At 70.9% G+C, this 56,649-nt stretch carries 53 protein-coding genes and 2 pseudogenes (1 of these 55 only partly in view); 21 read left to right on the top strand and 34 right to left on the bottom strand.

The features are described from left to right. On the top strand, nucleotides 1-865 hold the 3' portion of the coding sequence (gene fumC, locus M9914_12735) for a class II fumarate hydratase (GenBank protein ID MCO5175043.1). Its footprint begins 518 nt before the window's first position; the window shows 865 of its 1,383 coding nt (coding positions 519-1,383); its start codon lies off the left edge, out of view; its stop codon occupies nucleotides 863-865. A gap of 42 nt (nucleotides 866-907) precedes the next feature. On the opposite strand, the gene M9914_12730 is transcribed toward fumC, so the two are convergent. Beyond that, complete coding sequence (locus M9914_12730) at nucleotides 908-1,654, bottom strand: hypothetical protein (GenBank protein MCO5175042.1); 747 nt, start codon at nucleotides 1,652-1,654, stop codon at nucleotides 908-910. A 110-nt stretch (nucleotides 1,655-1,764) separates the two neighbouring features. Here M9914_12730 and M9914_12725 point away from each other — a divergent pair, with 110 nt between their 5' ends. The 3 genes from M9914_12725 to M9914_12715 all read left to right on the top strand — a co-directional run bounded on the left by M9914_12725 (nucleotide 1,765) and on the right by M9914_12715 (nucleotide 4,566). Beyond that, on the top strand, nucleotides 1,765-2,994 hold the full coding sequence (locus M9914_12725; protein ID MCO5175041.1) for a PEGA domain-containing protein: 1,230 nt from the start codon (nucleotides 1,765-1,767) through the stop codon (nucleotides 2,992-2,994). 170 nt (nucleotides 2,995-3,164) lie between these two features. Then, on the top strand, nucleotides 3,165-3,989 hold the full coding sequence (locus tag M9914_12720; protein ID MCO5175040.1) for an NTP transferase domain-containing protein: 825 nt from the start codon (nucleotides 3,165-3,167) through the stop codon (nucleotides 3,987-3,989). A gap of 16 nt (nucleotides 3,990-4,005) precedes the next feature. Further along, entirely contained in the window at nucleotides 4,006-4,566 is a 561-nt protein-coding gene (locus M9914_12715) for a hypothetical protein (GenBank protein MCO5175039.1), read from the top strand. A 127-nt stretch (nucleotides 4,567-4,693) separates the two neighbouring features. On the opposite strand, the gene tsaD is transcribed toward M9914_12715, so the two are convergent. The 6 genes from tsaD to pyrE form a co-directional block, all read right to left on the bottom strand. Then, entirely contained in the window at nucleotides 4,694-5,701 is a 1,008-nt protein-coding gene (gene tsaD / locus M9914_12710; protein ID MCO5175038.1) for a tRNA (adenosine(37)-N6)-threonylcarbamoyltransferase complex transferase subunit TsaD, read from the bottom strand. 35 nt (nucleotides 5,702-5,736) lie between these two features. Beyond that, nucleotides 5,737-6,645, bottom strand: a complete 909-nt coding sequence (gene thrB / locus M9914_12705; protein ID MCO5175037.1) for a homoserine kinase — start codon at nucleotides 6,643-6,645, stop codon at nucleotides 5,737-5,739. Between the two features lie 179 nt (nucleotides 6,646-6,824). Next, complete coding sequence (locus M9914_12700; GenBank protein ID MCO5175036.1) at nucleotides 6,825-8,396, bottom strand: NAD(P)H-hydrate dehydratase; 1,572 nt, start codon at nucleotides 8,394-8,396, stop codon at nucleotides 6,825-6,827. Nucleotides 8,397-8,416: 20 nt separating this feature from the next. Then, nucleotides 8,417-9,373: an aldo/keto reductase family protein gene (locus M9914_12695; protein MCO5175035.1), complete on the bottom strand. Its 957-nt coding sequence runs from the start codon at nucleotides 9,371-9,373 to the stop codon at nucleotides 8,417-8,419. A gap of 110 nt (nucleotides 9,374-9,483) precedes the next feature. Continuing rightward, nucleotides 9,484-9,846, bottom strand: a complete 363-nt coding sequence (locus tag M9914_12690; protein MCO5175034.1) for an HIT domain-containing protein — start codon at nucleotides 9,844-9,846, stop codon at nucleotides 9,484-9,486. Nucleotides 9,847-9,988: 142 nt separating this feature from the next. Beyond that, nucleotides 9,989-10,510, bottom strand: a complete 522-nt coding sequence (gene pyrE / locus M9914_12685) for an orotate phosphoribosyltransferase (protein MCO5175033.1) — start codon at nucleotides 10,508-10,510, stop codon at nucleotides 9,989-9,991. Nucleotides 10,511-10,720: 210 nt separating this feature from the next. Here pyrE and zigA point away from each other — a divergent pair, with 210 nt between their 5' ends. The 4 genes from zigA to M9914_12665 all read left to right on the top strand — a co-directional run bounded on the left by zigA (nucleotide 10,721) and on the right by M9914_12665 (nucleotide 14,086). Continuing rightward, nucleotides 10,721-11,971 carry a zinc metallochaperone GTPase ZigA gene (gene zigA, locus M9914_12680; GenBank protein ID MCO5175032.1) on the top strand — a complete coding sequence of 417 codons (1,251 nt, stop codon included), beginning with the start codon at nucleotides 10,721-10,723 and terminating at the stop codon, nucleotides 11,969-11,971. A 159-nt stretch (nucleotides 11,972-12,130) separates the two neighbouring features. Beyond that, nucleotides 12,131-12,379, top strand: a complete 249-nt coding sequence (locus M9914_12675; protein ID MCO5175031.1) for a 50S ribosomal protein L28 — start codon at nucleotides 12,131-12,133, stop codon at nucleotides 12,377-12,379. Nucleotides 12,380-12,450: 71 nt separating this feature from the next. Further along, a complete protein-coding gene (locus M9914_12670; GenBank protein MCO5175030.1) occupies nucleotides 12,451-13,155 on the top strand; it encodes a metal ABC transporter ATP-binding protein in 705 nt (234 codons plus the stop codon). Between the two features lie 76 nt (nucleotides 13,156-13,231). Continuing rightward, entirely contained in the window at nucleotides 13,232-14,086 is an 855-nt protein-coding gene (locus M9914_12665; protein MCO5175029.1) for a metal ABC transporter permease, read from the top strand. A gap of 1 nt (nucleotide 14,087) precedes the next feature. On the opposite strand, the gene M9914_12660 is transcribed toward M9914_12665, so the two are convergent. Continuing rightward, the gene (locus M9914_12660; protein ID MCO5175028.1) at nucleotides 14,088-15,935 is read right to left on the bottom strand and encodes a menaquinone biosynthesis decarboxylase; all 1,848 of its coding nucleotides are present in this window, start codon (nucleotides 15,933-15,935) and stop codon (nucleotides 14,088-14,090) included. 9 nt (nucleotides 15,936-15,944) lie between these two features. Next, nucleotides 15,945-17,594, bottom strand: a complete 1,650-nt coding sequence (gene hflX / locus M9914_12655) for a GTPase HflX (GenBank protein MCO5175027.1) — start codon at nucleotides 17,592-17,594, stop codon at nucleotides 15,945-15,947. A gap of 198 nt (nucleotides 17,595-17,792) precedes the next feature. On the opposite strand from hflX, the gene M9914_12650 reads away from it, so the two are divergent. Continuing rightward, entirely contained in the window at nucleotides 17,793-18,710 is a 918-nt protein-coding gene (locus tag M9914_12650; protein MCO5175026.1) for a hypothetical protein, read from the top strand. Nucleotides 18,711-18,811: 101 nt separating this feature from the next. Next, nucleotides 18,812-19,984 carry a thiolase family protein gene (locus tag M9914_12645; protein ID MCO5175025.1) on the top strand — a complete coding sequence of 391 codons (1,173 nt, stop codon included), beginning with the start codon at nucleotides 18,812-18,814 and terminating at the stop codon, nucleotides 19,982-19,984. A gap of 5 nt (nucleotides 19,985-19,989) precedes the next feature. On the opposite strand, the gene M9914_12640 is transcribed toward M9914_12645, so the two are convergent. From M9914_12640 to M9914_12615, 6 genes are all read right to left on the bottom strand, one after another. Then, nucleotides 19,990-20,709 (bottom strand): metallophosphoesterase family protein, encoded by a 720-nt coding sequence (locus tag M9914_12640; GenBank protein ID MCO5175024.1) that lies wholly within the window; start codon nucleotides 20,707-20,709, stop codon nucleotides 19,990-19,992. A 105-nt stretch (nucleotides 20,710-20,814) separates the two neighbouring features. Continuing rightward, the gene (locus tag M9914_12635) at nucleotides 20,815-21,870 is read right to left on the bottom strand and encodes a M42 family metallopeptidase (protein ID MCO5175023.1); all 1,056 of its coding nucleotides are present in this window, start codon (nucleotides 21,868-21,870) and stop codon (nucleotides 20,815-20,817) included. Then, nucleotides 21,845-22,897, bottom strand: a complete 1,053-nt coding sequence (locus tag M9914_12630; GenBank protein MCO5175022.1) for an alpha/beta hydrolase — start codon at nucleotides 22,895-22,897, stop codon at nucleotides 21,845-21,847. The genes M9914_12635 and M9914_12630 overlap by 26 nt, the downstream gene beginning before the upstream one ends. A 98-nt stretch (nucleotides 22,898-22,995) precedes the next feature. Then, nucleotides 22,996-23,823, bottom strand: coding sequence for an enoyl-CoA hydratase-related protein (locus M9914_12625; protein ID MCO5175021.1), 828 nt, complete (start codon nucleotides 23,821-23,823; stop codon nucleotides 22,996-22,998). Between the two features lie 65 nt (nucleotides 23,824-23,888). Beyond that, nucleotides 23,889-24,728, bottom strand: a complete 840-nt coding sequence (locus M9914_12620) for a 3-hydroxyacyl-CoA dehydrogenase NAD-binding domain-containing protein (protein MCO5175020.1) — start codon at nucleotides 24,726-24,728, stop codon at nucleotides 23,889-23,891. After that, a complete protein-coding gene (locus tag M9914_12615; protein ID MCO5175019.1) occupies nucleotides 24,725-25,501 on the bottom strand; it encodes a purine-nucleoside phosphorylase in 777 nt (258 codons plus the stop codon). Before M9914_12615 ends, M9914_12620 begins: the two co-directional genes overlap by 4 nt. 79 nt (nucleotides 25,502-25,580) lie before the next feature. On the opposite strand from M9914_12615, the gene M9914_12610 reads away from it, so the two are divergent. The 6 genes from M9914_12610 to M9914_12585 all read left to right on the top strand — a co-directional run bounded on the left by M9914_12610 (nucleotide 25,581) and on the right by M9914_12585 (nucleotide 30,368). Then, nucleotides 25,581-25,973, top strand: a complete 393-nt coding sequence (locus M9914_12610) for a hypothetical protein (protein ID MCO5175018.1) — start codon at nucleotides 25,581-25,583, stop codon at nucleotides 25,971-25,973. Further along, nucleotides 25,970-26,437 (top strand): hypothetical protein, encoded by a 468-nt coding sequence (locus M9914_12605; GenBank protein ID MCO5175017.1) that lies wholly within the window; start codon nucleotides 25,970-25,972, stop codon nucleotides 26,435-26,437. The genes M9914_12610 and M9914_12605 overlap by 4 nt, the downstream gene beginning before the upstream one ends. 36 nt (nucleotides 26,438-26,473) lie before the next feature. After that, nucleotides 26,474-26,782, top strand: coding sequence for a DUF3467 domain-containing protein (locus tag M9914_12600; protein ID MCO5175016.1), 309 nt, complete (start codon nucleotides 26,474-26,476; stop codon nucleotides 26,780-26,782). 63 nt (nucleotides 26,783-26,845) lie between these two features. Further along, entirely contained in the window at nucleotides 26,846-27,475 is a 630-nt protein-coding gene (locus M9914_12595) for a DsbA family protein (GenBank protein MCO5175015.1), read from the top strand. 45 nt (nucleotides 27,476-27,520) lie between these two features. Next, the gene (locus M9914_12590; protein MCO5175014.1) at nucleotides 27,521-28,288 is read left to right on the top strand and encodes a Stp1/IreP family PP2C-type Ser/Thr phosphatase; all 768 of its coding nucleotides are present in this window, start codon (nucleotides 27,521-27,523) and stop codon (nucleotides 28,286-28,288) included. Between the two features lie 16 nt (nucleotides 28,289-28,304). Further along, a complete protein-coding gene (locus M9914_12585) occupies nucleotides 28,305-30,368 on the top strand; it encodes a protein kinase (GenBank protein ID MCO5175013.1) in 2,064 nt (687 codons plus the stop codon). Between the two features lie 69 nt (nucleotides 30,369-30,437). Here the strand turns inward: M9914_12585 and M9914_12580 are convergent, their stop codons facing one another. The 5 genes from M9914_12580 to nth all read right to left on the bottom strand — a co-directional run bounded on the left by M9914_12580 (nucleotide 30,438) and on the right by nth (nucleotide 36,301). Further along, the gene (locus M9914_12580) at nucleotides 30,438-31,070 is read right to left on the bottom strand and encodes a site-2 protease family protein (protein ID MCO5175012.1); all 633 of its coding nucleotides are present in this window, start codon (nucleotides 31,068-31,070) and stop codon (nucleotides 30,438-30,440) included. A gap of 4 nt (nucleotides 31,071-31,074) precedes the next feature. Next, entirely contained in the window at nucleotides 31,075-33,663 is a 2,589-nt protein-coding gene (locus M9914_12575; protein MCO5175011.1) for a CBS domain-containing protein, read from the bottom strand. 79 nt (nucleotides 33,664-33,742) lie between these two features. Continuing rightward, the gene (locus tag M9914_12570) at nucleotides 33,743-34,345 is read right to left on the bottom strand and encodes a hypothetical protein (GenBank protein ID MCO5175010.1); all 603 of its coding nucleotides are present in this window, start codon (nucleotides 34,343-34,345) and stop codon (nucleotides 33,743-33,745) included. 63 nt (nucleotides 34,346-34,408) lie between these two features. Further along, nucleotides 34,409-35,473, bottom strand: a complete 1,065-nt coding sequence (locus M9914_12565; GenBank protein MCO5175009.1) for a YpdA family putative bacillithiol disulfide reductase — start codon at nucleotides 35,471-35,473, stop codon at nucleotides 34,409-34,411. 222 nt (nucleotides 35,474-35,695) lie between these two features. Beyond that, complete coding sequence (nth, locus tag M9914_12560; protein MCO5175008.1) at nucleotides 35,696-36,301, bottom strand: endonuclease III; 606 nt, start codon at nucleotides 36,299-36,301, stop codon at nucleotides 35,696-35,698. A gap of 211 nt (nucleotides 36,302-36,512) precedes the next feature. Between nth and M9914_12555 the strand changes: the two genes are divergently transcribed. Continuing rightward, on the top strand, nucleotides 36,513-37,742 hold the full coding sequence (locus tag M9914_12555) for a type II secretion system F family protein (protein ID MCO5175007.1): 1,230 nt from the start codon (nucleotides 36,513-36,515) through the stop codon (nucleotides 37,740-37,742). 536 nt (nucleotides 37,743-38,278) lie between these two features. On the opposite strand, the pseudogene M9914_12550 reads toward M9914_12555, so the two are convergent. Both M9914_12550 and cadA read right to left on the bottom strand, forming a co-directional pair. Then, nucleotides 38,279-38,512: pseudogene (locus tag M9914_12550) on the bottom strand (metalloregulator ArsR/SmtB family transcription factor). 140 nt (nucleotides 38,513-38,652) lie between these two features. After that, on the bottom strand, nucleotides 38,653-40,830 hold the full coding sequence (gene cadA, locus M9914_12545) for a cadmium-translocating P-type ATPase (protein MCO5175006.1): 2,178 nt from the start codon (nucleotides 40,828-40,830) through the stop codon (nucleotides 38,653-38,655). A gap of 239 nt (nucleotides 40,831-41,069) precedes the next feature. Here cadA and M9914_12540 point away from each other — a divergent pair, with 239 nt between their 5' ends. From M9914_12540 to M9914_12530, 3 genes are all read left to right on the top strand, one after another. After that, complete coding sequence (locus M9914_12540) at nucleotides 41,070-41,666, top strand: hypothetical protein (GenBank protein MCO5175005.1); 597 nt, start codon at nucleotides 41,070-41,072, stop codon at nucleotides 41,664-41,666. A 66-nt stretch (nucleotides 41,667-41,732) separates the two neighbouring features. Next, nucleotides 41,733-42,386 (top strand): DsbA family protein, encoded by a 654-nt coding sequence (locus M9914_12535; protein MCO5175004.1) that lies wholly within the window; start codon nucleotides 41,733-41,735, stop codon nucleotides 42,384-42,386. Between the two features lie 3 nt (nucleotides 42,387-42,389). Beyond that, nucleotides 42,390-42,986, top strand: coding sequence for an SCO family protein (locus M9914_12530; GenBank protein MCO5175003.1), 597 nt, complete (start codon nucleotides 42,390-42,392; stop codon nucleotides 42,984-42,986). A gap of 28 nt (nucleotides 42,987-43,014) precedes the next feature. Here M9914_12530 and merA read toward each other — a convergent pair whose 3' ends face one another. From merA to pdxS, 4 genes are all read right to left on the bottom strand, one after another. Then, nucleotides 43,015-44,433, bottom strand: coding sequence for a mercury(II) reductase (gene merA / locus M9914_12525; protein ID MCO5175002.1), 1,419 nt, complete (start codon nucleotides 44,431-44,433; stop codon nucleotides 43,015-43,017). 34 nt (nucleotides 44,434-44,467) lie between these two features. Further along, nucleotides 44,468-44,890 (bottom strand): MerR family DNA-binding protein, encoded by a 423-nt coding sequence (locus tag M9914_12520; GenBank protein ID MCO5175001.1) that lies wholly within the window; start codon nucleotides 44,888-44,890, stop codon nucleotides 44,468-44,470. Between the two features lie 66 nt (nucleotides 44,891-44,956). Continuing rightward, nucleotides 44,957-45,286, bottom strand: coding sequence for a hypothetical protein (locus M9914_12515; GenBank protein MCO5175000.1), 330 nt, complete (start codon nucleotides 45,284-45,286; stop codon nucleotides 44,957-44,959). 449 nt (nucleotides 45,287-45,735) lie between these two features. Continuing rightward, nucleotides 45,736-46,590 (bottom strand): pyridoxal 5'-phosphate synthase lyase subunit PdxS, encoded by an 855-nt coding sequence (pdxS, locus tag M9914_12510; protein ID MCO5174999.1) that lies wholly within the window; start codon nucleotides 46,588-46,590, stop codon nucleotides 45,736-45,738. Between the two features lie 374 nt (nucleotides 46,591-46,964). Between pdxS and M9914_12505 the strand changes: the two genes are divergently transcribed. Beyond that, on the top strand, nucleotides 46,965-47,201 hold the full coding sequence (locus tag M9914_12505; protein ID MCO5174998.1) for a hypothetical protein: 237 nt from the start codon (nucleotides 46,965-46,967) through the stop codon (nucleotides 47,199-47,201). A gap of 360 nt (nucleotides 47,202-47,561) precedes the next feature. Here M9914_12505 and M9914_12500 read toward each other — a convergent pair whose 3' ends face one another. From M9914_12500 to M9914_12465, 8 genes and pseudogenes are all read right to left on the bottom strand, one after another. Next, the gene (locus M9914_12500) at nucleotides 47,562-48,092 is read right to left on the bottom strand and encodes a DDE-type integrase/transposase/recombinase (GenBank protein ID MCO5174997.1); all 531 of its coding nucleotides are present in this window, start codon (nucleotides 48,090-48,092) and stop codon (nucleotides 47,562-47,564) included. A 504-nt stretch (nucleotides 48,093-48,596) separates the two neighbouring features. Further along, a complete protein-coding gene (locus tag M9914_12495) occupies nucleotides 48,597-49,007 on the bottom strand; it encodes a hypothetical protein (protein MCO5174996.1) in 411 nt (136 codons plus the stop codon). Next, entirely contained in the window at nucleotides 49,004-49,465 is a 462-nt protein-coding gene (locus tag M9914_12490) for an arsenate reductase ArsC (protein ID MCO5174995.1), read from the bottom strand. The genes M9914_12495 and M9914_12490 overlap by 4 nt, the downstream gene beginning before the upstream one ends. A 98-nt stretch (nucleotides 49,466-49,563) precedes the next feature. Continuing rightward, a pseudogene (arsB, locus tag M9914_12485) lies at nucleotides 49,564-50,586 on the bottom strand (ACR3 family arsenite efflux transporter). Further along, entirely contained in the window at nucleotides 50,586-50,951 is a 366-nt protein-coding gene (locus M9914_12480) for a metalloregulator ArsR/SmtB family transcription factor (protein MCO5174994.1), read from the bottom strand. Before M9914_12480 ends, arsB begins: the two are co-directional and overlap by 1 nt. Before the next feature lie 600 nt (nucleotides 50,952-51,551). Next, complete coding sequence (locus M9914_12475) at nucleotides 51,552-53,702, bottom strand: cation-translocating P-type ATPase (GenBank protein MCO5174993.1); 2,151 nt, start codon at nucleotides 53,700-53,702, stop codon at nucleotides 51,552-51,554. Nucleotides 53,703-54,191: 489 nt separating this feature from the next. Next, entirely contained in the window at nucleotides 54,192-54,671 is a 480-nt protein-coding gene (locus M9914_12470; protein ID MCO5174992.1) for a heavy metal-responsive transcriptional regulator, read from the bottom strand. Nucleotides 54,672-54,923: 252 nt separating this feature from the next. Next, nucleotides 54,924-56,649 (bottom strand): heavy metal translocating P-type ATPase (locus tag M9914_12465; protein MCO5174991.1); only part of this gene is annotated, 1,726 nt, incomplete at its 5' end.

Below are 56,649 nucleotides of genomic sequence, written 5' to 3'. Positions count from 1 at the left end.
GGCGCGCGAGTTCGCCCACCTCGTCAAGATCGGCCGCACGCACCTCATGGACGCGACCCCGCTAACCCTCGGCCAGGAGTTCGGCGGCTACGCCACACAGGTACGCAAGAGCATCGAGGCCGTCGAGAACGCGCAGGAGCACCTGGCCGAGCTCGCCCTCGGCGGCACGGCCGTCGGCACTGGGCTCAACACCCCTCCGGGCTTCGCCGTGAAGGTGGCCGAACGGATCGCCGAGCTGACCGGGCTGCCCTTCAGGACGGCGGACGACAAGTTCGAGGCGCTCTCGGCGCACGACGCCGTCGTCGAGGCCTCCGGCGCCCTCAAGCGCACGGCCGTCGCCCTCTTCGCCATCGCGAACAACGTGCGCCTCCTCGGCTCGGGGCCGCGCTGCGGGATCGGCGAGCTGCGCCTGCCGGAGAACGAGCCCGGCTCGAGCATCATGCCGGGCAAGGTGAACCCGACCCAGGCCGAGGCCATGACGATGGTCTGCGCCCAGGTGATCGGCAACGACGCCGCCGTCAGCGTGGCCGGCACGCACGGCCACTTCCAGCTGAACGTCTTCAAGCCGGTGATGATCTACAACCTGCTCATGTCGGCGAACCTGCTGGCGGACGCCTGCAACAGCTTCCGCGTCCACTGCGTGGACGGCATCGAGGCCGACGAGCGGCGCATCCGCATGCACCTCGACAACTCGCTGATGCTCGTCACGGCCCTCAACACGCGCATCGGCTACTACAAGGCCGCCGAGATCGCGCAGAAGGCGCACCGCGACGGCTCGACTCTCAAGGAGGCCGCCGTCGCCCTCGGCTACCTCACGGCGGCCGAGTTCGACGAGACCGTCGTGCCGGAGAAGATGGTCGGCTGAGGGGCTTCGCCCTAGCCGCTGGGCCCGTCAGTCGCCGCGGTCTCAGCGCCGGTTGTCGATGACCTCGGCGTCGTCGGGCAGGCGCCGCACCTCTTCCGGGTCGAGCCCCTGGTCGATCACGAGGTCGTTCGCGTTCAGCTCGGCCATGACGCGGCCGTCAGCCTCCATGAAGACGAGCTGGCGCGGGAGCCAGTCCGACGAGAAGACGCGGGCGATCACGTCTAGGATCAGCGCCTCGGGGTCCTTGTTCTTGAACTCGATCACGTAGACGTCGCCGTCGGCGCCCTGCTCGACGTCCGCGATGGTCGCCACGTAGCCGGCGAAGATGGCGCCGAGGTCGAAGGAGATCTCCGCGCTGGCGCCGTCCTCGCCCTTCGGTAGGAGGCCGCCGAGAGCGTCGGGGTCGTCGGCGTCGAACACCATCACCTGGTTCGTCAGGAACGTGTAGTTGTACACGGCCGGACCGTCGAGGACGATCTCGTTGTCCGCGAGCGCGTCCGGCTGGATGATGTAAGCGCTCGCGAGACCGGCCGGCGGCACCACCTGGATCTCGATCTCGAGCGCGATGATCGTGCCGTCCGTGTCGACGAGCTTGCCTTCCAACAGGAAGGAGGCGTCCCGCAGGTCGCGCGCCGCGGTCGTGACGTTGTCGAGCACGGTGTCGACATCCAACGCCTGCGCGGCGGCGGACGGCGCGATCAGGGCGGCACATAGGGTCATGGCGCCGAGGACGGCGGAGAAGCTGCGTCTGGTACGTGGCGCGAGGTGGGGGCTCGTCTGCTTGGGCATGGCTGAATGTTATCCGTCTCACACCCGGCGCTCCATGAAGGCCGCTTTAAGCTGCCCATCATGCCGCCGATGACCCCGGTGCTACTCTTTCGCCTGAAAGGGGGCAGGTCATGAAGAGACTCTTCGGAGCCATCCTGCTGCTCATCCTCGCACCGATCGTGCTCGCCCAAGGCATCGTCGTGAGCCCGCAAGCCATCGTCGTCAACCCGCTTCCCAGCTTCGGTGTCCAGGTCTGGCTGGACCGCGACACCTCGGGCGACGCCAGCCCCGTCTACCAGATCGGGGAGGAAGTCAGGATCAGCGCGCGCGTGGACCAGGCCGCCTGGGTCTACATCTTCGACGTCCGCCCGAACGGCGACGTGACCCAGATCTTCCCGAACCGCTACGACGACAACAACTACCTGGCGGCGGGCGAGACCAAGACCCTGCCCCCGGGCAACGCCCGTTACGTCTTCAACATCGCCGCCCCCCGCGGGCTGTCGAAGGTCATCGCCGTGGCCAGCAAGACGCAGCTCGACACGTCGACCCTCGCCCGCTTCCAGCGCGAGAGCGACATCTTCGCCCAGAGCATCATCGGCGAGCAGGGCTTCGCCCAGAGCTTCGCCATCGTCGTCAGGCCGATCCCCCAGCAGGACTGGGTGACGGACACGGCCCTGTACTACGTCGGCGACCGCCCGGCGCAGGCCGAGTACGGCACCATCGAGCTCCGCTCCAGCCCTAGCAGGGCCTCCGTATACGTCGACGGCGAGTTCGTCGGCTACACACCCATGCGTTTCGGTGCCCGCGCCGGCAGCCACAACGTGCGCGTCGAGTCCGACGGCTACGAGCCGTACACCGAGTCCTTCAACCTGCGTGGCGGCGAGACCAAGACGGTGAATGCCCAGCTCCAGCAGGTCCAGCGCTCCGGCACGATCTCGTTCACGAGCTCGCCAAGCGGCGCCGACGTCTACGTCGACGGCCGCTACGTCGGCACCACTCCGACCGGCCAGCTCCGCTTCGAGCCCGGCACGTACACGGCCCGTTTCGAGCGCGATGGCTACCAGTCCACGAGCGTGCAGTTCACGGTCCGCCGCGGCGAGGACCGCACTGTCGACGGCCGCCTAGCGGCGCTAACCTCGTCCGTGGTCGTGCGCGGCAACATCGGCGGCGCCCTCGTGTTCATCGACGGCCGCCAGGTCGGCACCCTGCCCAACGGCTCGGGCCGCCTGCAGATCAACGACGTGGCCCCCGGCAGGCACGAGCTCGTCCTGATCGCGCCCGGCTACGCGACCTACGTGACGACCTTCGACGTCAGCGCCGGCCGCGACACCGAGTTGAACGTCCGCCAGTCGCGCTTCTAGGCGCCAAGCCCCCAAGGAGAACCGACAGCCCCGCCGCGGCACGACGCGGCGGGGCGTTCTCATGGCTCGCGCGCCTTCGCCAGACGGCACGGGAGCACGCTGGTCGGCGCCCGGATGAGCCGGTGCGCCTGGCGGGCCGCGCGGGTACGGTCGCGTTACAATCCGCGTATATGCGTGACGCGAACACGCTCGTCGCCGTCGTCCTCGCCGGCGGTGGGCACCGCGACCGCCTGGCGCGCGCCGTCGGGGTGGAGTCCAAGGCGCACGTGCCCTTGGGTGGCGTGCCGCTGGGCGAGTACGTCCTCGCGGCGTTGCGCGCGGCCGCCTGCGTAGGCAGGACGGTGTACGTCGGCGACCCGGCGGGGAGCTTCTCCGGTCTCTACGACGTGCGGGTGCCGGCGGGCGAGCGGCTCGTCGACTCGCTGGCGCTCGGCGCCGGGGCCGCGCTCGCCCAACCGGGCGACCCGCGGTGGCTGCTCGTCGTCACGGCGGACGTCCCCTGGCTCACCGGGGCCGCCATCGAGCGGTTCGTGGCCGGCGCCAAGGCCCTCGTGGATCGAGACGGCGCGCCCGCGCGCCTCGTGTACCCGGTCGTCACCGAGGCGGACGCGCGCGCGCAGTTCCCGCAGCAGGACCGCACCTACGCGGCCCTGGCCGACGGGCGTTTCACCGGCGGCAACCTGGCGCTGCTCCGTGCCGACGCCGTACCGGCCCTCCTGCCGCTCATGGAGCGGGCGTACCGCAACCGCAAGAACCCCCTGGCCCTCGCGCGCCTCGTCGGCCTCGGCACGCTCCTCAGGCTCCTACTCGGGCGCGCGTCGGTACCGCAGCTCGAGCGCCGCGTCAGCGACCTGCTCGGCGCCCCCGCGCGCGCCCTGATCAGCCACGACGCCTGCCTGGCCGCCGACGTCGACCGCCTGGAACACCTGCCAGGCACCCTTGCCGCGGACCTGCCTCACCTCACCGCGCCGGTAGACCTGGCCCGGCGGACCTAGCCATCGGGAGAGACCCTTGAGACGACCAGCCCAGCTCCGCATCGCCGCCCTCCTCGGCGCGTCCTCGGCAGTCGCGTTCGCGCTGCTGCTCGCCCTCCTCGTGCATTGGGCCTTGGGGCGCGCGGGGCGCCTCGGCTACTCCGACTTCAACCTCGCCGGCCTCGTCGAGGGCGTCGTCTTCGTCCTCACGTACTCCGGTGCGCTCATCTACGTGCGCAGCGCGCTGCGTCTGCCCAGCCCAACGCTCCTGAGCTTCGGCCTCAGCGTCCCACCGACCACCGGGCGCTCGGCTGCCAAGGTGCCCGTCGTCGACGCGGCGCAGGTGCCGAGCTCCATGCTCGAGAACCGGATCGTCATCGTGCAGGAAGGCGGTGTCCCCATCGGCATAACGGGCCTGCACCACGACCGCATCACCTCGTGGGAGGAGCTCGTCAAGGTCGAGGAGGACATGGTCGTCACGGACCTGCGCCGCGTCCTCGCCCACGAGCAGTTGGCCGTGATCGTGGCCGGCTCCGAGGTGCGGGGGATCGTCACCCAGGAGATGTACTTAGCGGGGCTCTGGGGGAGCGTGCGGTAAGCCTTACGCTCGTAGCCGGTGAGCCAAGGGGATCAGGCAGCCAGCGCCGGAGCCGAGGGGACGAGGACGACCCGCGGGCCCGGGCGATCCGGCACGCTGGTGGGCTGAGCCCCACCCGCAGCTCTGGTCACAGCGAGCTAGCGAGCGGCAGGTACGGCTCGGCGTCCGCCCGCAGGGGGTGCTCGGGCACACGACCGTATGCCAGGCGCATGGCGCCCGCCAACGCGATCATCGCGCCGTTGTCAGTCGCCAGTGCCGGTGGCGGGAACGAGACGTCGACGCCGGCCGCCGCGAACTCGCGGCGCAGCCTGGTGTTCGCGGCCACCCCGCCGGCGACCACCAGGCGCGAGAGCCCGGTCCGTGCCAGCGCCCGCAACGTGACGCTCACGAGCGACCCGACCACCACGCGTTCGAACGAGGCCGCTACGTCAGCCGGCTCGAGCCCGGGGTCGCGCTCCAGCAGGAGCGCCACCGCCGTCTTCAGGCCGCTGAAGGAGAACTCCAGGCCCTTGTCGCCCTGCATGGGGAAAGGGAGCGCCACCGCCGTGTCGTTCCCGGAGGCCGCCAGGCGCGCCAGCGCCGCTCCGCCGGGGTAGCCGAGGCCGAGGAGGCGCGCTACCTTGTCGAACGCCTCGCCCGCGGCGTCGTCGCGGCTGCGCCCGAGCTCCTCGACGTCGTCCCAGCCGCGCACGGCGAAGAGGGCCGTATGACCGCCCGAGGCGAGCAGCGCGACGAACGGGGGCTCGGTGCCGGCGGCCGCGAGGTGCCCCTCGAGGTGGTGGACGGGCACGAACGGCACGTTCAAGCCCCACGCGAGCGCCTTGCCGTAGCCGAGCCCGACGAGGAGGGCGCCGACCAGCCCGGGGCCGCGCGTCGCCGCGACGGCGTCCAGGTCCGCGAGCTCGACTCCGGCTTGCGCCAGCGCGCGGCTCACCACGTCGTCGATGACCTCGAGGTGCTCACGGCTCGCGAGCTCGGGCATCACTCCGCCGAAGCGGGCGTGCAGGGCCGTCTGCGACTCGACGGCGTTCGCTATGACTTCGCTCCCTCGGGCGATCCCGACGCCAGTGTCGTCGCACGACGTGTCGATGCCGAGGACGAGCGGCCGCTTCGCCGCCGAACCGTCGCCCGGCACGTCCGCGCGTCGCTCGCCGCTCGCCGCCCCCGCGCTCAGAAGCGCTCCACCGTGTAGCCGCCCGCCGTCGCCAACTCGAGCACCTCGCCGCTGGTGCCGACGAAGCGCCCGAGCGCCTCCTTGCAGGCTGCGACACCGTCCGCGTCGGTCACGGCCCCGACAGTCGGGCCTGCCCCCGACAGGAAGGCCGCGTAGGCGCCGGCCGCTGAGAGGTCGGCCAGGGCCGTAGCGAAGCCCGGCACGAGGTGGGCCCGGTAAGGTTGGTGGAGGACGTCGAGCGAGGCCGCGCGCAGTAGCTCGGGGCGCGCCTGGGCGACGGCAGCGACCCAGAGGGCGGACCGGGAGGCCGTGAGCACGGCGGCGCGCCTGCTGTACTCGTCCGGGAGCGCCGAGCGCGCCTCGGAGGTGGCCAGCTCGAACGGCGGCACCCCGAAGAGGAGCCGCCACCCGGGCGGCATGGTGAGCGCCGCCGCCAGGAAGTTGCCGTCGGCGCCTGCAGCAGCGACGGTGAAGCCTCCGAACACGCATGGGCCGACGTTGTCAGGATGGCCCTCGAGCGCGGCCGTGAGGTCGAACACGCCGTGCCTGCCCAGCTTGCCGCCCGTGACGGCGTCGGCAAGCGCGGCGCCGGCGACCAGGGCAGCCGACGAGGAGCCGAGCCCGCGCGCCAACGGTATCGGGTTGTCTGCCGTGATGGCGACGGGCGGAGCCGCCAGCCCCAGGTGCTCGTGGACGGCGCGGAAGCCGCGGTGGATGAGGTTGTCCGGCGTGCTGGGAACGCCGCCCCCGTCAGGGCCTTCGCCGCCGCCCCGTCCGCGGTACACGAACACGTCGGTCTCGGAGGGCTCGAGCGTGACCTCGAGGTGAAGGTCGAGCGCCAGGCCGAGGGTGTCGAAGCCCGGCCCGAGGTTGGCGCTGCTGGCCGGGACGTGCGCACGAAGCATGTGGGGAACGCTACCACCTGACGCGCCGGGGTGTGGTCCGCCGTTGGCGGCCATGCTCGCCCCCGCGCGCCCAACGTGGTCGTCAGTTACCGGCTGCGACCGGCTCTGCCGCTCCCCGAACGGTGATGGCCTCGCGGTGGCAGCTTTCGTACGCCCGCGCGTAAGCGCGGTGGCCGGCGTCAGCGCAACCCGGCGAGGGCGTCGGGCAGGCCCTCGGCGACGTCGCTCGCCACGAGGCCGATGCCGTGCCGCCGCGCCGCGACCTCGCCCGCGACGCCGTGCAACCAGACGGCCGCGCACGCGCGCTCGAACGCTTCTTCGCGCCCACCGGCCGGCGCGAGCACGGCACCGAGGACCCCGGCCAGCACGTCGCCCGTGCCGCCCGCCGCCATCCCCGGGTGGCCGCGTTCGGAGACGGCGAGCCGACCGTCGGGCGCCGCGATCACCGTGGTGGCGCCCTTCAGGACGACCACGGCGCCGTACCGCGCGGCCACGTCGTTAGCGGCGGCCAACGGGTCGTCCGTGACGACCGCGGTGGTCGTGCCGAGGAGGGCGGCGGCCTCGCCGGTGTGTGGGGTCAGCACCGCAGCGCCAGGCCGCTCGCGGGACGCGGGCGCGGTGCCCGCGTGCGAGGCGGCGGTCCCGAGGGCGATCGTTCCGGCGGCGAGCGCTCCCAGCGCGGCGGCGTCCAGCACGACCGGGCCCGGGGCGAGGGTCAGCAGTTCGGGCAGGTGGGGGAGGAACTCCTCGGCGAGGCCCGGTCCGATGACCAGGGCGGCGGCGCGCTTCGGCTCGATCAGCCCCGCTACCGCGTCGGGCACGGTGCCGGCCGGCACCCCCATGGTCTCGCCCCTGGCCCTGCCTGCCTCGGCCCGCTCGAAGATCGTCTCCGGCCAGGCCGACGGGTGGCGTTCCGGGCCTACGAGGGTGACGAGGCCGGCGCCGGCCCGCCAGGCGCCGCGGCACGCCAGCTCGGCAGCTCCGGCGTAACGCCCGGACCCGGCCACGACTGTGACGGTGCCGGCCGTGTACTTGTTAGCGGAGCGCTCTCTAGCGGGCAGCCACGCCCTCACGGCTTCCGCGTCCAGGAGAGCGATGCCGCCCACCTGGGCCAGCACCGCGCTAGGCATGCCGATGGGCGCGAGGACCCGGACGCCGTAGTGGCGGCTCGTCGCCGGGAACGCGCCCCCCACCTTGCGTCCGGCCAGTTCCACGGTGACGTCCGCCGTCACGTGCGGCCCGGTCGCCCGCGGGGTGTCGGTAGGCAGGCCGCTGGGGACGTCGATGGCCACGACGGGCGCTCCGAGCCCTGAGAGAGCGCTCAGCAGCCCGCCCAGCCAGCCGTCCGCCGACCGGTCGAGGCCGCTGCCGAGGAGGGCGTCGACGATGACCGTGCGCTCGGCCACCAGCCGGCGCACGTCCTCCACGCCGGTAAGCGGGGCGGTCACCGCGCCGCTTACCAGGAGGGCCGTGCGGGCGCGCGCCGCGTCCGTCCGGTTGGGTTCGGGGCTCAGCTCGAGTACCTTGACGTCGAGGCCCGCCGCGCGCAACTTCCTGGCGCAGACGTAGCCGTCGCCGCCGTTGTTGCCCTTGCCGCAGAGGATCACGGCCCTGCGGGTGCCGGGGTAGCGGCGCAGCACCTCGCGCGCCACCGCCGCGCCGGCGTTCTCCATGAGCGTCTCGCCGCTCACTCCGGCCGCGGCCGCGCGCTCGTCGGCTTCCCGCATCTCGGCCGCGTGGTAGAGCTTCACGAGCTCGCCGGTCGGTCCCGCTAGATGAGCGCCCGGTCGATGCGCGCCAGCACGTCGTCGGTCAGGCTCAGCTTGGCGGCACCGACGTTCTCCTCGAGCTGCTCGACGCGGGTGGCGCCCGTGATGACGGAGGCCACGTTCGAGTTGCGCAGGATCCAGGCGAGGGCCAGCTGACCACGCGTCACGCCCAGGTCGTCGGCCACGTCCTTGAGGGCGCGCACGCGGGCGGCGTTCTCGTCGTTGAAGAACCGCTCCTTGAAGCTCTCGAACTCCGCGAAGCGCGAGCCGGCCGGTACGCCGCCGTCGTACTTGCCGGTGAGCATGCCCTGCGCCAACGGGCTGAAGACGACCACGCCCACGCCCTTGGCGCTCGTGACCGGCAAGACCTCGTTCTCGGCGCGCTCGCGGCGCAGCATGGAGTACTCGGCCTGCTCGACGACGGGCGCGACGAGGCCGTTCGCCTTCGCGAAGGTGACAGCCTCCGCGATCTGGGCGGCCGACCACATGCTCGTGCCCCAGTAGTGCGTGCGGCCGGAGCGCACGACGTCGGAGAACGCCTCCACGGTCTCCTCGAGCGTCGTCTCCGGGTCGTAGCGGTGCGCGAAGTAGATGTCGAGGTAGTCGAGGCCGAGGCGGTCGAGGCTGCGGTCGATCGACTCCAGGATGTGCTTGCGGCTCAGGCCGCGGTCGTTGACGTCGTCGGACATCTTCCCGAACACCTTGCTGGCCACCACGAGGTGGTGGCGCGGGGCGGCGGCGGTCAGGGCGGGGCCCATGACCTCCTCGCACTTGCCGTTCGCGTAGACGTCGGCCGTGTCGAAGTAGTTGACCCCGAGCTCGACGGCGCGCTCGATCAGGCGGGTCACGCGGTCCTGCTCGGCGACCGTCTGTCCGTAAGTCGTCCAGCCGCCCAAGCTCACCGTGCTCAGCTTGAGGCCGCTGCTGCCAAGCCTGCGGTAGGTCATCTCGTTAGCCATGCCGCTAGGCTAACCCCTCCGCGGCGCCGTGAGCACGGTAGGTGCTGCCGGTCCGGCGTAAGGGCGCGGTCGTGGCGGCGCCCTTACGACCGTCGGTCGCCCCGGCGGTGTCAGCGCTTCCCGAAGGAGTGGTCGAGCATCGGACCGAGCGGCCTGCCGCCCAGCAAGTGCATGTGCAGGTGGTAGACCTCTTGGCCCCCATGGTCCTTGCAGTTCACGATCAGGCGGTAGCCTTCGCCCAAGCCTTCCCGTTCGGCTATCTTGCGCGCCGCCGTGAACATCCGGCCTAGCGCCGCCTCGTGCTCGGTCTCGGCGTCGGCTGCCGTCGGGACGACGGCGTTGGGCACGATGAGCACGTGCACCGGGGCCTGCGGGTGGATGTCGCGGAACGCGGTGACGAGGTCGTCCTGGTAGACGATGTCGGCCGGGATCTCGCGGCGCACGATCTTGGCGAAGAGCGTGTCCTGGGTCATGACCAAGTGTACGCGGGCCGCCAGGGAAGCCGCGCGGTGGCCGGACGCGCGCAACGGTTTGCGGTCGCGGGCCCCTTGCCACGGTGCCGGCAAGGCGACCGGCGAGGCTCGTGACGCCGACGAGCGGCCCCGCGAGGGGCGCTCAGGCCGCCTTCAGCTCGCTCATGGTGAAGAGCGCATGGAGCGCCACGCCCTCGGCCGCCAGCGCCCCGCCGCCGCCCGCCTCGCGGTCGATCACGCATAGCGCCGTCTCGACGGTGGCTCCCGCGCCGCGCAGGTCGCGGGTCGAGAGCACGACCTGGCCGCCGGAGGTGACCACGTCCTCGATCAGGAGCAGGCGCCTGCCCGCCACCTCGCCCCCCTCGGCGAAGCGCATGGTGCCGTACTCCTTGGCCTTCTTGCGCACGAACAAGGTCGGGATGCCCGTCACTTGCGAGAGCATGACGGCCAGCGGCACGCCGCCGAGCTCGAGCCCAGCAAGGGCGTCGACGCCGGCCGGCACGAGCGGTGCGAGCGCCTCGGCGATGGCGCGCAGCAGCCGCGGGTCAGACTCGAACATGTACTTGTCGAAGTACTCGGTGCTCGTCGCGCCGGAGCGCAAGCGGAACTGGCCGTGGACGAGGGAGCGATCGGTGATGGCGCGGGCGAGGGCTTGGCGCTGCATGCCGCGATGTTACCCGCTGGGCGCGTCGCACGGCCGGCCGCGATGCGCGGGTCGCGCGTAGGCCATCAGGCTTGCACCCTACCCTGGCGACCTCGTGACGTTCGGCCTACCGGCCGGCTCGCAGGTGGGGCTGTTGACTGGCTCCGCGTCGGCGACTACACTCTAGATGCTTTTGCGACTCATTCGCAAACAAGAGAGTGAGAGGCCCGAATGACCGACGACAAACGCACCTCCGGACCCCGGACGCAAGGGAGTGGACCGGCGGCCTCGGCCGGCCGCCTGCCCGTGACGGTCCTCTCAGGCTTCCTCGGGGCGGGCAAGACGACGCTCCTAAACCACGTGCTCAACAACCGCGAGGGGCGGCGGGTCGCGGTCATAGTCAACGACATGAGCGAGGTGAACATCGACGCCGACCTCGTCTCCCGCGACGGGGCGGCCCTCTCGCGCACGGAGGAGACGCTCGTCGAGATGACCAACGGCTGCATCTGCTGCACGCTGCGCGACGACCTCCTCGTCGAGGTGTCGCGCCTCGCGCGCGAGCGGCGCTTCGACTACCTGCTCATCGAGTCGACCGGCATCAGCGAGCCCCTGCCCGTCGCGCAGACGTTCGTGTTCGAGGACGAGACTGGCAGCAGCCTCAGCCGGGTGGCGCGGCTCGACACGATGGTGACCGTCGTCGACGCCAACGCCTTCCTGACGGACTTCTACGGGTTCGACGGCATCGGCGAGCGAGGCGAGAGCCTCGGCGCGGACGACGAGCGCACGGTCACCGACCTGTTGACCGACCAGGTAGAGTTCTGCGACGTCATCGTCCTCAACAAGTGCGACCTCGTCCCCGCCGACGAGCTGCGCCAGGTGGAGGCGCGGCTGCGCGCGCTCAACCCCGGCGCCGAGATCGTGAGGGCCGACCACGGCAAGGTCCCCCTGGACAAGGTCCTCGACACCGGCCTCTTCGATCTCGAGACCGCCGCCACGTCGGCGGCCTGGATCAAGGAGCTGGAAGGGGTCCACGTGCCGGAGACCGAGGAGTACGGGGTCCGTTCGTTCGTCTACCGCGAGCGCAGGCCGTTCCACCCGCAGCGCCTGGACGAGTTGCTGGACAGCGAGGCCTTCGCCGACGTCGTGCGCGCCAAGGGCCTCCTGTGGGTGGCCACCAGGCCCGCTTACGTCGGCCTCCTGTCGTTGGCCGGGCGCACCATCACCCTCGACCCCCTCGGGACGTGGTGGGCCACCGCGCCCGAGGCGAGCTGGGGAGTGGAGGAGAGCGACAAGGCCGCCATCAAGGCCAACTGGCACCCCGAATGGGGCGACCGCAAGCACGAGCTCGTGTTCATCGGCATCGGCATGGACGAGCGGGCCATCCGCGCCGACCTCGACGCGGCGCTAGTCACGGAAGACGAGGCCGCGGCCGGCGTGGCGGCGTGGTCCACCTTCCCCGACCCGCTGCCTGCCTGGGAATGAGCCCGGCCGCTCACGCGTGCGCCGCGCTCGGGCCGGACCTGTGCGGAGGCGGGTGGCCTATGCTAGACTCGCTTGCTCGTAAGCGGGGCGCTTGGGTCGCGCCGCACCGTCACTCATGCTCTACCGGGGTCTTCCAACCCCGTAGCAACGGAGGAAGCAATGCCGCGCGTCTGTGCCGTAACTGGGAAGCGCACCCAGAGCACCACCACCAGCATCCGCAAGGGCTCCGCCAAGCGCAAGGGCGGCGTCGGCCTCAAGCAGGTCGGCGTGCACAAGCGCACCCTCAAGCCGAACCTGCAGAAGCGCACCGTCTGGGTGGACGGCCGCCCCATGCGCGTCTGGCTGAGCGCCAAGGCCATCCGTCAGCTCGACCCGACCGTGTTCGTCAACCCGAACAAGCCGGCCTGAGAACCGCAGCACGCATGACCGGCGCGGCACCGCTCCACCAGGGCGGTGCCGTTTGCGTTCGGCTGTCCGGGGTGACCGTGCGCTTCGGGGACTTCGAGGTCCTCAAGGGCGTGTCGTTCGACCTGCCGGCCGGCGCCTCGTTGGCCGTAGTCGGTCCGAACGGGGCCGGTAAGTCGACGTTGGTCAAGGTCATCCTGGGCCTCGTCGCGCCGCTCGAGGGCACGGTCGCCGTGTTCGGCGAGCAGCCGGGGGCCAACCCGGGGCGCGTCGGGTACGTGCCCCAGCTGAAGACGTTCGACCGCACCTTCCCGGCCACGGCTCTGGAGCTGGTGGCGACTGGGTTGCGCCGGGAGTGGCCCGGCCGTGTGCACGCCGGCGAGCGCGAGCAGGCGCTCGCGGCCCTGCGCCGCGTGGGAGCCGAGCAGCTCGCCACTAGGCCGCTCGCGCGCCTCTCCGGCGGCGAGCTGCAGCGCGCCTACCTGGCCCGCGCCTTCGTGCGGCGCCCCGAGCTCGTGCTCCTCGACGAGCCCGCCACGGGCGTCGACTACCTGGCCGAGCGCGACATCTACGACCTCCTCGAGGAGTACCAGGCCGACAGCGGGGCCGGCGTCGTGATGGTGACCCACGACCTCACGGCCGCCCGCTACCACGCCGACCGAGTGCTGGTCCTGAACCGCACGGCGCGCGGCTTCGGCCTGCCCGAGGACGTCCTATGCGACGAGTGCCTGGAGGACGCGTTCGGCCACAAGCACCACGGGCACGGGCCGAGGGTGTGAGCGCGCCGGCACCGCGGCGGTCTTCGCGAGCCGGGGGCCGCTTGAGGACGCTGTCCGCGCTGGACGGCGAGCGCGCATGAGCCTGGTGGAGGCCCTCGCGCTGCCGTTCTTCCAGCGCGCCGTACTCGCCGGGCTCGCCATCGCCGTGATGTCTGGCGTTCTCGGGGTCTTCGTCGTGCAAAGGCGCCTGTCGTTCCTCGGCGACGGCCTCGCCCACGCCGCCTTCGGCGGCATGGGCATCGGCGCGTTCGTGATCGTCACGACCGGCCTGATCGGTTCGAGCATTGCGCTCCTCAAGCACCCGTTGTGGATAGCCCTGCCGTTCAGCGTCCTGGCGGCGCTGGCGATAGCCGCCTTGCGCAAGCGCACGCGCCTCAGCTCCGACACCGCCATCGGCGTGGCCTTCGCGGTCAGCGTCGCACTCGGCGTCATGTTCTTCTCGCTCATCCCGCCCGACGTCAACCTCGGCCTCTCCGTCATGGACCTGCTGTTCGGCTCGATCCTCGGCGTGCGGCAGGGCGACCTCCTCGTGATCCTCGTCGTGGCGGTGGCGGCCGTGCTCGTGCTCCTCGCCACCTGGGGGCGGTTGGCCTACGCGACCTTCGACGACGAGCTCGCGCGCGGCGACGGGGTGCGCGCCGAGGCCCTGGAACTCGCGCTCTTCCTCGTCGCCGCCGTGGTGATCGCGGTGAGCGCCACCGTGGTCGGGATCGTGCTGATGGCCGCCTACCTCGTCATCCCGGCCGCGGGTGCGAGGCTCGTGGCCCGCACCCTGGCGCAGATGACGGCGCTCTCCGTCCTGATCGGGGTGGCGAGCACCCTCGTCGGCCTGGGGCTGTCGTTCTACCTCGACGTACCGAGCGGGGCGACCATCGTCCTCACGCAAGCCGCCATGTTCGTGCCCGCGGCGGTCTTCGGCGCGAGGCGGTAGCCTAAGCGCCCCCCTCGACGAGCTCCGGCCACAACGCGTCGACCCGCCGCTTGACCTCTTCAGGCATGACGAGCTTCTCCGGCCAGTCGCGCGCGAACCCTTCCGCGCTCAGCTTGGGGGTGCCGTCCATGGTGAACACCGGGGCGCCGTCGGCGCTCTTGATCACCTGCACGTCGCGCTCCGGGTCGATGTTGTTGAGGAGCGTCCACACGCAGTCCTCGAAGTCGCGGGGGTCGCACAGCTCGTCGAGCACGGCGATGACACGCACGCCTCCCACCGCGGCCTGCCGCGCGGCCCACTCGCCCAGGTGCCTGCCCTGGCCGGGGCGCTCCTTGCGCGTCGTGATGAACCAGAAGCCGCCGGCCACCTGGTGCTGATCGAGGATCTCGGCGTGAGCGGGCAGCTCGGCGGCGGCGCGCTCGGGGTTCGGCTCGAACGCCGCGCCCTCGCCGCCCTGGGCGCCACGCTCCTCCGGCGCCTTGCTCGTGCCGTCCAGGATGAGCTTCGAGCCGTAGCTGAACGCCCTGCTCGAGTGATCGAGGACGTCGATGGGCCCCTTGGCGAACTGGCTGTCGCGCCCCGGCACCGCCCTGGCGATGACGTGGCGCCAGAACCCGAGGTGGTCGCGCGGGTCGGCGTCCTGCGCGTCGGCCACGAGGATGACCTTGGCGAACATCATCTGCCCGAGACCGAGGAGGCCGTTCGCGACCTTGTAGGCCTGGCCCGGGTAGCTCTTCCGGATCAGGACGTTCACGAGGTTGTGGGCGATGCCGGCCGGCGGCATGTGGTAGTCGGCGATCTCGGGGAGGATGAGGCGCGCCGGCTCCAGGAAGATGCGCTCGCTCGCCTCGATGAGGTAGGCGTCCTCCATGGGCGGGCGTCCGACGACGGTGGCGGGGTAGAGGGGGTCGACGCGCGTGGTGAGCGCCGTGACGTGGAAGCGCGGGTAGAGGTCGGGCAGCGTGTAGAAGCCCGTGTGGTCGCCGAACGGCCCCTCCACGACGGGCTCCTCGAAGGGGTCGACGTACCCCTCGAGGACGATCTCGGCGTGCGCAGGCACGTCCAGGTCGACGCTGACACCCTTCACGACCTCCAACGCCTTGCCACGCAGGAAGCCCGTCAGCGAGTACTCGTTAACGCCCGGCACGGGCGGCAGCGGCGCCGTGGCCGCGTAGATGAGGGCCGGATCGCCGCCGATGGCCACGGCCACCGCGAGCGGTTCGCCGCGGCGCCGGGCCGACTCCAGGTGGCGGGCGCCCGTCTTGTGCCGCTGCCAGTGCATGGCCGTGCTCCGCTGGTCCAGGACCTGCATGCGGTACATGCCGACGTTGACGTCGCCCTTCTCGGGGTCGCGGGTGATCACGAGCGGCAGCGTCACGAACGGCCCGCCGTCCTTCGGCCACGTCGTCAGCACGGGCAGCTTGGTCAGGTCGACCTCCGCGCCGCGCGCCACGACCTGCTGCGCGGGGGCGGTGCGCACCCGCTTCGGCGGCAGCGTGGCCACCTCGCGGAGCTTGGGGAGGTTCGACATGAGGCCAAGGAGGCCGCCACCGAGCTTGACGTCCATGAGCGCCCGGATGCGCTCGCCGACGTCGTCGAGCGTCGCCACGCCGAGCGCCATGGCCATGCGCTCCCTGGTGCCGAACAGGTTCATCACGACGGGAACGCTCATGCTCCTGCCGTCGCGGTCGACGGGCCGCTCGAACAGGACAGCCGGGCCGCCGCCCTTCACCAGGCGGTCGGCGATCTCGGCCATCTCGAGGTACGTCGACACTGGCCGCCTGACGCGGACCAGCTGGCCGCGCTCCTCCAGCAGGGCGACGTAGGCGCGTAGGTCGGTGAGGCTCATGCTGCCACGCTAGCTGCCGTGCGGAGTACCGCCGAGTGGCGTGAGACCCGGGGGCTCGGCGACGCCCCGCGGCGGCTCGGCGGGAGCGCCAAGGCGTTCGGCCAACGCCCTGCGCAGGCCGGCGAGCCCCTCACCAGTAGCGGCCGACACGGCCACGGCGTCGTACCTGCGGCCGAGCTCCGCGATGACCTCGCGCTCGGCGGCGTCGAGCTTGTTGAGAACGACGAGGCTGGGCACGTCGAGCTCGAGGTCCGCCAGCACCCGCCGCACGGCGTCGACCCGGTCGGGCGCCCCGGGGGTCGCGCCGTCCACGACGTGAAGCAGGAGGTCGGCGTCGTGCAGCTCCTCGAGCGTGGCCCTGAAGGCGTTGACGAGCTCGTCAGGGAGGTCGCGGATGAACCCGACCGTGTCGGTGAACACGACCTTGCCGCCGACCCCGCCAAGCTCCGGCAGCCACCCCTCGCGGCTCGTGGGCCTCAGCGTGGCGAAGAGCGCGTCGCGCGCCAGCACGTCCGATTTCGCGAGGACGTTGAAGAGCGTCGACTTGCCGGCGTTCGTGTAGCCCACGAGCGCGACGGTCATGACGTTGCCGCGCCTGCGCTGCTTGCGCGTCTCGCTGCGGCGTTTACTGAGCGCGTCGACCGTCTCCTCGAGGCTCGTGATGCGGTCGCGGATCTTGCGGCGGTCCACCTCGAGCTTGGTCTCGCCGGGCCCGCGCGTGCCGATGCCGCCACCCAACCGGCTCATGGCCTGACCGCGACCCGCGAGGCGCGGCAACTGGTAGTTGAGCTGCGCGAGCTCGACCTGCACCTGCGCGTCGCGCCCCCTGGCGTTCTGGGCGAAGATGTCTAGGATCACCTGCGTGCGGTCGAGCACCTTGAGCTTCGTGAAGGCCTCGATCTCCCGCGCCTGGGCGGGGGAGAGCTCACGGTCGAAGACGAGCAGGTCGGCGTCCTCGTGGAACGCGAGCGAGACGGCCTCCTGCAGCTTGCCCTCGCCGACCAGCGTGCGCGCGTCCGAACGGTCGCGGTGCTGGACGCTCGTGGCGGCGATCTCGCCGCCGGCGCTCCTCACCAGCTCGGCGAGCTCACTCATGCGCGACTCGGTCTCGCCTGCCCCTTCCTTGTGGGTGGCGAGGCCGATGAGCACGGCCCGCTCGGCGCTGCTCCTGGTCACCTCGCGCGCCGCGTCGGAGCGGGCCAGCTCCTCCTCGAGGGCCCGCACGCGCTCCAGGAAGTCGATCTCTTCCAGGGCCCGCATGCTGAGCGGCGCCTCGATTAGCCAGTCCTCCTGGTCGCTCGTCGCGGGCGCGACGAACGCCAGGTGCGCCGGCCCGACCGCGAAGCCGGCGCGCGGGTCGCGCGCCTCGCCCACGTCGATGGCCACCACGGCGTCAAGCCGGTTGATGAAGAGCGTCGTGAGGTCGGGGCCGGAGAGCCCCCCGGGCTTCAGGTGCGTGTGCACGAGGCGCAGGCCGTACAGCCGGGTCTCGGCCTCGCCCCTCACCGGCGGCAGCGGCGTGTCGGCGGCGTCGCCGACGGCGACGGTGAGCACCCGTCCGCGCCGGTCTATGAGCAGGCACACCCCCCTCTTCAACTCGACCGTGAGCTCTGCCATGGCGCGCGCCAGCTCCCCGGTGACGGCCGCCTCGGGCGGCACACGCCGCCGGTACAGGTTGCTCAGACGTTTGACTTGGTTGCTCTTCAGGCCGGACGTGCGCCCGTGGATCTTCTCTATGGTCTTCGAACTCCTCTCGCGAGGCGCCCCGCGAACGCGGGCCGGCCCTCGCGGGGCGGCCCAGCCGCCCTCGATGCGGCCATTCTAGCGCTCTGGACGCGCGTGCTACGCTCGTTCGCGATGCAGTACCCGTACGCGTGTCGCACGGCGCTAGCGCTCGTCATCCTCCTCGCACTCGCGGCGAGCGCAGCGCAAAGCCCGGCCGGGCGGACGTTGCGCGCCGCGCGCAACGCCGGCACCCTGTACGTCGAGCTGACGACCTTGGCGCGGGCCAGCGGCGCCGTCGCGACGTCGGACGGCACGGCGCTCACGTTCAGGGGTGCCCAAGGGGTGGTCACGTTCTTCGCCGGCTCCTCCGACGCGCTGCAGCAACGCCCCGGCGATCCCGGCCCCGTCGATGTGAGCTTGAGCGCGCCGGTCATCGAGGTCGACTCCGACTGGTGGGCGCCCCTGTCTGCGCTCGACCTCCTCGGGGTCGCGCCCGCGCCCGACGCCGCCGCGTCGGCCACGACCGACGCCGTCACCGTCGGCGGCGAGGAGTTCCGGCTCGCGCTCGAGCCGTTCCCGGGCACGAGCCCGCCCACCCGGGTCGCCGCTGAGGACGGCGACGGCGCGCCGTGGGAGGCCGACGTGCTGCCCGGCGAGGTGCCGGTCCTGCGCTTCTTCGACGGCGACGTCAGCCTCTCGCTCCTCGACCTGGCGCTACTGCCCATCGCCAGGCCCGACCTGACCCGCGCCGTCGACGCGGTCCTCGACGAGGCCGCGCAGACCGCCGGGGCGGGCGACAGCCTGCTCCTCCTCCAGGTCGTGGCGCTCGCAGAAGGCGCGTGGGAGCCGGCGCTGCGGTTCTCCCAAGGCGACAGGGAGCTCGAGGTCCGCTACCCGTACCGCCTGCTGGTGGTGAGCGGCGCCGCGGACAGCGTCGGGCCCGAGGAGCCGGTGGCCGGCGTGGTCCTCCTGCCGGCCGGCTTCGACCTCTACGCGCCCCTGCAGGTCGAGTGGCGTGGCACGCAGGCCGTCGTCACGTTCAGACGCTGACGGCCGTCCGCCTAGTACGCTGGCGGTAACTCGACACCGGCACGCGCCGGGGGCGCTCGCGCGTCACCGTCAGCGGCAGCCGGTCGACCGGAGGTACTCCCATGAACCTGGTCATCTCCAGCGCCGTGCGCACACCCATGGGCGCGTTCCAGGGCGCGTTCGCTACCGTGCCGGCGGCCCGCCTCGGCGCGGCGGCGGTGGCCGAGGCCGTGCGCCGCGCCGGCGTGGCGCCTGACGGCGTCGACGCCGTGCTCCTCGGCAACGTCCTGCAGGCCGGCCAGGGCCAGGCGCCGGCCCGCCAGGCCGCCATCCACGCAGGGCTCTCGCAGGCCACGCCGGCCGTGACGCTGAACAAGATGTGCGGGTCCGGCCTGGAGTCCGTGATCCAGGCCGGCAGGGCGGTCCTGACCGGCGACGCGGAGGTGGTGGTGGCGGGCGGCATGGAGTCCATGACGAACGCCCCGTACCTGACGCTCGGCGCGCGCGCAGGCCTGCGCCTCGGCGACGCCAAGCTCGTCGACTCGCTCATCCACGACGGCCTCTGGGACGCCTACGGTGACAAGCACATGGGCTCGTGCGCCGAGCTCTGCGCCGCCAAGTACTCCTTCTCGCGCGCCGCGCAGGACGAGTACGCCGAGCGCTCCTACCGCCGCGCGCAGGCGGCCGTCGAGGGCGGCACGTTCGCGGCCGAGATCGTGCCCGTCGAGGTGGCCGGGCGCCGGGGAACCGTCAGGGTCGAGCACGACGAGGGGCCGAGCCAGGTCGACTTCGAGAAGATGCTCAAGCTGCGGCCCGCGTTCGAGCCGACCGGCACGATCACGGCCGCCAACGCAAGCACCTTGAACGACGGGGCGGCGGCGTTGGTCGTCACGAGCGAGGGCGTCGCCACGAGCCGTGGCATGCCCGTGCTCGCCCGCATCCACGGCTGGGCAGGCGCCGCCGTGGCACCGGAGTGGTTCACCGTCGCGCCCGTCGAGGCGACGCGCAAGCTGTTCGCCAAGCTGGGCTGGACGCCCGAGAGCGTCGACCTCTTCGAGGTGAACGAGGCGTTCAGCGTGGTGCCGATGGCCGTCATGGCGGAGTTCGGCCTGAGCGCCGCCAGGGTGAACGTACTGGGCGGCGCCGTGGCCCTCGGTCACCCGATCGGGGCGTCCGGGGCCCGCATCCTCGTGACCCTCATGAACGCGTTGCGGCTGAGCGGCAAGCGCCGCGGCGTGGCGAGCATCTGCATCGGCGGCGGCGAGGGGTTGGCCCTCGGGCTCGAGCTGGCCTGAGGAGCCTAGGTCCTGCCTTCGTCCTGCCCCGCGAGGTTCTCCGGCAGGCGGCCCATCTGGACCGCCTCCGCGACCATGGGCGAGATGCCCCAGGCGACGATCTCGAACGCCACGGCCGCGTAGTCGTACTCGACCTTGTCCATCTCGATCTCGACGGAGCCCTCCTGGATGGTCAGCACGGCGTAGTCGGCGCCGGGCTCGCCGTTGAGCGACAGGCCGACGGAGCCGGGGTTGACCACCAGACCCGTCGGCCCTACGCGGCGGAAGAACGGCACGTGCGTGCCGCCGGCCGCCAGGACCGTGCAGCGGTTCCTCTCCAGGAGCCGCGTCAACGAGTGGGGGTCCTGGTTGAGGTTCAGCGGCTCGCCCGTGTCGTCGGCCGTGCCGTGGAAGAAGCGTAGCCACCCGACGGGCGTAGAGAGGCGCTTCTGGATGGGCAGGCTCCTGAGGAACGTCAGGTGCCCCGGCTCCAGGACGCCGAGCGTCCAGGCGAGGATGTCGTCGGCCACGCCACGCCTGCGCTTGCCCGAGGCCGCGAAGCCGTACGCGAGCCGCTCGTCGGCCGCGCCCATGGTGCACATGACGTGCTCGGAGCGGATGAGGTCGAGCGTCTCGTTCGGCGCCGGTCCGTAGCCGACCAGGTCGCCGAGGCATACGACCGTGTCGACCCCGCGACGCTTCATGGCCGTCAGGGCGGCCTCCAGGGCGATGACGTTCGCGTGCACGTCGCTTATCACCCCGATGATCACGGGGGAGCCCCGGCGGGCGCGGCGCGCCAGACCACCCCGCCACCGGCCGCCCGACCGGTGGTCGTCAGCGCCCCGGGTCGGTCAGTCGCGGCCACCGAGCTGGACGCCTTCGCGCAGGAACGCCGTCAGGAGCTGGACGGCGCACTCGAGGTCCGCCTTCGAGACCATCTCGGTGACGGTATGGACGTAACGCGACGGCGTGGAGATGGTGAACGACGGCGCGCCCTCGCGGGCCGTTTGCAGGGCGGCGGCGTCGTTGCCGCCGAGCGGCAGGACCTCGAGCTGGTAGGCGATGCCGTTCTTCTCGGCCAGCGCTATGAAGTGATCGAGTAGCCAGCGGGTGCTGATGATGCTGGAGTCCATCACCTTCAACGCCGTACCCTTGCCGAGCTGCGTGACGCGCAGGTGCTCGGGGATCTCGGGCGTGTCGACCGCCAGCGTCGTGTCGAGCGCGATGCCGACGTCGGGCGCGACCGCGTACGCGCCCGTCTTGGCGCCGCGGAGGCCGACCTCTTCCTGGGTGGTGAAGACGGCGTAGAGGTCCGTCGCCATGCTCGCCGCGTCGAGGCGCTTGATGGTCTCGATGAGGATCCAGCAGCCCGTGCGGTCGTCGAGCGCCTTGCCCGTGACGACGGCGCCCAGGTCTTCGAACTGCTGCCTGAGCGTGATCATGTCGCCGAGGCGCACCTTCGCCTTGACCTGCTCGCCGCTCAAGCCGAGGTCGACGTAGAACTGATCGAGCGTCGGCACCTTCGTGCGCTCTTCCGGCGTGCTGATGTGAATGGGCTTGCCAGCCGGGTTCATGACGCCGACGAGCGTCTCGCCGGAGACGGAGGCGTGCACGAGCACCTGGCGCGCGAAGAGGTTGCGCGGGTCGAAGCCGCCCAGCTGCTGCACGCGCAGGAAACCCTTGTCGTCGATGTGCCTGACGAGGAAGCCGATCTCGTCCATGTGAGCGGCCACCATCACCTTGGGCGCGCCGGGCTTGGCGCTGCGCTTGACGGCGGTCAGGTTCCCGAAGGCGTCGACGCTCAGCTCGTCGACCAGGCCGCTCAGCTCGGCGCGCACGACGGCGCGCACCTGCTCCTCGCGCCCCGGCACCCCGGGCGCTTCACTCAGTCTCTTCAGCAGATCCATGAGGGCGAGTGTACCGTGCGCCTGCCGGCCCCTGGTCCGCCAACCACGTCGTGACGAGGTCGACGAACTGCCCCGGGCACTCCTCCTGCGGGAGGTCGCCGCAGGCGTCGAGGTGTTCCAGGGTAGCGCTTGGGAGCTCGGCCGCGAGGCGTTCCGACTCGCTCGCCGGCACGCTGCCGGCCGCCGCGCCGACCAGCACGAGTGCCGGCGCCACCACGCCGCCCAGGCGCCCTTCGAGGCTCCGCGGGGCGCCGGCGAGGGTCACCTGCCATAGGGCCGCGTCCCACCCTTCGACGGTGGTACCGACGGACCGCGCCGCGCGCTGGCCGGGCGTGATCCTGCTCGCGTCGAACCAGGCGCCCGCGTACAGCTGCTCGCCCGGCTGGCCGGCGAGCTGGCGCATGAAGACGGGTCCGAGGCGGGCGAGCTGCGGCGTGCGCAGGACCCACTTGGGGGCGCCCCCGCCCTGTTGCAGCAGGTACGCCGGCGTGCCGACCAACACGAGGCCCGCGACCAGGTCCGGCCTGGCGATGGCCACCTCGAGCGCGAGCACCCCGCCGGCGTTGTCGCCGACGAGCACGACGTCCGAGAGGCCGAGGCGCTCGATCAGCGCCACCGTCTGCTCGACTTGCGCCGCCTCAGAGTACGGGTCGGCGCCCGCGCCCGAGGCGGACGGGGTCGGCCGCTCGCTCAGGCCGAAGCCGGGGCGGTCGAAGGCCACGACGTCGCCGTACCGCGCCAGGTCGTCGAGGACGAGGTCGAACGAGAACGCGTTTGAGCCGTAAGCGTGCAGGAGCACGAACGAGATGGGAGCGGTCCCTGGCCCGGAGTAGGGGCGTTGCACGGCGTAGAGCTCGACCGCCCCGGCCGGCACGAGGCCGGCGTCCGGCCGAGCGGCCTGCGCCACGACCTCCGCCAGCGGCCGCGTGCCGGTGGGGGCGCCGACAGGCACGACGAGGGGCACGATGACCACCAGCGCGACGAGCAGCGCCACGATGACGAGTGAGACCTTGATGCGAAACGGCATGCCCCATGTTACGTGCGGCGTGCCGTCGCCCAACGCTTCGCCCCGGGCCCGGCCGGCGGTCGTGAGCCGGTGTCAGCCGCGCCGCGGCCGACCCGTGCTCAGCTGTCCGTCCACTCGGGCGCGCGTTTCTCCAGGAAGGCGCTCGTGCCCTCGCGCATGTCCGTCGTCGTCGCGACCATGCCGAAGAGGTCGGCTTCCACCTCTAGGCCCTGTTGCAACGTCACGTCGAGGCCCCTGAACACGGCTTCCTTGGCGAGCCCGAGGGCGATGGGGGCGTTCCGCGCCGCCTGCCTGGCCAGCGCCACGGCGGTGGCGAGCGCGTCGTCGGCGACCCGGTTCACGAGGCCGAGCTGTAGCGCCTCCTCCGCCTGCACGTGGCGGCCGGTGAGGATGAGGTCGAGCGCGCGCCCGACGCCGATCAGCCGCGGCAGGCGCTGCGTGCCGCCGAAGCCCGGGATGAGCCCGAGGCCGACCTCGGGCAGGCCGAGGCGGGCGCTCGTGGCTGCCACGCGCAGGTCGGCCGCGAGGGCCAGCTCCAGGCCCCCGCCGAGCGCGAAGCCGTTGATGGCCGCCACGGTGGGGAAGGGGAGCGAAGCGAGCGTGTTCGCGACCTCCTGGCCGCCGAGCGACGTCTCCCTGCCCGCGAAGGCGTCGCCGAGCTCGCGCAGGGCGGCGATGTCGGCCCCGGCCACGAACGCCCTGCCTGCGCCGGTGAGCACGAGTGCGCGCACGGCCGAGTCGGCCGCCGCCAGCTCGAAGACGAGCCCCAGCTCGAACAGCACGTCCTGGTCGAGGGCGTTGAGCGCCTCCTGGCGGTCGATCGTGACGATGGCGACCTCGCCGTCGACCTCGTAGCGCAGGTGCTCGAAGCTCACGTCCTCGGGGGCGTCGTCCTCGAAGCCCCCGACCAGCTCGTTGTCGGTCATCCGTATCCTTCCCGCCGCGGCGCTCGTAGCCCCGGCCGGGCGCCCATCCGGGCGCCTCACGCTCGTCAGTAGCTGTAGAAGCCCTCGCCGCTCTTGCGACCGAGCTTGCCGGCGCGCACCATCTGGCGCACGAGGGGCGAGACGCGGAACTTCGGGTCGCCGAACTCGCTCAGGAGCGACTCTGCGGCCGCGAGGCAGACGTCCAGCCCCACCAGGTCGGCCAGCGCTAGCGGGCCGATCGGCATGTTCGCGCCGAGCCGCATGGCCTTGTCGATGTCCTCCGCGCTGGCGACGCCCTCCGCCAGGGCGTGGGCGGCGTCGTTGATGTACGGCACGAGGAGGCGGTTGACGATGAACCCGGGCTTGTCCTCGCAGACGATGGGCGTCTTGCCGATCCCCTCGGTGAAGGCGCGCGCCTGCTCCACGGTCTCCTCGCTCGAGCGCAGCCCCCTGACGACCTCGACGAGCGCCATCATGGGCACGGGGTTGAAGAAGTGCATGCCGCAGAAGCGTTCGGGCCTGCCGCTGAACGCCGCTATCGCGGTGACGGAGAGGCTCGACGTGTTGGTGGCGAGGAGCGCGCCTTCCGAGGTGCTGCCCGCGAGCTCCGTCCAGACCTCGCGTTTGACGGGGAGGGACTCGAACACGGCCTCGATCACGACCCCGGCGTCTTGCAGACCCGTGATCCCGTGCTTGAAGGCCACCCTGCCGAGCGCGTCCTCGGCTTCGCGCGCCCCGATGGTCTCCTTCTTGACCATGCGCGCGAGGCTGCCGCGCATGGTCTCCTTGGCCCGCTCCAAGGCTCCGGGGTTCGTGTCGACCAGCACGAGCTCGTGGCCCGCCAGCGCGCAGGTCTGCGCTATGCCCGAGCCCATCGTGCCGGCCCCGACGACCGCTACCTTCATGCCTTACTCCTCTCGTCGCTCAGGTGGGCGCCGCCGTCCGTCGCCCCGGGCTCCCGCTCCTGGGCGCGGTGTTCCACGCACGCCTCGAGCGTCGCGCCGATCATGTCGAGGATGGCGGCGTCCAGGACGGCCGGCTCGACGAAGGTGGCGTCCCCGATGCGGTTGCTGGCCACGAGCATGCAGCCGGCACGCACGTCGCGCAGCTTGCCGATGAGGAAGAGCGCGGACGCCTCCATCTCGAGCGCCAGCACCCCCCTGGCCGCCAGGCCGGGCACGGCTTCCGGCGTCACGGCGTAGAACGCGTCGTCGGTCTGTATGAGCCCGACGTGCGCCTTGCGCTTCAGCTTGCCTGCGCTCCGCGCCAGAGCCTGGGTGAGCCCGAAGTCCGCCACGGTGGAGTAGGCCGCGCCGCCGAGGTACTGGCGCGTGGTGCCGTCGTTCGGGACGCTGGCCGAGGCCACGATCAGGTCGCCCGGCGCGATGCCCGGCCCCACCACGCCGCTCGTGCCGATCCGCACGAGCGTCTTCGCGCCAAGGCGCACGAGCTCCTCGACGACGATGGCGAGGCTTGGACAGCCCATGCCCGTCGCTTGCACGCTCACGGGGACACCCTGATAGGTACCCGTGTAGCCGTAGAGGTGACGGTAAGTGTTGTAGCGCTTCGGGCCATCCAGGAAGCGCTCGGCCACCAAGGTGGCGCGGTCCGGGTCGCCGGGAAGGAGCACGATGGGAGCCACGCTGCCTTCGACCGCTCGCACATGGAGTTGCGTCATCGACCTCACGATACCAGCCGCCCACATATGAACAGCCATACGGAGCGCCCGCGGGGACGGGTGCTAGAGTGCCGCCGGTATGACGAACCTCGAGGACGTCCTGGCGGGTCTCTGGGCGCAGCTACCCGGCTGTCGCGTGACCGCCGTCGTCGGCATGGACGGGCTCCTCGTCGAGCGCCATCCGTCCGTGGCCGTCGGCACGGCCCTGGGCTCCGCGCCGGGCGGCGATGAGCTGGAGTACCTGGCGGCGGACCTGACCACGGCCTTCACGCTCGTCGGCGGCGAGCTGAGCAAGCAGTTGGGCTCGCGCGTCGACGAGCTCGTTGCGCTCGGCGAGTCGGGCGGCTACCTGGCGAGGCGGGTGGACGCCAACCTCTTCGTGTTCGTCGTGGTCGGCGCGACGGCCGACCTCGGCGTGGTGAGGCGCTCCGTCGCCGGGGTATGCGAGCAGCTCGCCGCGGAGTTCGCGTGAGCGGCGGCTCGCTCGCTGACGCCGAGCGCGTCGATGAAGCCGGCCGTCCGGATCCGGCCACCGGCGCGGCGCCGGGCTTCGAGGCGCTGCTGGAGGAGCTCATGGCGGTGCGCGGCGCTACCGTGGCCGCCGTCGCCGACGGGGGAGGAGTGGTGTTGGCGGCGCGGGCCGTCGACGAGGCGGCCCTGGCGCGCACGACGGACGTGGTGACCAGCGCGCTGGCCGCCGCCGCCGCCCTGACCGGGCTCCTCGAGGACGGGGCGGCCGGAGGGGCCGGTAGCTCGGCGGTCACGGCGCCTCGGCAGGTCATGGTGAACCTGGACGACGGCCCCATCCTGTTGGTCCCGCTGACGGCGAGCGACCACGTGCTCGTCCTCGCCCTCGCCTCGGAAGCCGACATCGGCAGGGCGCGCTTCGCCCTCAAGGGCGTCCTGGCCAGGTCGGCCAAGCGGTCGGGCGGCTGACTCGGGTATGCGGCCCGGCTTGAGTACCCTGGTCGCGTGAACCCCATCAAGTTCGAGATAGACAAGGAGACGGCCCGCGGTAGGCCGACCAACGGCGCCGTGATCGCGCACACGCCGGACGAGTTCCTCCTCGACTTCGTCCTGGTCGTGCCGGGCCAACAGCCGGTCGTCACGGCCAGGCTCGTGTCGAGCCCGCGCCACGCCAAGGCGCTGCTTAGGAGCCTCGAGGACAACATCAGGCGCTACGAGGCGCGCTTCGGCGCCATCCCGGAGCCGGTCGTGCCCAAGGAGGGCGTGGCCCGCGCCGTCGCGCCGGGCAACGACGGGGGCGAAGACCCCAACTGAGCCGCACGGCCGCCTGTCACGTCGGCTACGGGCGGGCGGGCGGGCCGGTGGTGTCATGGCCGCATGCTGGAGCGCGTCACCGTCTACTTCGACTACGTCTGCCCCTACTCGTGGCGCGCGGCCGAGCTCTTCGACATGATCGCCGGGCCGCTGGCCCTCGACGTGCGCTGGGAGCACTTCTCGCTGTTCCAGAACGAGCACGGTCAGGACGCGACGAAGCCGGACGCCTGGCAGCTCTGGAACGAGCGCATCGACGAGACGGACGGCTACGGTTGCAAGGGCCTGCTGCCGTTCCTCGCCTCCTTGGCGGCGCGCAAGCAGGGCCCCGAGGCGCATGCGGCGTTCCGCCTTGCGCTCCAGCGCGCCAACCACCGGCGCTTCCAGCCGTTCACCTCCGGCACCGTCACGGCGGTCGCCGAGGCCGTCGGGCTCGACGTGCCGCGCTTCCGGCACGAGCTGCACAACCCCGAGGCACGCACCGTGCTGGCGCAGGAGCACATGCGCGCGCTCTCCCACGACGTCTTCGGGACGCCGACGGTCGTGTTCCCGGGCGGGCAGGCCACCTACCTGAGGTTGCAGGAGCTGCCCGCCGGCGTCGAGGAGGCGGTCGAGCTCTTCCAGGACGTGCGGCGGCTGCTCGAGCGCTACCCGTACCTACAGACGGTGCGGCGCCCACGGGCCAAAGGCAACTGAGGCGACGGCGGCCTCCGGCGGCCCCGAGCAAGGTAGACTCGTGGCGTGCGCCTCGGTCATAACGTGGGTCACGGGTCCGATGTCGGACGCGTAAGGCCTTTCAACGAGGACTTCCACCGCGTCTGGCAGTTCCCCATGGAAGGGGGCGACCTGACGCTCCTGGCGGTCGCCGACGGCATGGGCGGCGCCGCCGCCGGCGAGGTCGCGAGCAAGCTCGCCATGGAGGTGCTCGACGAGTCGTTCTCCCGCTACGTCGAGGAGGTACGCTCGCGCCGGCCGGTCGTCGGGGTCCAGAGCCTGATCGACAAGGCCATGCGACTGGCCAACCGCCGCGTGTACGGCGAGGCCATCAGGCAGTCGGGCAGGCGCGGCATGGGCAGCACGCTGACGTGCGTCGCCATCCGCAAGCGCAAGGCTTACATCGGCCACGTCGGCGACTCGCGCGCGTTCCTCGTGCGCGGCAGCAAGATCTACCAGCTCACCAAGGACCACTCCTGGGTCGAGGAGCAGGTCGAGAAGGGCCTCTTGAACGAGGAGGAGGCCGAGAACCACGAGTGGCGCAACTTGATCACGCGCGTGCTCGGCACGAGGCAGCAGGTCGCGCCGGACGTCGCCGAGCTCGATGTGCAGGCGGGCGATGTCTTCCTCCTCTCGACCGACGGGCTCCACGGCCTCGTCTCGCCAGAGGAGATGCTCGCCGAGATCCAGGAGAACTCGGACAGGCAGCTCAACGTCGAGGTGCTCCTCGCCCAGGCCAACGAGCGCGGCGGGCCGGATAACATCACGGTAGTGATCTTCGAGGTGGACACGTGACCTGCGAGGCGAGCTCGTGATCCTGCTCTGGGCCGTCGGCGCCGTGCTCGTGGCGCTGCTGTTCCGTGCGCCCGTCTGGCTGCTCGGCGTGCTCCTCACGCTCGCGGTCGTGCTCACCGGTGGCGTGTTGTGGTTGGGGGGCGCCGAGCGCGCCATCACGCCGCTCGTCCTCACCGTGCTCGCGCTCGGACTGCTCGTGCCGGCCACCGTCCAGGTGGCGAGGAGCAGCCGCGTTGCGCCGGCTCGCCGCGGGCCGAGGCGGGTCGCGGAGGCCAAGGCGGCGGCCGGTGGCAACCAGCAGCAGCAGTTCGACGCGGCCGACGTGCCCGGGTACACGCTCCTCGAGAAGGTCGGCTCCGGCGGCATGGCGAGCGTCTACCGCGCGCGGCGCGTCAGCGACGGCCAGATCGTCGCCCTCAAGATCCCCATGGAGCAGTACGTGGCGGACGCCAAGTTCATCCGCCGCTTCCACCGCGAGGCGGAGGTCGCCCAGCGCCTCAACCACACGAACATCGTGCGCACCGTCGAGCATGGCGCCGTCGGCGTGCAGCACTACATGGTCATGGAGTACGTCGACGGGCGCTCGCTCGAGGGGTACATCGAAGGGCACGAGCTCGACATCCACCTGTCCGTCGAGATCATGCAGCGCGTCGTGCGCGCCCTGCAACACATCCACTCGGCGGGCATCATCCACCGGGACATCAAGCCGGCCAACGTGATGATCACGCGAGGCGGCATCAAGCCGTCCGGCAGCGGGCACCCGGAAGGCGGGCGGCTCAAGCCCGACGCCGTCAAGCTCATGGACTTCGGCATCGCGGGCGGCAAGGTCCTCTCGCGCCTCACGATGACCGGCGCGCGCGTCGGCACGCCCGTGTACATGTCGCCCGAGCAGGCGCGCGGCCTGAAGATCGACCACCGTTCCGACATCTACTCGCTCGGGCTCGTGTTCTACGAGATGCTGACCGGCCAGACCGCCTTCAAGGGCGGCTACGAGGCCATCGTCCACCAGCAGATCTTCCAGACGCCCCCACCGCCGCGCCAGGTCGACCTGCGCATCCCGAAGGCGCTCGATCAGCTCGTCATGCGCATGATCGCGAAGGACCCCGACGAACGCCCGACGCTCGACGAGGTCTACGACACGCTCGAGACGGTCGACCTCGAGGCCGACGAGACGGCCAACCTCCCGACGCGCCTCCTCGTCACCGTCAGCGCGCGCCAAGGCGTGCTGCGCATCCTCGACCCGGAAGGCAACCTGCACACGTCCATCGGCGACATCGGGGTCGGGCCGAGCAATTTCTCCGCTGCACCCCTCTCCGTGAGCGTCGACTCGGGCGGCGACCTCTTCGCGGCCATCTTCGAGTACCGCGTCGGGCAGCAGAGCCACCGCATGATCCACAAGCTGGCGCCCGACGGCAGCGTCAAGGCGTCGTTCGGGCCGTACGGTATGCAGCCGGGCGAGTTCCTCTACCCGGTGGCGCTCGCGGTGGCCCCCGACGACACGGTGTACGTGCTGGACAGCGAGACGCACCTCGTCTCGCGCTTCACCAACGACGGCCGGCACCTGGCGAGCTTCGGTGGGCGCGGTAACGGCCACGGCATGTTCAACGACCCGCGCGACCTCACGGTCGACGTGCGCGGGAACGTCTACGTCCTCGACTACGGCAACCGCCAGGTGCAGCGCCTGAGCGCCGACGGGGAGTACCAGACGCGTTGGGCCTTCAAGGTCTCCGCCGACCAGCCCGGCCTGCGGCTCCTGGACGGCATGACCGTCGACCGCGACTGCAACGTCTACGTCTCCGACGCGAGCGCAGGCAAGATCCGCAAGGTCACGTCCGACGGGAAGGTCGGCGTGTCGTTCACGCTCGACGCCCGCCAGGGCGAGGCGACCGACGCCCTCGTCGACCTGGGCGTAGACGACTCCGGCTACCTGTACGCCGGTCGGCGCGGTGGGCACCTCATCCGCAAGTACGACCCGGCCGGGCGTCTCCTCGAGACGTTCGAGACCTACGCGCCGATGGTGACGATGGTCGTCGACGTGCGCGAACCGTCGCGCGAGCCCATCTCCACGCTGGTCGGCTGAGGCGTCGCATGGCCCGCCGGGCCTCGGCGCTCGCCGGGGTCGGCTTTGTCGGACGAGACGGTCGGTGGGTTACAGCCCCGGTATGAGCCCGATGATGTCAGAGAACAGCCGGTCGAAGAAGAACATCACGCGCCCGATGACGCCGGTGGCGTTCAGGACGAAGAAGAAGACCATGAACCCGAGGATCCCGAACTGCGCGACCTGCATGATCACGCGGCGCACGTCCGGATGGCCCCAGGCCAGGGCCGCCCGACCCATGTCGAGCGGCAGGATCGGGACGAGGTTGATGACGGCGTGGAGCAGGGCGTAGTTGGCCGCCACCTCGAAGGAGAAGTAGAGCACCGAGCTGCCGAGGCTCCTGAACACGGCGGCGACGAGGAGGCTGACGAACGCCACGGCTAGGTACGAGCCGATGCCGGCCAGCCACACCCAGGCCTCGCCGCGCCCGCGCCCGCGGTAGTTGCGGGGGTTGACGGGCACCGCGCGCGGCCAGCCGAAGCCGAGGAGCAGGAGGAAGAGCACGCCGAACGGATCGAGCTGCCGCTGCGGCTCGAAGGCGGCGAAGCCGGCGAGGCGGGGGCTGCGGTCGCCGAGGCGCTCGGCGACCAGCGCTTGGACGATGTTGTGGAAGATCAACGCCATGACCATGACGATGGCCGCGATGACGAGGACAGTCGGTTCGCTTACGAGCCTGAGGAACATCCGCCTACTCCGGACCGCCCGCTTCGCCTGCTGCGATCAGCCGTCTGGCGAGGGCGAGTTCGTCTTCGAATGTGGTCACCGTTCGTTCCGCCCTGGCGCGGGCGACCTCTTCGAGCACGTGCCCGACGCGAGGTCCGGGCTGCAGCCCCAAAGCTACCACATCGCTTCCGCGCAGCCGCCTCGGGGGCGGGCCTTGTTCGATGCGCTCCAACCTGATGGCGAGCTCGGCGTCCACGACGCGTAGGAGCAGGCGGGCGGGCGCGTCGAGCTCCTCCAGCTCCTCGTCGCGCAGGGCCTCCGGCCGGCCGGCGTAGGTTGGGCGCAGGCTCGGGTCGATGAGCCGGTGCAGCTTCGCCACCGTGGCGAGGTGACGCCGCGGCCAGTTGAACGCGTCGACGTGCGCTTCCAGCGTGGCGGCCGGCACGCCGAGGAAGAGGGCGAGGAGGTAGGCCTCGCCCGGCACCGCGCCTGACTCGCGAAGCGCGTCGAGGCCCGCGCTGAGCTCGAGCGGGTCGAGGCGACCTTCCGCCCTGGGCAGACCGAACATCTCCTGGAGGGCGTTCAGCTCGTTCAGCACGCGTAGCGCCGGCGTCACGCGCGGCTCCTCGAAGGTCAGCTCCAGCTCCGCGCGCAAGCGTGCGTGGCTCACGTTGACGAGGAACCTACGCTCCAGCGCGGCCCGCGCCTGTATCAGCGTGCTCGGCTCGAACCGGAACCCGAGGCGACCCGCCAGCCGTGCCCCCCGCAGGACGCGCGTCGGGTCCTCGACGAAGCTCAACGGGTGCAGGGCCCTGAGCTGCCTTGCCGCCAGGTCGGCCGCGCCGCCGCAAGGGTCCAGGAGCTGGTGCGGCAGGGGCCGAAGCCTGATCGCCAGGGCGTTGACGCTGAAGTCGCGCCGCGCCAAGTCCTTGCGCAAGGTCGAAGGCGTGACGGCCGGCAGCACGCCCGGCCGCGAGTAGGTCTCCTCGCGGGCCGTCGCGAGGTCGAGCGTCACGCCGTCCTCCAGCGCCAAGGTGCAGGTTCCGAAGTCGACGTGGCACGACAGCGTGCCCCCGAGCCGCGCTTGCAGCCTGGCCCCGAAGCTCTCGGCCGTCTCGCGCTCGACCACGAGGTCCAGGTCCTTGACGCCGGCGCCGAGCATGAGGTCGCGCACCGTGCCGCCCACCAGGTAGAGGGGGGACCGCCCGCCGACGCCATCGCGCTCGGTCCCATCCGGGCCCCCGTCGGCGGCCACCTCGGCCGCCACCGCGAGGACGACCTTGGCGCTGCTGGGGAGCCGCTGGAGCAGCTGGTCGGCGCCGTCGGACCTGGTGCCGACGCGGTGGTTGGCCCCGATCAGGTCCGTGCGCGTGACGATGCCGACGAGCCTGCCGCCGTCGACGATCGGGATGCGGCCGATGTTGTGCTCCAGCACGAGCGCTTCGAGCTCGCTCAAGGACGCGGTCGGCGTGGCGCTGATGACGTCGCGGCTCATGAAGCCGCTCACTCGCGAGTCGCTCAGTCCGTGGCGGGAGGCCCGGTCCAGGTCGCGGCGCGACACGATCCCGACCACGTGCCCAGCCCCGTCGACGACCGGCATGCCGTTGTGCCCGAACAGGAGGAGCTGATCGGCCGCCTCGGCCGCCGTCGTCTCCGCCGTCACGCTGCGGACGGGGCTGCTCATGAGGTCCTTGGCCAGGACGGCGGGTGTGGCGTTGACGGCGAGGGCGGCCAGTGTGGCCTCGAGGGCGGCCGCGGGCGTGGCACCCGATCTGCCGAAGGCGGCGCCGGGGTGGCCCCCACCGCCGACCGCTGCGGCCAGGGCCGCGGCGCAGTCGAACCGGCCGCCGGAGCGCGCGAACACGAGCGTGCGCCCCTCCATGCCGACGGCGGCCACGGCGGCGTCGGCGGCGAACAGGTCGAGCAGGTCGTTGACCGTGCCGCTGACCCCGGCCACGTACTTGGGGTGCTCGAAGGCCGCGGCCGCCACGGGGCGCTGCGCGACGTGCACGAGCTCGGTGTTGGCCAGCAGCGCCTCGCGGAACGCGGTCTGGTCGGCGTCGAGGGCGCCGTGGGCGAAGCGCCTGACGAGTTGCAGGTTCGCGCCGCTGGTCAGCAGGTGCGCGGCAGCCCGGTAGTCGTCGCGCGTCGTCTGGTCGAAGGTGAGGTTGCCTGTGTCCTCATGGATGCCGAGGAGGGCGAGGGTAGCGACGGCCGGCGGGATCGTGATGGCCGTCGCCATGAGCTCGCGGGTGAGAAGGGTGGCGGTCGAGCCCAACGGCTCGCTGATCCCGCGCGCCGCAGCGATGTTCCCCGCCGCCTGCGGGTGGTGATCGTAGAGCGTGACGGGCACCCGACCGACGAGCGCGTCGAACGGCTTGATGCGCCCGGAGTCGTTCGTGTCGACGACGACGAGCTCGGTGACGGCTTCGACGTCGACCCGATCGCTGGGTGTGAGGTCGAGCTCGTCCTTGTACAAGCGCAGGAACGCGCTCAACTGGCGGCTGAGGGCTCCCTGGATGGTGGCGGCGGAGCCGGGGTAGAGGAGCCTGGCGAGCGCCAGGCTGGCGAGCGCGTCGAAGTCGGGCTGCTCGTGGGTGACTATCAGGCGCACGTGGCACCGGCTGCGGGGCGCATGCCGCTCTTGTCGAGCGGGGGCGTAGCGGCACCGGAGCGCGGGGCTCGCCCGCTCGTCAACCGCGCCCCTCGTCGGCTTCGGGGCTCATGGCTTGATGGGCGGCGCGCCCGCCGGCGGGATCGATGGGGGCCACGGGCGCCGGCGCAGCAGCGCCCGGACGGTTGCGGCTGTTCAGGTACAGGAGGACGCCGCCGGCCGCGATCATGCCGATGGGCAGCACCCAGCGCATGAAGGCGCTGCGGGCGCCGAACACGAACAGCTCGAAGAAGAGCCCGAGGCCGACGAAGGCGACCACGCCGTATAGGGCCGTGCGCGTGCCGGAGCCGACCAGGGCGGCGTCGTTCGTCGCCTTGCCCCTGAGGTAGTTGCCGACGCCCGTGGCGGCGATGATGAGCGCCCACGCGTACGACCAGCCTTGCCAGTGGTCGGTGAGCGAGAAGACGAGCAGGATGAGGCCGATGACGGTGACGATGGCGCCAGGCACGGCGAGGGCGCTGTTGCTGACGGTGGTGGTCAGCGCGATGAACAGCAGCGCGATGCCGGGGAGGAGCACGAAGAACGGCCAGCCGTACTGGCTGAAGTTGACTGTTGGCCCGATGAGGAGCAAGAGTCCGAGGGCTATGAGCAGGATGCCGATCCACAGGTCGCGTTGTTTCATCGCGTGGACCTCCTAAGAGACGAGTGTAGCGCCCCGGGGTGGTGCGAACCCCTGCGAGGGCCCTCAGCCCTCCAGGGGGAAGACCGGACCATCAGGGCGCTTGTCGCCTAGCGCCCGCTTGCGCGCCAGGCGGTTGGCGATGGTGGCGAGCGCGACCTCGGCGTGCACGAGGCCGTTCTCGATGAAGACGTCCGACGTGCGCGTGCCGAAGCCTGCGGAGCCGACGACGAACAGGCCGGGCACGTTGGTCTCGAACGTCGCCGGGTCCAGCCGGGCCGCCGACGTGGGGCCGTCTATCGCCACCCCGGCTGCGGCCAGGAGGTCCGGCTTCGCGCAGTAGCCCGTCAGCAGGAAGACGCGATCGGCCGGCAGCGTGTCCTCCTTGCCCGCCTCCTCGACGACCACCTCCTCGGGCGTTATGGCCTTCACCGTGGCACCGAACCGGGCAGCGATCGAGCCTTCCTTCACGCGGTTCTCGAGGTTCGGCCTCACCCAGTACTTGAGGCTGCGCCGGAAGTCCTCGCCGCGGTGGATGATGGTCACGTTCGCGCCGGCGCGGTAGAGGTCGAGGGCCGCGTCAGCCGCGCTCGAGCCCGCTCCGACGATCACCACGTTCCTGCCGTAGTGGCCGTGCCCCTCGTCGTAGTAGTGGGAGACGTGGGGGAGGTCCTCGCCCTGTACTCCCAGGAGCTTGGGGTTGTCGAAGTAACCCGTCGCCACGACCACGGTGCGTGCGTACGCGACGCCCTCCACACGGTCATGCCGGCGCCACGGCTCGGCGCGCCGGGTGCGCACCTCGAACGCGGGCTCAGAGCCTTCGACGAGCGTGCGTTCTATGGCCACGACCTCCGTGTAGGTGCTCACCTCGAGCCGCTCGTTGGCGACGACCTTCCTGTAGTAGTCGAGCGCCTCCTTGCGTGTCGGCTTGTCTACCGCCGAGACGAGGGGGTGGCCGCCTACCTCGAGGCGCTCGGAGGTGGTGAAGAAGAGCATGCCGACCGGGTAGCGCCGGATGGCCTCCACCACGGCTCCCTTCTCGATCACGCGGTACGAGAGGCCGGCGCGCTTGGCGAGGATGGCGGCGCCGATCCCGATGGGGCCGGCGCCGACGATGATCAGATCCAACATGGGGCGACCGTACCAGGTGCATGGCTGCAAGGGGGTTACCTCGCTGGCGCGCCGCCTAGAGCACCTAGGCCGGAGTGGCGGTCGGTCGCGCACCCGGCGAGGAGGGTGGCGCATGCTGGGTGCACGACCGTACGGCGGCGGCGGGTCATCGCCACCGGTCCGGGCCTTCAGGGACCCGGTCTTGCCCCGACCGACATTAAGCGTGCTCGGCCCCGGACCCGCTCAGACCTTGCCGCAGGACGGACAGTCAGCGCAGAGGAGGCAGTGGGCGCAGTCGGGCTTACGGGCCGAGCAGACCCGGCGGCCGTGGAGGATGAGGCCGTGGTGGAGGAACACCCATTCGTCGCGAGGGAAGATGGCCTGGAGGTCGAGCTCCACCTTGTTCGGGTCAATGTTCTGCGTGAAACCGAGGCGCCGGGAGACGCGCCCCACGTGGGTGTCGACCGCGATGGTCGGCACTCCGAACGCGTTCGCCAGCACGACGTTGGCCGTCTTGCGGCCCACCCCCGGCAGCGCCGTGAGCTCCTCCATGATCCGCGGCACCTGGCCGCCGTGGCGCTCGACGAGGAGCGCGGCCGTCTTGACGACGTTCTTGGCCTTCGTGCGGAAGAGGCCGATCGTCTTGATGTACGGCTCGATCTCCTGCGCGCTCGCCTTGGCCATGCTGGGCGCGTCGGGGTAAGCGGCGAACAGGGCGGGCGTGGCGAGGTTGACGCTCACGTCAGTGGCCTGAGCGGAGAGCATGGTGGCGACGAGGAGCTCGAACGGCGTGCGGAAATCCAGCTCCGTGCGTGCGTCGGGGTAGAGGGTGCGCAACCCGACCAACACGCGTTGGGCACGTGCGCGACGCGCTTTCAGTGACTCCGGCTTCGGGCTTGGCACGGCCCGCATGCTAACCCCGCCTGGTGGTGAAGTGACCTATCCACCAGCTTCCGCCCGTGGCGGTCGGGTACGCTTGCGTGCGGTCTAGGTCGATTCCTCACGCAGTCGCTGCGGTCCTGGAGACGACGCGTACTGGTGCACAGGGAGGCAGGGCAGGATGCCGATTTTCGAGTACAAGGTCCGTGACAGGGGGGGCAAGGTCATCACGGGCACCACCGAGGCGCTCTCCCAGCGCGACGTGGCTACCGCGCTGCGCCAGAAGGGCTACTTCGTAACGGAGATCAAGGCCCCCAAGACCGGCCTCCAGTCCGACCTCAAACTGCCCAAGTGGCTGGACTTCGGCAGCGTCCCGAACGTCCGCGACATCACGATCTTCTCGCGCCAGTTCGCCACCGTCATCAACGCCGGCCTCCCCGTCGTCCAGAGCCTCGCCATCCTCCAGCGCCAGGCGCCGAAGCAGGGCTTGAAGGACGCCCTCAAGCAGGTGCGCGAGGACGTCGAGACGGGTCAGCAGCTCTCGAACGCGCTCGCCAGGCACCCGCGGCTCTTCAACAAGCTGTACATCTACCTCGTGCGCGCCGGCGAGGTGTCGGGCAACCTGGACGGCATCCTTGACCGCATCGCGGCGTACATGGAGAAGCAGGCCGCCCTGCGCGGCAAGATCAAGACGGCGCTTACGTACCCGACGGTCGTGCTCGTGATCGCCCTGGCCGTAACGTGGTTCCTGCTCACCGGCATCGTCCCCCAGTTCGCGCAGATCCTGGACCAGCTCGGCGGCGAGATGCCCGTGATCACCAAGGCGCTCATCGCCGTCTCCGACTTCCTGCGTTACCAGTGGTACATCCTCTTCGGCCTGATCATCGCGATCGTCGTCGGGCTCGTCCTCTTCTACCGGACCAAGAACGGCAGGCGCGTGCTGGACGGCTTCACGCTGCGCATGCCCATCGTTGGCACCCTCGTGCAGAAGACGGCCATCGCGAGCTTCTCCAACACCTTCGGGCTGCTCCTGCGCTCGGGCGTCAACATCATCGAGTCCATCGACATCACTAAGGGCACGGCCGGCAACGCCATCGTGGAGGACATCCTCGACGAGACGAAGGAGAACGTGCAGCGTGGCGAGCAGATCAGCACGACGCTGATCAAGTACCCGGGCGTGTTCCCGCCGATGGTCTCGTCGATGATCTCGATCGGCGAGGAGACCGGCGCCGTCGACCACATGCTGCAGAAGGTCGCCGACTTCTACGAGCGCGAGGTCGACGAGGCCGTCGACAGCCTGACCGCCGCGCTCGAGCCCATGCTCATCGTGTTCCTCGGCGTCATCGTCGGCTTCATCGTGGCCGGCATGTTCCTGCCGATGTTCTCGATCATCGGGCAGTTGAGCCAGTAATAGGCGAGGTGTAGAGCGGAAGTTAGAACTGAGAACACGGAAGTCTAGTTGAGAACAAACTGAGAACGGACGGAACTTGACCTGAGAACGCCGGTAGAAGCCGCTCCCCGCTGGCGAAGTCTTAATGGCGTGCCTGAACGCGGGACTCGGTCGCTTCAGCCTTTATCGGTTTGCGGCGCTCGACCTAGGGGAGCTGGTTCTTCTCTATGCGTCGTCCGGTTTGCTTGACACCTGACAATTCGCCAATTCTCTAGTTCTCGACATACCTTCTACTCCTGGACGTAGCGCCTCAACTGGGAGCCGAAATCGTCTCACCGTCTCGAATAAGACACCTCGTGCCTCAGAGTCAACGAGTGACCAGGGGGAGCATCCGAGGGTGATAAGGATTGCTGGCGCTTACGCAACGAGCAAACCTAGTTCAAGGGGTGCCAAGATGCGATGGGCCGCCCATTAGTCGGACACGCAGTGCGAAGTCGTGCAAATGGCTCAGGCCCGGTGTGTCATAGAACTTGGTCCTTGCGGTGCTCCCGAGTCGCCTATCCCTTTAGGAGCGATGGGGATAGCAGCGGCCTCACGGTGTCGCTGGCGAGCCGGTAGTACGCCATGCGGCCTTCCTTGCGGAAGGCGACCAGTCCGTGGGCGCGCAGGAGCCTGAGCTGGTGGCTCATGCTGCTCTCGTTGACGCCGGCGATCGCCGCCAGGTCGCAGACGCACAGCTCCTCTCGCGCCAGGGCGCTTAGCACGCGGTAGCGGGTGGGGTCGGCGAGGAGCTTGAGGCGCTCGGTGGCGGCCTCGACCGCCTCCGGGCTGGGCAGGGCGGCCTGGACGCGCGCGACGGCGTCGGGGTGCATGAGGCGTACCTCGCACTCGCCGCTGGTGTCGACGGCGGGCGGCGCGCTGGCGGTCAAGGTCATGCTGACTCCTTCCCCTGGTTGGGCTGGAAGCGCAGCAGCCGCAGGGCGTTGGCGGTGACGACGACGGTGGCGCCGGTGTCGGAGAGGATGGCGGGCCACAGGCCGGTGATGCCCAAGAGGGTGGTGACGAGGAAGACGGCCTTGAGGCCGAGGGCGAACGTCACGTTCTGGCGGATGTTGCGCATGGTGGCGCGCGACAGCTCGATCAGGTCGCTCACGCCCGTGGCGTTGGCGCGCAGCAGCGCGGCGCCGGCCGTCTCGAGCGCCACGTCGGTGCCGCCGCCCATGGCGATACCGACGTCGGCTTGCGCCAGGGCGGGCGCGTCGTTGATGCCGTCGCCCACCATCACCACTTTGCCATCGCGCTTGAGGTCGTCGATGGCGGCGAGCTTGTCCTCGGGCAGGAGCTCGCTCCGGGCCTCCAGGCCCAGGTGATCGGCGATGGCCTGGCCGGTGCGGGCGTTGTCGCCGGTGAGCATCACGCTCCTGACGCCCAGGCGCGTCAGGCGCTTGACGGCTTCGGCGGCGTCGGCGCGCGGCTCGTCGCGGATGGCGATGAGGCCCAGCGGGGTGTGGCCCTGCAGCAGCACCACCACCGTCTTGCCCTCATCCTCCAGGCGCACGGCCTGCGCTTCGGCTGCGGGAGGCAGCGGGGCGCGCTCCGCTGCGTAGCGTGGCGAGCCGACGGCGTAGGCCTTGCCCGCCACGCTGGCGGTGACGGCCTGGCCGGGCACGGCGCGCGCGTCCACCGCGACCGGTACGTCCAGTGCTTCGGCGCGCTTGAGGATGGCCTTGGCGAGCGGGTGAGCCGAGCCGGTCTCGACCGCGGCCGCGAGCCTGAGCACCTCGTCCTCGCTCGCGGCGAGGGGCACGACGTCGGTGACCTGCGGGCGGTTCTCGGTGAGGGTGCCGGTCTTGTCGAACGCTACCGTCTTCACGTCGCCGATCGCCTCGAGCACCGCCCCGCCCTTGATCAACAGCCCGCGGCGCGCGCCGGCGCTGATGCCGGAGGTCACAGCGGCCGGCACGGAGAGCACGAGCGCGCAGGGGCAGGCGATGAGCAGGAGCGCCAGCGCGCGGTAGACCCACTCGCCCCAGTCCGCGCCGAACAGGAGGGGCGGCACCACCGCCACCAGCAGGGCCGCCAGCATGGCGGCGGGCGTGTAGACGCTGCTGAAGCGGTCGATGAAGCGCGCCACCGGCGCCTTGCTGCTCTCGGCCTCCTCCACCAGGTGGATGATCCTGGCGATGGTGCTGTCGCTGGCGGGCCTGTCGACGCGCACCGTGAGCACCGCGTCGGTGGCGATGCTGCCCGCGAACAGCGCGTCACCGGGCGCCTTGGCGACGGGCATGCTCTCGCCCGTGACGGGCGCCTCGTCGATGCCGGCTGAGCCCTCGACGATGGTGCCGTCGGCGGGCACGCGCCCGCCCGGCTGCACGTGCACCAGGTCGCCCACGGCCAGCGCCGCCACCGGCACCTCGCGCGCCCGCCCGCCCTCCAGGAGCAGCGCCACCTTGGGCGCCAGCGCCGCCAGCGCGTGAATGCTCGCGCGGGCGCGGCCGGCGGCGACGGTCTCGAGCAGCTCGCCGATGGCGAAGAGGAACACCACGATGGCGCCCTCGGGCGCCTCGCCGATCGCCACCGCGCCCAGCGCAGCCAGGGAGATGAGGGTGTTGATGGTGAAGGGCCGCCCCAGCCGTGCGCTCGCCCACGCCTTGCGGGCGAGGGGCGCGACGCCGATGAGGGTGGCGGCGGTGAAACCCCACGGCGCCAGGCTCGGGAAGGTGAGCGCCAGGAGCGCGCTCACCACCAGTAGCGCGCCGGTGACGATGACGAAGCGGCCCTTGGCGGTCCGGTACCAGGCGGGGGGCGTCTCAGGACCGCCGTACGCTCCGCCCGCCACGGCGCCACCGGGCGCGTCCGCCAGTACCTCGCCGCCCTTGAGGCGCGGCGGGTAGCCGAGGCGCGCCAAGTCACGCTCCAGCGCCGCGCGCGGGGTGCGCGCCTCGTCAAGGGTCAGGCGCAAGGTCTGGGTGGTGAAGTTGACGCTCACGTCGCTGGCGCCGGCGACGTTGCCGATGGCGCCCCTGACCGTGCGGGCGCACTCGGCGCAGTCCATCTCGGACACGAAGTACTCGAGGGTCGCGGCTGGGGTGGCGGGGCGCTCGCTCATGGTGCGAGGACTCTATCATCTGCATACCTGAGCAGATGTAGAGTATGTCGGTCGCCCGCCCCGCGCGGGCGCCCGCACGATACCGCCGCCGCGCCCGCCGCGCAGGAGGAAGAGCCGTGAGACCATCATGCCAACAGGGCAGCTCGCGCCCGCTAGCGCCAACACCCTCTCGCCTGGCGTCGCGGGCGCCCACCGCACGACCAGTCCGCGCGCGCCTCCGGGCGCTGCGCGCCGCCTTCGTGCTGGCGCTGAGCGGCGGCGCCCTGGCGCACGCCACTTTGGTGTTCGGCACGGTCACCACGCACCCCACGCTTTCGCGCGCCGGCGAGCGCATAACGCTGAACCTCAAGATGCACGACCCCGTGAGCACGCCGGTCGAGGACGCCATCGTGTTCCTGGAAGCCGGTCCGCACAGCGATCTGGCGGACGTGCCGGGCGAGAGCGCGGAGAGCCTGATCATCGCGGAGCCGGTGGTGAGCAGCGAGCGCTTCGCCGAGGTCGCGCCGGGCGTTTACCAGACGGAGTTCGTGCTGCCGCATGGGGGCGCGTGGCGGCTGGTGTTCCGCGACCAGACCTTCCGCCAGGAGGAGGCGCGCGCCGGCGTCACCCTGGTCGTGGGCGAGGGCGCGACGGCCGAACCGCTCTACTTCGTGTTCCCGCCCACCGCCACCGGGCCCGAGAGCCTGGCGACCTGGCTGGTGTTCGTGGTGGGCATCCCGCTGCTGGCGGGGGTGGGCATCACGGTGGCGGCGCTGCGCAAGGGGGCAGACGAGGCGCCCACGCGGGAGCCCGCGAGCGCAGGTGGGGCCGACGCCGACTCGCCGGAAGCGCCGTGACCCGGGCCGCCAGCCTTCCCGCCGCCCCACGCAAATGAACCCGCGCCACGATTGGAGCCTCACCCCGTGACCCAGCGCCGCCTCACCCTCGCCACTCTCGCCGTCCTCGCCCTCCTCGCCGCCGGCTTCCTCGCTTACCGCCAGTTCCTCGCTCCTGCCGCCACCGTCAGCGCTCCCGCCAGCGGCTACGCCGGCCAGCCCACCCTGGGGCGAGAGGACGCGCCCGTGAAGCTGATCCTGTTCGAGAACTTCCTGTGCGAGCACTGCAAGGCGTTCGAGGAGAGCGTGTTCCCGCGCATCCAGCGCGACTACATCGACACGGGCCAGGTGCAGGCGTACTACGTCAACCTCGCCTGGGGCGCCGAGAGCGCCACCACCGCCGGCCTGGCCGGCGAGTGCGCCTACCGCCAGGACGAGCGGGCGTTCTGGGAGTACAAGCGCGCCCTCTACGCCGCGCAGGACGATCACGCCGGCGCCTGGGCCGGCCCCGCCAACCTCGTGGCCATCGCGGAGAGCGTGCCCGCCCTCGACGCCGCGGAGCTGCGCGCCTGCCTCGCGGACGGGCGCTACCTGAGCGAAGTGCAGCGCGACCTTGAGTTGGGCGACCGAGTCGGCGTGCGCGGCACCCCCTCCATCGTGGTGGGCACGCAAGGCTTCGAGGCGCCCAGCTACGAGACGCTCGCCAGCGCCATCGAGCGCGAGCTCGCCGGCGGGCGGTGACCCATGCCGCAAAGGCGCCTCATCCTAGTAACCGTCGCGCTGCTGGCGCTCGTGGCCGCCGGCGCCGCGCTCTTCCTCCCGCGCACGGGCGCCGCGCCGGGGTGGGCGGGCGTGCTGCTCGACAGCCCGCTGCCCATGGGCGACGTCACCCTGGCCACCACCGGCGGCGAGCGCGCCGCGCTCGCGGACCTGGCCGCGCCCTACCTGCTGGTGTTCTTCGGTTACACGAGCTGCCCCGACGTGTGCCCGCTCACCATGGCGCGCCTGGCGCGCGCCTACCGCGGCCTGGGCGAACCGGCCGAGGTGCAGGTGGTGATGGTCACCGTCGATCCCGCCATCGACACGGCCGAGCGCCTGCGGGCCTACGTGGAGGGCTTCCACCCCACCTTCCTTGGGCTGCGCGGCGGCAACCAGGAGGTCGCCGAGGCCGCCCTGCGCTTCTACGTGGGCGTCAACGCCCTGGGCGACGGGCTCGTGGCGCACTCCGACCCCGTCGCGCTCCTGGGGCCCGACCGCACCATGCGCCTGCTCTACCCGCAGGACAGGCTCGCGGGCCTGGAGGAGGACCTGCGGGCCGTGCTGGCGGGCCCGGCGTGGTGACAGACGCCATCGTCACGGCGTCCACCGCTCAGGCGCAGCAGGAGAGCCTGGTCACGTCCTGGGTGAACGCCTGCGCCGCCAGCTTCACGCCCTCCGCCCACGTCAGGTAGGGGTGGAGGGTGGAGGCGAGGTCGGCGCTGGTGAGGCCGAAGCGCAGCGCCAGCGTGGCCTCGCCGATGACGTCGCCGGCGTTGGCGGTCAGGAGGTGCGCGCCGAGCAGGCGGCCGCCGGCCACATCCGCCACGAGCTTGATGAGGCCGCGGTCGGAGCCGGTGACGGCCGCGCGCGGGATGGCCGCCGCCGGCAGCGTCGCCACTTGCACGGCGTGCCCCGCCGCCCGCGCCTGCGCCTCCGTCAAGCCCACGGCGGCGAGCTGCGGGTCGGTGAAGGTGACGCGCGGCACCACGCTCGCGTCGAGCGGCACGCTGGGCGCGCCCGTGAGGTCGGCGAGGGCGGCCTCCGCCGCGACCCGGCCCGCCGCGGCGGCGAGGTAGACGAACTGGGGGGCGCCGGTGACGTCGCCGGCGGCGAAGACGCCCGGGTTCGAGGTGCGCATGAACCCGTCGACGCGCACGAAGCCGCGCGCGTCGACCTCCACCCCCGCCGCCTCCAGGCCGAGGCCGGCGGTGGCGGGGCGGCGGCCGGTGGCCACCAGGAGCTGCTCGGCGCGCAGCGTCTCTTCCGTGCCGCCCTGCGCGACGTCGAGGCGGTAGCCGGTCGTATCGCGCTCCACGCGTGTCACGCGCGCGCCCGTGCGCAGCTCCAGGCCCTCGGCGGCGAGGGCGTTCGCCAGCGCGTTCGAGAGTTCGGGGTCCTCGGCGGGCAGGATGCGCGCTTCGGCCTCAATCACGGTGACCTTGACGCCGAAGCGCGCGAACGCCTGGCCCAGCTCCAGGCCGACGGCGCCGGCGCCGAGCACGATCAGCGACGCCGGCAGCACCTTAAGCTCCATGGCGCTGGTGCTGGTGAGGGCGCCCCCCTGCGCCAGGCCGGGGACGGGCGGTAAGGCGGGCGCCGCGCCCGTGGCGATCACCACCTTGCGCGCGCCCACCACCGCCTCGCCCACGCGCACGCGGCCCGCCCCCAGGAGCGCGGCTTCCCCGCGCAGGAGCGTCACGCCCTCGTAGCCGGCGAGCACGTCGAGGTACTTCTCCTGCCGGAGGCGCTCGATCACGGCGCCCTTGCGCGCCTGCGCCTGCTGCCAGGCGGCTCGCGCCTCGCTGGCGAGGGCCGGGAAGCTGCTGCGGGCGGCGTGGAAGTGGGCGGCCGCCTCGAGCAGGAGCTTGGAGGGGATGCAGCCGACGTTGACGCAGGTGCCGCCCACCACCGTGCCCTCGGCGATAGCGACGCGCGCGCCCAGCTCGGCGCCGCGGATGGCGGCGGCGGTGCCCGCCCCGCCCGTGCCGATGATCAACAGGTCGTGATGGGAGTTCTCTGCCCTGGCCATGCCCGCAGGCTAGACCCTCCCGTAAAGGGGAGGGTCAAGCGGCCGCGCCCGGGCACGCGGCGGACGGGTCGGCGAGGTAGACGCAGCCCTCGCCCTCGCAGGCGGGGCGCGGGTGCGCCTCCGCCCACGCCAGCCGCTCGGCGAGCTCCGCCTCCAGGCGCGTCCACTGCGCCAGGCGCTCGCGCACGTCGCGCAGGTGCCGCACCAGGACCTCGCGCGCCTCCTGGCAGGGCGGGTGCTCGTGCTCGCGCGCGTCGAGGACGTCCCCGATCTCCCGCAGCGTGAGGCCGAGCGCCTGCGCGCCGCGGATGAACTGCGCGCGCTCGGCGGCCCCGGCGCCGTAGTAGCGGTAGCCGTTGGCGCCGCGCTCGGCCGCCAGCAGGCCCAGGTCCGTCCAGTACCTGAGGGTCTTCACCGACTCGCGCGTGCGCCGCGCCAACTGCCCGATCGTCGTCATGCCCCATGGTAGCGGTGACGCTTCCGCCCACACGTCGCCGGCTCATGCGGTTCGCGGCTCCTGCTGCTACGTGCGCTTCAAGATGCAACAGGGCAAGCCGGCCGTCACGTTCATGAACCGCGAAACGGTCACGATCACTTCCGTGCAGCCCGCCTTTGGCTTGAACGCCGCGTCGCGCTTGAATAGGTCGAGCTTGCACACGAGGGCGGTCGCCGCCTTGTCGGCGCCACTTCCCAACCACACGTTGTTGCCAGAAGCGTCGCCCACGGTCGTCCCGGCCAGGTAACCGTAAACCAGCGGGTAGATCGACTCCATGAGTTGCGGGGTCGGCGCGCCGTAAGGAAAGTCGACAAGGGTGGCGCCGATGTGGACAAGCGTGTCGCGCCTTGACGACAACGCCCTTGTAGCCGGTAGCGGCGACGTCTTAGCCGACATGGGCCGGCCTGACCCGGGGGCGCCGCCTCACGGCGCGCCTCGCGGGCCGGAACTAGAGGGACCGAGGTGCCCGGCTGGACGGCGGCGGCGCTCAGCCGGGCACGGCTCCTTTCGCCTGAAGCGCGGAGTGTCCGCCGGTTTCACCTGCGGACACTTGACGGGCCTCGTCGCTGCTCTGGGTTACCGTTTCCACATCAACATCGAGAGCGAGGACGGCTCCGGTGAGCACGGTCGGGTGCCGCCCTGTCGCTGAGCGCTCCGAAGCCCAACCGCGGCTGGGATTCAGCAGCGGACACAGGCTAAGCGAGGAACCGTCGCGCGCCTTCACCCCTGTGGGGGCGGCGGCGTTTTCATGGGGTCCGGGGGGGCGGCTGCCGCGTTCTGGCCGTCAGCGCGCGGCAGCCGGGCGCTCACCAACCCCGGCGGGCCAGAAGCTGGTCCTCCGCGAGCGACTCCATGCCGATACCGACCATGGCCTCCCCCAGGTTCTTGGACAGTTCGGCGAGGGCGGCGGGGTCGTCGTGGTGCTTCACGGCCTTCACTATGGCGTGGGCGCGCCGCGCCCACGCCGCTTGGCGGCGGCTCTCATCGGTCTCGCTGGCGGCGGCCTTGAAGATGCCGGATCCCACGAACACGCCGTCGACGCCGAGCTGCATCATCAACGCGGCGTCGGCGGGGGTGGCCACGCCGCCGGCCGCGAAGTTGGGCACGGGCAGGGCGCCGTGCTCATGGACGTAACGCACGAGGTCGTAGGGGGCGCCGTGTTCCTTGGCGTAGCTCATGAGCTGCTCGCTGGCCAGGCTTTGCAGGGCGCGGATCTCGCCGATCACGCTGCGGGCGTGGCGCACGGCTTCGACCACGTTGCCGGTGCCGGCCTCGCCCTTTGTCCTGATCATGGCGGCGCCCTCGCCGATGCGCCGTAGGGCCTCGCCGATGTTGGTGGCGCCGCACACGAACGGCACGCTGAACGCGCGCTTGTCGATGTGGTAGGCGTCGTCGGCGGGGGTCAGTACCTCGGACTCGTCGATGAAGTCGACGCCGATGGCCTGCAGGATCTGGGCTTCGACGAAGTGGCCGATGCGCACCTTGGCCATCACGGGGATGGACACGGCGGCCATGATCTGCTCGATCAGGCCGGGGTCGGACATGCGCGCCACGCCGCCCTGCACGCGGATGTCGGCGGGCACGCGCTCGAGCGCCATCACCGCCACTGCGCCCGCCTGTTCGGCGATGCGCGCCTGGTCGGGCGTCACCACGTCCATGATGACGCCGCCCTTGAACGTTTCAGGAGATCCCGCTTTGCTCGTGCGCGCGCTGGCGGTTGCGCGCGTTGCGCTCCCCGCCCCGTTTTCCTGGTGCATGTTTACCTGCCCTTCTCGTGATCATGCTACGCCCTGGCCGCGCTGGGGGGCGCCGGCTGCGGCGGCTGGTGTTTGCGAGGCAACACTAACTTTGCATGGGCCTTGAACAGCCTGAACACCCGTAGGGGAACATGGGGCATCGGCGGCGGACGCTTGCCCGGCCGCCCGGGGGGGCGTCCGGAAGGCTGCGCCAACGACGCTCCCACGAGGTGCCTGGCCCCGGGGTCGCCGCCCGCCCTTCGGATCGACGAGCGGGACGGAAAAGGAGCTGAACTGCTATGAACGTGCGCCACATGCACCGGCACCTCGCTTGGGCTATCGCGACGGTCGCGCTGTTGGCCGTCCTCTTCACGCGCGAGTCGCTGCCGATCTGGGTGCCGCTCGCCCTACTCGCCCTCTGCCCGTTCGCCGTGCTGCTGTTGATGCGAGAGGCGCGTGCTCTCGACGAGCGGCTGCCCGAGCGGCGGCCGGCCGAGGCCCAAGGGGGGGAAGACGCCGATGGCAACTCGCGGTGACGGCTTGGCCCGCCCTAGGCATCCCCGGCGCGCCCGGCTGGGCTCGGCGAAGTGGGGCGGCGGCCAGCACGCGCATCCTAGGGGCCCGAGCCGCTTCGGGACCGCACATACGTCTCTTCGGGGTCGCCTACAGCGTGCCAGCCAGGTCTCCAGTTGGCCGTTCAGGTCTTCGACGGTGGTGAAGGAGCGGCCGGCGAGGAAGGAGCGCTTGACGTACTTAACGCCACTCTCCACCTTCCCCTTCACCCGCGGCCAGTAGGGCGGCGAGGCCAGCGGCAGCACCCCGTAATGCTCGCAGAAGAAGTCGAGGAACGCCCGGTTGAACCGGACCTCCTCGCCCAGGACGTGCCTGTCCACCGCCTAGCGCATGTTGTCGACCAGCAACTCCTTGGGTGCGCCCATCAGCTCGAACGCCTCGCGCAGTAGCGACAGCAGCAGCGGCTGGCGGGTGCTGGTTGTGAACCTGGCTAACAGCATGCGCGAGTAACCCAGGACCAGCACGAAAACGTACAGGCGGCGCCTGGCCCCGTTCACAAGGACGGTGCCGCACTCACCCCAGTCGACCTGCGCCTGCTGCCCCGGCAGGGTCTCGAACCGCTCGGTGAGGCGCCTCACCTGCTCCCCCTTCATGCCCCTGACGAACACCTTCAACGTTGTCAACGAGCCCGCGTAACCCTGCTTGCGGATCTCCCGAAAAAGAACGGTAGCCGGAATGTCGAACACCTCCAGCCGAGCACTGACGTGATCCTTGAACGGGTCGAGCTTCGAACCACGCTGCGGTCTTGGCTTCGGTTTTCCTCGCTCCAGGACGTTGTAAACCGTTCGCCGTGCCACACCCAACTCCCGGGCAACAACGGCGATCGGAACCCCTTCTTTCACCTTGTGCTTCATCAACAAGCGGACCTCGCGTGCTATCACCGGGGGCAGGCCTCCCTCTAGCTTTGATTGGTTGCAACCCCAAGCGTACTGGGAGGCCAACTACCACCCCGACCACGAAACGAAAAGATGACAACCGAACTAGACAGAAGTGTCCAAAACCAAGCTGCCGTTTCTGTCCACTTTAGAGAAGACCGCTACATCATCGGGCGCGAAGAGGTAATGGGTCCCTCCTCAAATGCTGCGCAGGAACCATGTTCGTGGGCGGGGTTTACTTCGTTGGGGCTTCATTAGCCATTCGGTCACGCGAGTCGGTGTCCCGGTTATGACGCGGGCCCGGGCGTGACACGCACAACTGCCCCTTGAGGGGTGGCGCCGGATACCTATCACCTTCGAGTGTGAGCCGATGGTTATGGCGTACTGGGGTAGGCGCGCATGGGGCCTGGCGGGGCTTAGCTCAGGTGTCCGCCAGGCTCGTCTGCACCAATGCCCCGTTAAGGCTGGTCTGGTCGAGCTGCGTCAGCCACGCGCCGATCCTAGCCTTGATATGGTCGCGTACGCGGCGGAAGTATTCGAGGGCTTCCTCGCCGGGGCGGTGGAGTGTGGAGGGGTCATCGAAGGCCAGTTCAGGATGATGCGGGCGGTGGGGAAAACGCGGGAGCAGGCTTCGTCGGCGTGGGCGTAGACGCTGATCGTGTAGGCGACGTTCCTGAGCCTCAGGTAGTCCTTGACGCCGTTGCAGGCCTGCTTGGAGAGGTCGCGTAGCCCGCCTTCTCCATCACCCGGTTGGTGTGGGGTGGATGGAGCGAGGCTCGAGTCCGGCTCCGTAGGCGCGAAAGCGGTAGTCGGCGCGCCTGAGGATGACTTCAGCCATTTGGCTGCGGCGCTGTTGTGGGTGCAGAGGAAGAGCACCTCGGGCTCGCGCCTCACGGCTTGCTCCTCAGGCCCAAGGGGACGAGCTCGCTCTCGCTTGGGGTACGGCCTTCGTCGAGAGCACGTACGAGCTGCCGGCTCGTCGCGCCGATGGCGTCGCGCACCTCGCGCCAGCGCTCGGGGCCCTGGCCGCTGGGGTCGGGGAAGGAGACGTGCAGGCGGGTGGTCTTCGCGGGGTAGGCGGGGCAGGCCTCGTTGGCGGCGTCGCACACGGTGAGGACCAGGTCGAACCCCCAGGGGTCGGGGACGTCGTAGAGGGTCTTGGAGGCGTGGGATGAGATGTCGATGCCAAGCTCGCGCATGGCTTCTATCGCTTCGGGCTTGACGCGGGTGGCTTCGGTGCCGGCCGAGTGGACCTCGGCGTCGAGGCCGGCTTCGCGCGCGTGGTGCCGAAGCCAACCCTCCGCCATCTGGCTGCGGGCGCTGTTGTGGGTGCAGAGCACCAAGATCCTCATCGGGTGGCTCCTTCGAGCTGTTCGGCCAACGCGGCGGTGGTGGCGCACGCTTCCTGGGCGGCGGCGAGCACGCCCTCGGGCGCGGGGGTTGTGGCCCTGAAGAGGCGGCCGCGCAGCCACAGCGCCACGCCGACCAGGCCGATGAGCAGCGGCACCTCCACGAGCGGTCCGATGACGGCGGCGAACGCCACGCCGGAGCCGAGGCCGAAGACGCTGACGGCCACGGCGAGGGCGAGTTCGAAGTTGTTGCTGGCGGCGGTGAACGACAGGGTGGCGGTCCGGGAGTAGTCGGCGCCTACCGCCTTGCCCATGAGGAACGACACCAGGAACATGATCACGAAGTAGAGCACCAGGGGCACGGCGATAATGAGCACGTCGAGGGGGCTGGCAAGTAGCGTGCCGCCCTGGAGGCCGAACATCATCACGATGGTGAAGAGCAGCGCGATGAGCGTGAGGGGGCTGATGCGGGGGAGGAAGACGTCGTCGAACCACGCCTGGCCCTTGCGGGCGATGAGCAGCGCGCGGGTGAGGACGCCGGCGGCGAAGGGGACGCCCAGGTAGATGAGCACGGCGCTGGCGATCTCGCCCATGGAGATGTCGACCACGCTGCCCTCCAGGCCGAGGACCCCTGGGAGGGCGGTGATGAAGAGCCAGGCGTAGGCGCCGAAGAAGAGGATCTGGAAGACGCTGTTGAAGGCCACCAGGCCGGCGGCGTAGTCGTTGTCGCCCTCGGCCAGCTCGTTCCACACCAGCACCATGGCGATGCAGCGCGCTAGGCCGATGAGGATGAGGCCCGTCATGTACTCGGGGTGGCCGCGCAGGAAGATGACGGCGAGGGCGAACATGAGCACGGGCCCGATGAGCCAGTTCTGCAGCAGGGACAGGCCCAGCAGGCGCCCGTTGCGGAACACCTGCGGCAGCTTGCCGTAGCGCACCTTGGCGAGTGGCGGGTACATCATCACGATGAGGCCGATGGCGATGGGCAGGTTGGTGGCGCCCACCGACATGCCGTCCAGGAGGCGACCGAAGCCGGGCGCCAGCGCGCCCAGCAGCACGCCCACGGCCATGGCGGCGAAGATCCACACCGTCAGGTAGCGGTCGAGGAGCGAGAGGCGCTTGATCACGCCCCCACCGCCTCCGCCGCTCCCTCAGGCGGGCGGCTGGCCGCGGGCTTAGCGGCGAGGGCGGCCTCGGTGGCGCTCGCGACGCCCTCGAGGCGTGCCGCCAGGGCGCGGAAGGCTTGCGGCTGGAGCTCGTAGTAGACCCAGCGGCCACGGCGGTCGGCCATGACGAGGCCGGCGTCGACGAGCTGCTTCATGTGGTGGCTGACGGTGGCCTGCGTGAGTCCCAAGAACGCCTCGAGATCGCAGCCGCACACGCCGTCGTCGCGGCTGCAGCAGCTCTGGATGGGGCGGGCGAGGAACTCCACGATGCGCCAGCGCGTCGGGTCGCCCAGCAGCCTGAGGAGTAGTGGGTTGGTCTCCATGGGACGCCCATACACAGACGGGCGTCTAACTGTTCGATTACCATCTATGTATCGGGCGGTGGCCTCACCCGGCCGGATGCAGTAGCGATCCGCAAGCGGCCGGGAAGGCAAGGAGCGCATATGAATAACCTGGCAAGACCCGAGCGGTGCTGTTGCGAGTGTGGGGCTGACGCCGCGAGCGAGCAGGGGGGCATGGCGCAAGAGAATGTTACGTTCGGTTCGGGGTTGGAGCCCGTTCCCGGTGGAGCGACGGAAAGTCGGGCGGCCATCGACTGTTGCGGTTGCGACTGGTGCGATGGCTGCTGACGCGTCCGGCTGGGAGGAGCTAAAGCATTCCGCCGGACAAAATAGGTGTGTTCATTACCGGCAAGGGCGGCGTCGGAACTCGGCGCTGGCGTGCGTCACGGTGGTGACGTTGGCCGAGGGCGGCAGGTCGGTGCTGCTCGCGAGCACCGACCCCGCATTCGACTTGGGCGGTTGTGCGATGCCGCCTCTAAGGCTGTACGTCCCCCGGCAGCGTGCGACGCGGCCGAGCTCGATTCCAGCGCCCCCGTCAGGCCCACCGCACGCCAGGGACACGCGCGGGCGCTGTGCCTGGGCTCATCTTGCAAGCAGTCGGCCGGCAAACGAGTTGGCCAGCACCACGCTCACGCTGACCGCCATCGCCGCCATCGCCCACACGGGCGTGACCAAGCCCGTGATGGCCGCAAGGACACCGATGCCGTTGAAGGCGAGCGCCAGCGCGACATTCGTGGCGGTGAGGCGGTAGCTGCGCCGCGCCAGCTCGCGCGCCTCGACGAGCGTCGCCAGCCGCTCGCTCACCAGCACCACGTCGGCAGCTTCGAGCGTGATGTCGGTGCCGGAGCCAATGGCGACGCCCACGTCCGCCTGCATCAGGGCCGGTGCGTCGTTGATGCCGTCCCCTACCATCGCGACCCGCTGACCTAGCGCCTGCAACCGCCGTACCTCGGCTGCCTTGTCGCCCGGCAGGACCTCGGCCCGCACCTCCTCGATTCCCACGGCCTCGGCGACGGCCCTCGCGGACCGTTCGTTGTCGCCGGTGAGCAAGACCGGCCTCACGCCCAGTCGCTGGATTCGCTCCACGGCCTCACGCGCGTCGGGCTTCACGCGATCCGCCAGGGCCAGCACGCCGGCGGCCTGACCATCGAGCGCCACCAGGACGACGGTCTGCCCTTGGGCCTGGGTCCGTCCGACGAGGGAGTCGAGCGGGGCGGGGTTGACGCCTTCCTCCGTTAATAAGCGTCGCGTGCCGACCAGGAGCCGGCGTCCCGCAATCGTGCCGTCCACCCCGCGGCCGGGTCGGGCCTCGAACGCTTCGGGCGTGGCGAGGGTGAGGCCCTTCTCGCGGGCGTTGCTAACGATCGCCTGGGCGAGCGGGTGTTCGGAATGCGCTTCGACGCTCGCCACCCACCCCAGGAGCTCGTTCGGGTCGCCGTGCAACCAACTGGTGGCGACGAGGTGGGGTTTGCCTTCGGTAAGCGTGCCGGTCTTGTCGAACACGACGGTGTCGACGTTGCGAAAGACGTGGAACGCTTCGCCGGAACGCATGATGATGCCGCGCTCGGCTGCCTCGCCGCTCGCCCGGATGATCGCCAGTGGCGTGGACATGCCCAATGCGCAGGGGTAACCCATGATGAGCGCGGTCAGGGCCGCGAAGCCGGCCCGTAACCAGTTGGGTTCGCCCTCTAGAAGCCATGCGCCGAGCGTCCAGGCGAGGAGGCCAACGAGGCTGGCGATGAGGACGACGGGGACGTAGTAGAGCAGCACCCGGTCGACCAGCCGCAGGATGCCGGGTTTCAGGGCGCGCGCCTCGGCGACGTGCCGCGCGACGGTGCGCAGAAAGCTCTCGCTACCGACCCGATCGACGCGCAAGGTCAGGCTGCCGGTCTGGTTGAGCGACCCGCCGATCACCTCGCTGCCAGCCAGCTTGTCCGCGGGGATCGGTTCGCCCGTCACAAGGCTCTCGTCCACTGCGGAAGCGCCGCCCAACACCGTGCCGTCCGCTGGAATGCGTTCGCCGGGACGGACGCGCACGCGGTCCCCCACCAGGAGCTGCGCGACGGGCACGGCCTCCTCCCCGTCATCTGCGGTGAGGCGCTGGGCCGTGTCAGGCGTGAGGGCGAGGAGGCGCCGTACGGATTGGGAGGCGCGGACGTGAACGAGGACGGAGGCGTACCCGCCGATGAGATGGAATGCCACCGCGAATACCGTCGCGCCGAAGAACCCACCGGCAGGAACAGCCGGCACCGCCAGGCCCACGCCGCCGCCGAGGAGGCCACCCAGCGCCGAGGCGGTGACGAGTACGTCCTGGTTGAAGATACCGCGCCGGAGCGACTGCCAACCGTTGCGAACGAGGATGAAGCGAGCCGGCCCGAACGCGGTGAAGAGCGCCAGTGCACCCATCGCCAGGGCGAGAAAGAGAGCGGGGCCGCCGAGCATTGCGGCGGTCATCACGAGACTAGCCGCCACCAACAGGCCGATCGAGAGACCAGCCTTGTGGCGCGCGACCGCCAGGTCGTGCTCCTCCTCGACGAACATTTCGGCTTGGTCCGGCTCGCGAACGGTGTAGCCGATGTCTTCTAGCGTCCCGGTGATGACGTCCGGTGTTACATGCGCCGGGTCGTACTCGACCAGCGCCTCCTCGTGGGCTATGGAGACCTCAACCGAGCGCACGCCCACGAGCCGGCCGACGGCGCGGCGGATGGAGTCGGTGCAGAGGGAGCAGTGCATCCCCCCGACCTTGAGTTGCAGCTTCTCCGGCTCACCACCCAGCGTGCCACGCCCGAAGGGCGCCGCACCACCCTCGACGGCTGCTGTGGGCGTGCTCATGCGGCCCCTACTCCTCGTTGCTCTCGAAGCCGGCTAGATCTAGCTTCGCTCGGACCTGCTCCGCAGTGGTCTTCTCCGGATCAAAGGTCACGTGGACCTCTTGTGTTTCCCGACTCGCCTGCACCTCCTGGACGCCAGAGATGCGCCGGAGGGCGTTGCCGATCCGTTGCTCGCAGCCTTCACAGTGGATCGGGGTTTGCTCGCGGATTGTGAACCGAGCCGTTCGCGTCATCGTGCGTGCTCCTCTCGAAGGTCATGGCCGGCGTTCTCAGCCAGCGCCTCTTCGCCTAGAGCAACGCTACGCCTTCCAGTCGACTGGAAGGTCAAGTGCGTGCCGACGAAGAGGAGTTCGGGGTCGCAAGTGAAGGCGTGACGCTAGTGAGGGGAGCGCTATGGGGCCGGCGTTCGTTCGCGTTTCGGCGCGGCCGTCAAGTAGGAGGCTGCCCCGGTGGAGCGCTTCGTTTTGTAATGCTCAATGATGCCGCACACGCAGTCGTCGCTGCTCGTCGTGCCGTCCGCTTCGCCACGCAGGAACAGGAACTCCGCGCGCAGCTCGTTCAGGGCCCGCAGTTGCTCGTCGATGGCGGCCAGCTTCACGTCGAGCAGCACCCGCACGTGCTCGCACGGTTCTTGGCCGTCGTCGCGCATGCCTAGCACGCTGCCGATCTCTTCCAGCGACAAGCCGATCGCTCGCCCCTTGAGGATGAACTGCAGGCGCTCCAGGTCCCCGTCGCCGTAGATCCGGTAGCCCGCCTCCGTGCGGGGCGGCGAAGGCAACAGCCCACGCGTCTCGTAGTAGCGGATCGTCTTCGGATTAATGCCGACCTTGGCGGCGAACTCACCTATCTGCATCTGCGCCTCCCTACCCATAACCAACATTGTAGTGAACTGGAAACTATGGCGCCGTTCGCTCCGCATCTGAAATGTGTCACTAACAATGATCCTCGCTTCTCACTTTCTGGTGTCCTCTACGCGCCTGAAAGGCGTCAGGTCTTGTGCTGGACCACGGCGCCGTCGGCAACATTGTGCCTGCACGAACCGTCTCAACCGACTCCACGCAACGGAGGGACCGCCGAATCGACGGCCCCTCCGTTGGGCTTCGGTGGCAGAAGGGATGTGCCGTTATCCGGTGGCCTTCAGGTCGGTGCGTCGCAGCAGCATGGCGTTGATGGCGACGACGATGGTGGAGGCGCTCATGAGCACGGCGCCTACCGCCGGCGAGAGCAGGAAGCCGATGCCGGCCAGCACCCCAGCGGCAAGGGGAATGGCGACGGCGTTGTAGCCGGTCGCCCACGCCAGGTTCTGCATCATCTTGCGGTAGGTGGCGCGCGAGAGCTTGAGGGCGGCGAGCACGTCGAGCGGGTCGTTCTCCACGAGCACGAGGTCGGCTGATTCGATGGCGACGTTGGTGCCGGCGCCGATGGCGATGCCGAGGTCGGCCTCGAGCAGGGCGGGGGCGTCGTTGATGCCGTCGCCCACGAAGGCGGTGCGCGCGCTCTTCTGCAGTTCACGCACCTTCTCCGCCTTCTCGCCCGGCAGCACGCGGGCGTAGTAGCGCTCGATGCCGAGCTCGGCGGCGACGGTGCGCGCCACGGCCTCGGCGTCGCCGGTGATCATCACCGGCTCGACCCCGGCGGCCTTGAGGGCGCGGATGGTGTCCTTCGCCCGCTGGCGCACGCGGTCGGCGAGGCCGATCACGGCGAGGGCGGTCTGTTCGTTCATGAGGACGATGGCGCTCTCGCCGCGCGCCTCCGCCTCCGCCAGGGCGCGTTTGAGCGCCTCGGGGAACGCCAGCCCCTGCTCTTCGACCCACTCGGGGCGGCCGACGGTGTAAGTGGTGCCGTCCACGCGCGCCTTTACGCCCTTGCCCGCCACGACCTCGAACTCCTCGGACGTGGGCAGGCTCAGGCCGCGCGCCTGCGCCTCCTCGACGATGGCCTGCGCCAGGGGGTGCTCGCTTCTGGTCTCGAGCGCGGCGGTGACGGCGAGCGCCTCGCGCTCGTCCATGCCGTGGGCGTGCGCGGCGCTGACGCCGAACCTGCCTTCGGTGAGGGTGCCGGTCTTGTCGAAGGCGACGATGCCGATGTCGCGGGCGCGCTCGAACGCCTCGCGGTTGCGCACCAGGATGCCGTTGGCGGCGCTCATGGCGGTGGCGTTGACGGTCACGAGCGGGATGGCGAGACCCAGCGCGTGGGGGCAGGCGATGACCAGCACGGTGACGGTGCGGGCGATGGCCTGCTGCAGGTCGCCGGAAGCGGCCAGCCACGCCACGAAGGTGATGACGCCCGCAGCCACGGCGATGTAGAAGAGCCAGCCGGCGGCGCGGTCGGCGAGGTTCTGGAACCGGCTGCGCGACGCTTGCGCCTCCTCGACGAGGCGTTGGATCTGCGACAGGGTGGTCTCGCCGCCGGTGCGGGAGACCTCGACGGTGAGGGCGCCCTCGCCGTTCACGGCGCCGGCCACCACTTCGGAGCCCTCCTCCTTGGGGACAGGCCGTGACTCGCCGGTGAGGAAGGCTTCGTTGACGCTGCTGCGGCCTTCGGTCACGAGCCCGTCGGCGGGGAGCTGCTCGCCCGGGCGCACCAGGATGCGGTCGCCGTGGCGCAGCTCGGACACGGGCACGTCCTCGATGGCGCCGTTCACGATGCGGTGGGCGGTATGGGGGATTAGCGAGGCGAGGTTCTCAAGCGCCCTGGAGGCGCCCTGCACGCTGGCCATCTCGATCCAGTGGCCCAGCAGCATGATGGCGATGAGGGTGGAGAGCTCCCAGAAGAATGGCATGCCGGGCACGCCGAGTGCCACCGCCATGCTGTAGACGTAGGCGACGGTGATGGCGAGGCTGATCAGC

It is taken from the genome of Trueperaceae bacterium (assembly GCA_023954415.1).
Taxonomy (GTDB): Bacteria; Deinococcota; Deinococci; order Deinococcales; family Trueperaceae; genus JAAYYF01.
Note: the sequence above shows the minus strand (reverse complement) of the source record. Positions and strands in the feature narration are given on the sequence as shown.

Bases quoted from the DNA above. Each gene is read 5' to 3' on its own strand.
- M9914_12730 (MCO5175042.1), bottom strand. From the start codon at position 1,654: ATGCCCAAGCAGACGAGCCCCCACCTCGCGCCACGTACCAGACGCAGC.
- M9914_12725 (MCO5175041.1), top strand. From the start codon at position 1,765: ATGAAGAGACTCTTCGGAGCCATCCTGCTGCTCATCCTCGCACCGATC.
- M9914_12720 (MCO5175040.1), top strand. From the start codon at position 3,165: ATGCGTGACGCGAACACGCTCGTCGCCGTCGTCCTCGCCGGCGGTGGG.
- thrB (MCO5175037.1), bottom strand. From the start codon at position 6,645: ATGCTTCGTGCGCACGTCCCGGCCAGCAGCGCCAACCTCGGGCCGGGC.
- M9914_12695 (MCO5175035.1), bottom strand. From the start codon at position 9,373: ATGGCTAACGAGATGACCTACCGCAGGCTTGGCAGCAGCGGCCTCAAG.
- M9914_12690 (MCO5175034.1), bottom strand. From the start codon at position 9,846: ATGACCCAGGACACGCTCTTCGCCAAGATCGTGCGCCGCGAGATCCCG.
- pyrE (MCO5175033.1), bottom strand. From the start codon at position 10,510: ATGCAGCGCCAAGCCCTCGCCCGCGCCATCACCGATCGCTCCCTCGTC.
- zigA (MCO5175032.1), top strand. From the start codon at position 10,721: ATGACCGACGACAAACGCACCTCCGGACCCCGGACGCAAGGGAGTGGA.
- M9914_12675 (MCO5175031.1), top strand. From the start codon at position 12,131: ATGCCGCGCGTCTGTGCCGTAACTGGGAAGCGCACCCAGAGCACCACC.
- M9914_12665 (MCO5175029.1), top strand. From the start codon at position 13,232: ATGAGCCTGGTGGAGGCCCTCGCGCTGCCGTTCTTCCAGCGCGCCGTA.
- M9914_12660 (MCO5175028.1), bottom strand. From the start codon at position 15,935: ATGAGCCTCACCGACCTACGCGCCTACGTCGCCCTGCTGGAGGAGCGC.
- M9914_12650 (MCO5175026.1), top strand. From the start codon at position 17,793: ATGCAGTACCCGTACGCGTGTCGCACGGCGCTAGCGCTCGTCATCCTC.
- M9914_12645 (MCO5175025.1), top strand. From the start codon at position 18,812: ATGAACCTGGTCATCTCCAGCGCCGTGCGCACACCCATGGGCGCGTTC.
- M9914_12635 (MCO5175023.1), bottom strand. From the start codon at position 21,870: ATGGATCTGCTGAAGAGACTGAGTGAAGCGCCCGGGGTGCCGGGGCGC.
- M9914_12630 (MCO5175022.1), bottom strand. From the start codon at position 22,897: ATGCCGTTTCGCATCAAGGTCTCACTCGTCATCGTGGCGCTGCTCGTC.
- M9914_12625 (MCO5175021.1), bottom strand. From the start codon at position 23,823: ATGACCGACAACGAGCTGGTCGGGGGCTTCGAGGACGACGCCCCCGAG.
- M9914_12620 (MCO5175020.1), bottom strand. From the start codon at position 24,728: ATGAAGGTAGCGGTCGTCGGGGCCGGCACGATGGGCTCGGGCATAGCG.
- M9914_12615 (MCO5175019.1), bottom strand. From the start codon at position 25,501: ATGACGCAACTCCATGTGCGAGCGGTCGAAGGCAGCGTGGCTCCCATC.
- M9914_12610 (MCO5175018.1), top strand. From the start codon at position 25,581: ATGACGAACCTCGAGGACGTCCTGGCGGGTCTCTGGGCGCAGCTACCC.
- M9914_12595 (MCO5175015.1), top strand. From the start codon at position 26,846: ATGCTGGAGCGCGTCACCGTCTACTTCGACTACGTCTGCCCCTACTCG.
- M9914_12580 (MCO5175012.1), bottom strand. From the start codon at position 31,070: ATGTTCCTCAGGCTCGTAAGCGAACCGACTGTCCTCGTCATCGCGGCC.
- M9914_12570 (MCO5175010.1), bottom strand. From the start codon at position 34,345: ATGAAACAACGCGACCTGTGGATCGGCATCCTGCTCATAGCCCTCGGA.
- M9914_12565 (MCO5175009.1), bottom strand. From the start codon at position 35,473: ATGTTGGATCTGATCATCGTCGGCGCCGGCCCCATCGGGATCGGCGCC.
- M9914_12555 (MCO5175007.1), top strand. From the start codon at position 36,513: ATGCCGATTTTCGAGTACAAGGTCCGTGACAGGGGGGGCAAGGTCATC.
- cadA (MCO5175006.1), bottom strand. From the start codon at position 40,830: ATGAGCGAGCGCCCCGCCACCCCAGCCGCGACCCTCGAGTACTTCGTG.
- M9914_12530 (MCO5175003.1), top strand. From the start codon at position 42,390: ATGCCGCAAAGGCGCCTCATCCTAGTAACCGTCGCGCTGCTGGCGCTC.
- merA (MCO5175002.1), bottom strand. From the start codon at position 44,433: ATGGCCAGGGCAGAGAACTCCCATCACGACCTGTTGATCATCGGCACG.
- M9914_12520 (MCO5175001.1), bottom strand. From the start codon at position 44,890: ATGACGACGATCGGGCAGTTGGCGCGGCGCACGCGCGAGTCGGTGAAG.
- M9914_12505 (MCO5174998.1), top strand. From the start codon at position 46,965: ATGAACGTGCGCCACATGCACCGGCACCTCGCTTGGGCTATCGCGACG.
- M9914_12500 (MCO5174997.1), bottom strand. From the start codon at position 48,092: ATGAAGCACAAGGTGAAAGAAGGGGTTCCGATCGCCGTTGTTGCCCGG.
- M9914_12490 (MCO5174995.1), bottom strand. From the start codon at position 49,465: ATGAGGATCTTGGTGCTCTGCACCCACAACAGCGCCCGCAGCCAGATG.
- M9914_12480 (MCO5174994.1), bottom strand. From the start codon at position 50,951: ATGGAGACCAACCCACTACTCCTCAGGCTGCTGGGCGACCCGACGCGC.
- M9914_12475 (MCO5174993.1), bottom strand. From the start codon at position 53,702: ATGCACTGCTCCCTCTGCACCGACTCCATCCGCCGCGCCGTCGGCCGG.
- M9914_12470 (MCO5174992.1), bottom strand. From the start codon at position 54,671: ATGGGTAGGGAGGCGCAGATGCAGATAGGTGAGTTCGCCGCCAAGGTC.